This is a genomic window from Paenibacillus cymbidii (assembly GCF_004764705.1).
Classification (GTDB): Bacteria; Bacillota; Bacilli; order Paenibacillales; family NBRC-103111; genus Paenibacillus_AN; species Paenibacillus_AN cymbidii.
The window spans coordinates 1-57,671 of the sequence record NZ_SHLX01000031.1; the positions used below are offsets into that span (position 1 = coordinate 1).

The 57,671-nt window shown below is 59.8% G+C and carries 52 protein-coding genes, 8 tRNA genes and 1 rRNA gene (1 of these 61 running past the window's edge); 51 read left to right on the top strand and 10 right to left on the bottom strand.

Going from position 1 to position 57,671, the window contains the following annotated elements; translation table 11 throughout:
• The 9 genes from EXY20_RS30530 to EXY20_RS30570 all read left to right on the top strand — a co-directional run.
• Positions 1–225 (top strand): 23S ribosomal RNA (locus EXY20_RS30530); the annotation flags it as partial.
• 101 nt (positions 226–326) lie between these two features.
• Positions 327–417 (top strand) — tRNA-Ser (locus EXY20_RS30535).
• Between the two features lie 41 nt (positions 418–458).
• Positions 459–535, top strand: a tRNA-Met gene (locus tag EXY20_RS30540).
• 22 nt (positions 536–557) lie between these two features.
• Positions 558–633: transfer RNA gene (locus tag EXY20_RS30545), tRNA-Val, on the top strand.
• 14 nt (positions 634–647) lie between these two features.
• Positions 648–723: transfer RNA gene (locus tag EXY20_RS30550), tRNA-Thr, on the top strand.
• A 17-nt stretch (positions 724–740) separates the two neighbouring features.
• Positions 741–817 (top strand) — tRNA-Asp (locus EXY20_RS30555).
• 36 nt (positions 818–853) lie between these two features.
• Positions 854–929: transfer RNA gene (locus EXY20_RS30560), tRNA-Phe, on the top strand.
• 22 nt (positions 930–951) lie between these two features.
• Positions 952–1,037: transfer RNA gene (locus tag EXY20_RS30565), tRNA-Tyr, on the top strand.
• 57 nt (positions 1,038–1,094) lie between these two features.
• Positions 1,095–1,170 (top strand) — tRNA-Lys (locus EXY20_RS30570).
• Positions 1,171–1,456: 286 nt separating this feature from the next.
• Here the strand turns inward: EXY20_RS30570 and EXY20_RS30575 are convergent.
• The 3 genes from EXY20_RS30575 to EXY20_RS30585 form a co-directional block, all read right to left on the bottom strand.
• On the bottom strand, positions 1,457–2,698 hold the full coding sequence (locus EXY20_RS30575) for a helix-turn-helix domain-containing protein (RefSeq protein WP_135556220.1): 1,242 nt from the start codon (positions 2,696–2,698) through the stop codon (positions 1,457–1,459).
• A 168-nt stretch (positions 2,699–2,866) separates the two neighbouring features.
• On the bottom strand, positions 2,867–3,997 hold the full coding sequence (ald, locus tag EXY20_RS30580; protein ID WP_135556221.1) for an alanine dehydrogenase: 1,131 nt from the start codon (positions 3,995–3,997) through the stop codon (positions 2,867–2,869).
• A 143-nt stretch (positions 3,998–4,140) separates the two neighbouring features.
• Positions 4,141–4,410: a PH domain-containing protein gene (locus EXY20_RS30585; protein WP_135556222.1), complete on the bottom strand. Its 270-nt coding sequence runs from the start codon at positions 4,408–4,410 to the stop codon at positions 4,141–4,143.
• Positions 4,411–4,672: 262 nt separating this feature from the next.
• Between EXY20_RS30585 and EXY20_RS30590 the strand changes: the two genes are divergently transcribed.
• The 7 genes from EXY20_RS30590 to EXY20_RS30620 all read left to right on the top strand — a co-directional run bounded on the left by EXY20_RS30590 (position 4,673) and on the right by EXY20_RS30620 (position 10,025).
• Positions 4,673–4,945: an autorepressor SdpR family transcription factor gene (locus EXY20_RS30590; protein WP_135556223.1), complete on the top strand. Its 273-nt coding sequence runs from the start codon at positions 4,673–4,675 to the stop codon at positions 4,943–4,945.
• Positions 4,942–5,583, top strand: a complete 642-nt coding sequence (locus EXY20_RS30595; RefSeq protein ID WP_135556224.1) for an SdpI family protein — start codon at positions 4,942–4,944, stop codon at positions 5,581–5,583. Before EXY20_RS30590 ends, EXY20_RS30595 begins: the two co-directional genes overlap by 4 nt.
• A gap of 139 nt (positions 5,584–5,722) precedes the next feature.
• The gene (locus EXY20_RS30600; protein ID WP_135556225.1) at positions 5,723–6,388 is read left to right on the top strand and encodes a GntR family transcriptional regulator; all 666 of its coding nucleotides are present in this window, start codon (positions 5,723–5,725) and stop codon (positions 6,386–6,388) included.
• A gap of 32 nt (positions 6,389–6,420) precedes the next feature.
• Complete coding sequence (locus EXY20_RS30605) at positions 6,421–7,518, top strand: mandelate racemase/muconate lactonizing enzyme family protein (protein WP_135556226.1); 1,098 nt, start codon at positions 6,421–6,423, stop codon at positions 7,516–7,518.
• 117 nt (positions 7,519–7,635) lie between these two features.
• The gene (locus EXY20_RS30610; protein ID WP_135556227.1) at positions 7,636–8,466 is read left to right on the top strand and encodes an aldo/keto reductase; all 831 of its coding nucleotides are present in this window, start codon (positions 7,636–7,638) and stop codon (positions 8,464–8,466) included.
• A 108-nt stretch (positions 8,467–8,574) separates the two neighbouring features.
• A complete protein-coding gene (locus EXY20_RS30615; RefSeq protein ID WP_235886276.1) occupies positions 8,575–9,117 on the top strand; it encodes a sigma-70 family RNA polymerase sigma factor in 543 nt (180 codons plus the stop codon).
• Positions 9,114–10,025, top strand: a complete 912-nt coding sequence (locus EXY20_RS30620; protein WP_135556228.1) for a hypothetical protein — start codon at positions 9,114–9,116, stop codon at positions 10,023–10,025. The genes EXY20_RS30615 and EXY20_RS30620 overlap by 4 nt, the downstream gene beginning before the upstream one ends.
• Positions 10,026–10,549: 524 nt before the next feature.
• Here EXY20_RS30620 and EXY20_RS30625 read toward each other — a convergent pair.
• The 5 genes from EXY20_RS30625 to EXY20_RS30645 all read right to left on the bottom strand — a co-directional run bounded on the left by EXY20_RS30625 (position 10,550) and on the right by EXY20_RS30645 (position 14,821).
• The gene (locus EXY20_RS30625; RefSeq protein ID WP_135556229.1) at positions 10,550–10,882 is read right to left on the bottom strand and encodes an MTH1187 family thiamine-binding protein; all 333 of its coding nucleotides are present in this window, start codon (positions 10,880–10,882) and stop codon (positions 10,550–10,552) included.
• Positions 10,883–10,954: 72 nt separating this feature from the next.
• On the bottom strand, positions 10,955–12,550 hold the full coding sequence (locus EXY20_RS30630) for a GMC family oxidoreductase (RefSeq protein WP_135556230.1): 1,596 nt from the start codon (positions 12,548–12,550) through the stop codon (positions 10,955–10,957).
• A complete protein-coding gene (locus EXY20_RS30635; RefSeq protein ID WP_135556231.1) occupies positions 12,537–13,166 on the bottom strand; it encodes a gluconate 2-dehydrogenase subunit 3 family protein in 630 nt (209 codons plus the stop codon). Before EXY20_RS30635 ends, EXY20_RS30630 begins: the two co-directional genes overlap by 14 nt.
• Positions 13,167–13,171: 5 nt before the next feature.
• Positions 13,172–13,564 (bottom strand): hypothetical protein, encoded by a 393-nt coding sequence (locus EXY20_RS30640; RefSeq protein ID WP_135556232.1) that lies wholly within the window; start codon positions 13,562–13,564, stop codon positions 13,172–13,174.
• Between the two features lie 6 nt (positions 13,565–13,570).
• Positions 13,571–14,821, bottom strand: a complete 1,251-nt coding sequence (locus EXY20_RS30645) for a nickel-dependent lactate racemase family protein (protein WP_135556233.1) — start codon at positions 14,819–14,821, stop codon at positions 13,571–13,573.
• 174 nt (positions 14,822–14,995) lie between these two features.
• Between EXY20_RS30645 and EXY20_RS30650 the strand changes: the two genes are divergently transcribed.
• The 11 genes from EXY20_RS30650 (at position 14,996) to EXY20_RS30700 (ending at position 29,068) form a co-directional block, all read left to right on the top strand.
• Positions 14,996–16,111: a PucR family transcriptional regulator gene (locus tag EXY20_RS30650; protein ID WP_135556234.1), complete on the top strand. Its 1,116-nt coding sequence runs from the start codon at positions 14,996–14,998 to the stop codon at positions 16,109–16,111.
• A gap of 152 nt (positions 16,112–16,263) precedes the next feature.
• Entirely contained in the window at positions 16,264–17,385 is a 1,122-nt protein-coding gene (locus EXY20_RS30655) for an ABC transporter ATP-binding protein (protein WP_135556235.1), read from the top strand.
• A gap of 138 nt (positions 17,386–17,523) precedes the next feature.
• Positions 17,524–18,525 (top strand): YpdA family putative bacillithiol disulfide reductase, encoded by a 1,002-nt coding sequence (locus EXY20_RS30660; RefSeq protein WP_135556236.1) that lies wholly within the window; start codon positions 17,524–17,526, stop codon positions 18,523–18,525.
• A gap of 198 nt (positions 18,526–18,723) precedes the next feature.
• Entirely contained in the window at positions 18,724–19,698 is a 975-nt protein-coding gene (locus EXY20_RS30665) for an ABC transporter permease (RefSeq protein WP_235886277.1), read from the top strand.
• An 18-nt stretch (positions 19,699–19,716) separates the two neighbouring features.
• Positions 19,717–20,604 carry a carbohydrate ABC transporter permease gene (locus tag EXY20_RS30670; protein WP_135556237.1) on the top strand — a complete coding sequence of 296 codons (888 nt, stop codon included), beginning with the start codon at positions 19,717–19,719 and terminating at the stop codon, positions 20,602–20,604.
• Between the two features lie 91 nt (positions 20,605–20,695).
• Positions 20,696–22,246: an extracellular solute-binding protein gene (locus tag EXY20_RS30675; RefSeq protein WP_135556238.1), complete on the top strand. Its 1,551-nt coding sequence runs from the start codon at positions 20,696–20,698 to the stop codon at positions 22,244–22,246.
• A 111-nt stretch (positions 22,247–22,357) separates the two neighbouring features.
• A complete protein-coding gene (locus EXY20_RS30680) occupies positions 22,358–24,199 on the top strand; it encodes a cache domain-containing sensor histidine kinase (protein WP_135556239.1) in 1,842 nt (613 codons plus the stop codon).
• Positions 24,199–25,287, top strand: coding sequence for a response regulator (locus EXY20_RS30685; RefSeq protein WP_135556240.1), 1,089 nt, complete (start codon positions 24,199–24,201; stop codon positions 25,285–25,287). Before EXY20_RS30680 ends, EXY20_RS30685 begins: the two co-directional genes overlap by 1 nt.
• Positions 25,288–25,339: 52 nt before the next feature.
• Positions 25,340–26,605: an alpha-amylase family protein gene (locus EXY20_RS30690; protein ID WP_135556241.1), complete on the top strand. Its 1,266-nt coding sequence runs from the start codon at positions 25,340–25,342 to the stop codon at positions 26,603–26,605.
• A 408-nt stretch (positions 26,606–27,013) separates the two neighbouring features.
• Positions 27,014–27,904, top strand: a complete 891-nt coding sequence (locus EXY20_RS30695; protein WP_235886278.1) for an aldose epimerase family protein — start codon at positions 27,014–27,016, stop codon at positions 27,902–27,904.
• Between the two features lie 171 nt (positions 27,905–28,075).
• Positions 28,076–29,068, top strand: coding sequence for an MBL fold metallo-hydrolase (locus tag EXY20_RS30700; RefSeq protein ID WP_407944945.1), 993 nt, complete (start codon positions 28,076–28,078; stop codon positions 29,066–29,068).
• Between the two features lie 112 nt (positions 29,069–29,180).
• On the opposite strand, the gene EXY20_RS30705 is transcribed toward EXY20_RS30700, so the two are convergent.
• On the bottom strand, positions 29,181–30,080 hold the full coding sequence (locus EXY20_RS30705; protein ID WP_135556244.1) for an SDR family oxidoreductase: 900 nt from the start codon (positions 30,078–30,080) through the stop codon (positions 29,181–29,183).
• Between the two features lie 127 nt (positions 30,081–30,207).
• Between EXY20_RS30705 and EXY20_RS30710 the strand changes: the two genes are divergently transcribed.
• Positions 30,208–31,272: a hypothetical protein gene (locus tag EXY20_RS30710; RefSeq protein WP_207671357.1), complete on the top strand. Its 1,065-nt coding sequence runs from the start codon at positions 30,208–30,210 to the stop codon at positions 31,270–31,272.
• Positions 31,273–31,355: 83 nt separating this feature from the next.
• Here EXY20_RS30710 and EXY20_RS30715 read toward each other — a convergent pair whose 3' ends face one another.
• Positions 31,356–33,617: a helix-turn-helix domain-containing protein gene (locus EXY20_RS30715; protein WP_167859647.1), complete on the bottom strand. Its 2,262-nt coding sequence runs from the start codon at positions 33,615–33,617 to the stop codon at positions 31,356–31,358.
• A 309-nt stretch (positions 33,618–33,926) separates the two neighbouring features.
• Between EXY20_RS30715 and EXY20_RS30720 the strand changes: the two genes are divergently transcribed.
• The 23 genes from EXY20_RS30720 to EXY20_RS30835 form a co-directional block, all read left to right on the top strand.
• Entirely contained in the window at positions 33,927–34,859 is a 933-nt protein-coding gene (locus EXY20_RS30720; protein WP_135556246.1) for an ABC transporter permease, read from the top strand.
• On the top strand, positions 34,859–35,728 hold the full coding sequence (locus tag EXY20_RS30725; RefSeq protein WP_135556247.1) for a carbohydrate ABC transporter permease: 870 nt from the start codon (positions 34,859–34,861) through the stop codon (positions 35,726–35,728). Before EXY20_RS30720 ends, EXY20_RS30725 begins: the two co-directional genes overlap by 1 nt.
• 93 nt (positions 35,729–35,821) lie before the next feature.
• The gene (locus EXY20_RS30730; protein WP_135556248.1) at positions 35,822–37,333 is read left to right on the top strand and encodes an extracellular solute-binding protein; all 1,512 of its coding nucleotides are present in this window, start codon (positions 35,822–35,824) and stop codon (positions 37,331–37,333) included.
• A 102-nt stretch (positions 37,334–37,435) separates the two neighbouring features.
• The gene (locus EXY20_RS30735) at positions 37,436–38,644 is read left to right on the top strand and encodes an enolase C-terminal domain-like protein (protein ID WP_135556249.1); all 1,209 of its coding nucleotides are present in this window, start codon (positions 37,436–37,438) and stop codon (positions 38,642–38,644) included.
• Between the two features lie 1,200 nt (positions 38,645–39,844).
• On the top strand, positions 39,845–41,011 hold the full coding sequence (gene ltrA / locus EXY20_RS30745) for a group II intron reverse transcriptase/maturase (RefSeq protein WP_135556251.1): 1,167 nt from the start codon (positions 39,845–39,847) through the stop codon (positions 41,009–41,011).
• 413 nt (positions 41,012–41,424) lie between these two features.
• The gene (gene hprK, locus EXY20_RS30750) at positions 41,425–42,363 is read left to right on the top strand and encodes an HPr(Ser) kinase/phosphatase (RefSeq protein ID WP_135556252.1); all 939 of its coding nucleotides are present in this window, start codon (positions 41,425–41,427) and stop codon (positions 42,361–42,363) included.
• 27 nt (positions 42,364–42,390) lie between these two features.
• Positions 42,391–43,377 (top strand): prolipoprotein diacylglyceryl transferase, encoded by a 987-nt coding sequence (gene lgt / locus EXY20_RS30755; protein ID WP_135556253.1) that lies wholly within the window; start codon positions 42,391–42,393, stop codon positions 43,375–43,377.
• Between the two features lie 141 nt (positions 43,378–43,518).
• On the top strand, positions 43,519–44,172 hold the full coding sequence (gene ppaX, locus EXY20_RS30760; protein WP_135556254.1) for a pyrophosphatase PpaX: 654 nt from the start codon (positions 43,519–43,521) through the stop codon (positions 44,170–44,172).
• Complete coding sequence (locus EXY20_RS30765) at positions 44,169–44,717, top strand: acyltransferase (RefSeq protein WP_135556255.1); 549 nt, start codon at positions 44,169–44,171, stop codon at positions 44,715–44,717. Before ppaX ends, EXY20_RS30765 begins: the two co-directional genes overlap by 4 nt.
• Positions 44,714–45,346, top strand: coding sequence for an SGNH/GDSL hydrolase family protein (locus tag EXY20_RS30770; RefSeq protein ID WP_135556256.1), 633 nt, complete (start codon positions 44,714–44,716; stop codon positions 45,344–45,346). Before EXY20_RS30765 ends, EXY20_RS30770 begins: the two co-directional genes overlap by 4 nt.
• 180 nt (positions 45,347–45,526) lie before the next feature.
• Complete coding sequence (locus EXY20_RS30775; RefSeq protein WP_135556257.1) at positions 45,527–45,961, top strand: hypothetical protein; 435 nt, start codon at positions 45,527–45,529, stop codon at positions 45,959–45,961.
• A 189-nt stretch (positions 45,962–46,150) separates the two neighbouring features.
• Positions 46,151–47,350, top strand: coding sequence for an ATP phosphoribosyltransferase regulatory subunit (locus tag EXY20_RS30780; RefSeq protein WP_135556258.1), 1,200 nt, complete (start codon positions 46,151–46,153; stop codon positions 47,348–47,350).
• Positions 47,351–47,385: 35 nt separating this feature from the next.
• Entirely contained in the window at positions 47,386–48,021 is a 636-nt protein-coding gene (hisG, locus tag EXY20_RS30785) for an ATP phosphoribosyltransferase (protein WP_135556259.1), read from the top strand.
• A gap of 35 nt (positions 48,022–48,056) precedes the next feature.
• Positions 48,057–49,334 (top strand): histidinol dehydrogenase, encoded by a 1,278-nt coding sequence (hisD, locus tag EXY20_RS30790; RefSeq protein WP_135556260.1) that lies wholly within the window; start codon positions 48,057–48,059, stop codon positions 49,332–49,334.
• Between the two features lie 32 nt (positions 49,335–49,366).
• Complete coding sequence (gene hisB, locus EXY20_RS30795) at positions 49,367–49,975, top strand: imidazoleglycerol-phosphate dehydratase HisB (protein ID WP_135556261.1); 609 nt, start codon at positions 49,367–49,369, stop codon at positions 49,973–49,975.
• 3 nt (positions 49,976–49,978) lie between these two features.
• Positions 49,979–50,578 carry an imidazole glycerol phosphate synthase subunit HisH gene (gene hisH / locus EXY20_RS30800; protein WP_135556262.1) on the top strand — a complete coding sequence of 200 codons (600 nt, stop codon included), beginning with the start codon at positions 49,979–49,981 and terminating at the stop codon, positions 50,576–50,578.
• 15 nt (positions 50,579–50,593) lie between these two features.
• On the top strand, positions 50,594–51,355 hold the full coding sequence (gene hisA, locus EXY20_RS30805; RefSeq protein WP_135556263.1) for a phosphoribosylformimino-5-aminoimidazole carboxamide ribotide isomerase: 762 nt from the start codon (positions 50,594–50,596) through the stop codon (positions 51,353–51,355).
• Between the two features lie 6 nt (positions 51,356–51,361).
• The gene (hisF, locus tag EXY20_RS30810) at positions 51,362–52,120 is read left to right on the top strand and encodes an imidazole glycerol phosphate synthase subunit HisF (protein WP_135556264.1); all 759 of its coding nucleotides are present in this window, start codon (positions 51,362–51,364) and stop codon (positions 52,118–52,120) included.
• On the top strand, positions 52,117–52,803 hold the full coding sequence (hisIE, locus tag EXY20_RS30815; protein WP_407944944.1) for a bifunctional phosphoribosyl-AMP cyclohydrolase/phosphoribosyl-ATP diphosphatase HisIE: 687 nt from the start codon (positions 52,117–52,119) through the stop codon (positions 52,801–52,803). The genes hisF and hisIE overlap by 4 nt, the downstream gene beginning before the upstream one ends.
• A gap of 117 nt (positions 52,804–52,920) precedes the next feature.
• A complete protein-coding gene (locus tag EXY20_RS30820) occupies positions 52,921–53,868 on the top strand; it encodes a ribose-phosphate diphosphokinase (RefSeq protein WP_135556265.1) in 948 nt (315 codons plus the stop codon).
• Between the two features lie 215 nt (positions 53,869–54,083).
• Positions 54,084–55,841 carry a tetratricopeptide repeat protein gene (locus tag EXY20_RS30825; RefSeq protein ID WP_135556266.1) on the top strand — a complete coding sequence of 586 codons (1,758 nt, stop codon included), beginning with the start codon at positions 54,084–54,086 and terminating at the stop codon, positions 55,839–55,841.
• Between the two features lie 41 nt (positions 55,842–55,882).
• Positions 55,883–56,830: a thioredoxin-disulfide reductase gene (gene trxB, locus EXY20_RS30830; RefSeq protein WP_135556267.1), complete on the top strand. Its 948-nt coding sequence runs from the start codon at positions 55,883–55,885 to the stop codon at positions 56,828–56,830.
• A gap of 113 nt (positions 56,831–56,943) precedes the next feature.
• A protein-coding gene (locus EXY20_RS30835; protein WP_135556268.1) for an ROK family glucokinase crosses the window boundary here: on the top strand, positions 56,944–57,671 show its 5' portion. Its footprint extends 223 nt past the window's final position; 728 of the gene's 951 nt are visible here — the first part of the coding sequence; its start codon is at positions 56,944–56,946; its stop codon lies beyond the right edge, outside the window.

The window sequence follows — 57,671 nt, forward strand, 5'->3', positions numbered from 1 at the left end:
CGGGATGGACGTACCGCTGGTGTACCAGTTGTTCCGCCAGGAGCACCGCTGGGTAGCCAAGTACGGACGGGATAAGCGCTGAAAGCATCTAAGCGTGAAGCCCCCCTCAAGATGAGATTTCCCAGTATGTAAGACCCCTTGTAGACGACGAGGTGGATAGGTTCGGAGTGGAAGCGCAGCAATGCGTGCAGCTGACGAATACTAATCGGTCGAGGGCTTATCCTACAGATGGTCAGGGACACCTGATCCTCACTTCGGAAGCGTATGCTTCAAACCTTGTGTGCATGACATTCGTTTCGTATCCAGTTTTCAGGGAATAATTGCTTGGAGAGATACCCAAGTGGCTCAAGGGGACCCTCTGCTAAGGGGTTAGACTGCGTAAGTGGTGCGAGGGTTCGAATCCCTCTCTCTCCGCCACGAGACTTCCCTGATTGTATCATATTTGTTTGTATCACTATGGCGGCGTAGCTCAGCTGGCTAGAGCGTACGGTTCATACCCGTAAGGTCGGGGGTTCGATCCCCTCTGCCGCTACCATTTCAGCTTTATCATTGGACAAGGGCGCTTAGCTCAGCCGGGAGAGCATCTGCCTTACAAGCAGAGGGTCGGGGGTTCGATCCCCTCAGCGCCCACCATTACAATTTCATATGCCGCTGTAGCTCAACTGGTAGAGCAACTGACTTGTAATCAGTAGGTTGGGGGTTCAAGTCCTCTCGGCGGCACCACTGAATAATTTGGCTATGGAGCCGTGGTGTAGAGGCCTAACATGCCTGCCTGTCACGCAGGAGACCGCGGGTTCGAATCCCGTCGGCTCCGCCATTTTATTTTTTTTGTTTTTGGACCCTTACTCATTATGGCTCGGTAGCTCAGTCGGTAGAGCAGAGGACTGAAAATCCTCGTGTCGGCGGTTCGATTCCGTCCCGAGCCACCATATGGTTTTTCCGATGAAACGCGGAGGGTTAGCGAAGTGGCCAAACGCAGCAGACTGTAAATCTGTTCTCTGACGAGTTCGGTGGTTCGAATCCATCACCCTCCACCATTTCCTTCATCGCATCCGGCATAAGTTGTCGTTTTTACGGGAAAATTGAATTTGCAAGAGCCATTAGCTCAGTCGGTAGAGCACCTGACTTTTAATCAGGGTGTCGTAGGTTCGAGTCCTACATGGCTCACCATGTTTTGCCTAAACCGCCTCCTTTCGATGAAAGGGGGCTTTTTTTGACGCGTAAAGGGACGAAAATAGCCTATGAAAAATGGCTTATTTTCCCGATTTGGTCTGCCACGTCGGAAATAGCCAGCGAAAATAGGGCTTATTTGCTCCGCCAGGCCCCAAATCGGGCCTTTTTGCTGAAATAGCCAGTGATTTTACTGGCTATTTTACTGGGGGAGCCCGTTTTTGGCGAAATAGGCACGAAAACATGGCTTATTCCGAACCGGCATCTGCGGCAAGGCAAGTGGTGACTAAACGTCCGTGCCGCGCGCCAGCTTCTCCGTTTTCAGATCCATGTACAGCGTGACTTTCTGGTCCATGTTGGTCAGGTCGATTTCGCCGACTTGCTCGATGCGGCTCAGGCGGTAGGCGAGCGTGTTCGGATGGATGTGGAGCGCGCCGGCTGTGCGTTTGCTGTTGCTGTCGTTTGCGAGGAATGTATCCAGCGTCTCCAGCAAGTTGCCGCCATGTTCGGCGTCATATGCTTTCAGCTTGCGCAAATTGCTGTTCTCGTAGCCGAATTGGCGTTTCTGTTCGAGGATGGAGGGCAGGAACCGATAATAACCGAGATCGTGGTAAAAGTAGATCGAGCCGGTTTCCCGGGGAAAACGCCGCTTGATGCGCAGCACCATCAGCGCTTCCTTGTAGCTAAGCTCCACGGCTTCGTACGATTCGTAAGCGGCGCCAACGCCGGCCAGCACGGAGGCGTGGTGGAGCCGCTCCTGCATTTGGTCGCGGCACGTTTCGACAAAGGCGAGCAACTGCTGAGGGAAATCGGGAAAGCTTGCCGGCGAAGCGAGCACCAGCAGCCGGTTGTGGGCGAAGGTATGCAGCACGGGGCGGATGCGCTGAGTAGCATGAATGATGTAATGCAGACGCTGTTTTGTTTCGTAATCGATCTCATCGATGCCAAGCTCGAATACGATCACCAAAAAAGGGACCGGTAGTGCGATATGGAGCTCGGCCGCCCGTTCGTTAATCTGCGCTTCTTGGCCGAGATGGCCGGTCAACAGTTGCCAGAACAAGCTTTGCCGTTCTTCGTCTTCTTTCCGCCGGTGCAGCCGATGCTGCAGCAAATTGACGCGGGCCGCCGCTGCCGCGGATTTGAACAGGCGCATCTCCGCCTCGGCCCACGGCCGGCCGACCTCCAGCGCCCAAATGTAGCCGATCGTCTCCTCGTTGTTGCGGATGGCGACAGCGACCCGGTTGCCCAACCCGATCGGATCGATTGATTGGATGCGCAGCGGCTCCGGACTGCTCATGAGTTTGGGAATGACACCGCTTTCCCACAAGCTGCTGATGACTTGCTCCGGCACGCGGCGGCCGATGATGGTCGCCGTTCGTGCAGGATCGGTCAGCGCGCTGTGCGAGCTGTAGGCCAGAAGCCGGTGGTTGGCGTCTTCAATTGTGACCGGGCAATGAAACGTTTCCCCGATGGCATCCGCCAAATCTTCCAATCGATCGAAATGACGGTTAAACGCATGGTCCATCATGCGGGTCGTTCCTCCTTGAAGTGTATCGCCCTGTCTCTCCTAATTGTACGGATTCCCGCCCGGCTGTAAAGAGGAAGCAGCCCCGCAAAAAACGAACGTACCCGTAAAGGCTACGTTCGTTTCCGGGGGATGCAAGTGGTCAATCCCTGCCGCAAGGGGCAGCCAGGCTTACGGGCTGACCGGCTGCTTCAACGCCTCGAGCGGCTCCGCATAAGGCTGGCCGAGCGCTGTCGCAACGGTCGGATGCGTGACCGCGCCGCCGGCGATGTTGAAGCCGAGCCGGAGCGGCACGCTGGTTTGGGCGGCTTGCGCGGTGCCCTGGTTCGCGAGCAGCAGCGCATACGGAAGCGTCGCATTCGTCAGCGCCATCGTCGACGTGCGCGGCACCGCGCCGGGCATGTTGGCGACGGCGTAATGGACGACGCCGTGTTTGGTATAGGTCGGCTGGTCGTGCGTCGTGACGCGGTCGGCCGTGGCGAAAATGCCGCCTTGGTCGATCGCCACGTCGACGATGACCGAACCCGGCTTCATGCGGCGCACGACATCTTCGCTCACCAGCTTGGGCGCCTTGGCGCCGGGAATGAGCACCGCGCCGATGGCGAGGTCGGCTGCCGCGATCGTTTCGGCGATCGTATAAGGGCTCGACACGAGCGTCTGGACGTCGCGGCCGAACAGGTCGTCTAGCTCGCGCAGACGGTCGGGGCTGACGTCGAGAATCGTCACATCGGCGCCGAGACCAACAGCGATGCGGGCCGCATTCGCGCCAACGACGCCACCGCCGACGATCGCCACTTTACCGCGCGCAACGCCCGGCACGCCGCCGAGAAGAATGCCTTGCCCGCCATGGGACTTCTCCAGAAATTGCGCGCCGATCTGCGCGGCCATACGACCGGCAACTTCGCTCATCGGCTTCAGCAGCGGCAAGCCGCGGCCGACTTCAACCGTTTCGTAGGCGATGGCGGTAACGCCGCTGCGGATCAGTGCGTCGGCCAAAGCCGGCTCGGCAGCGAGGTGCAAATAGGTGAACAGCACCAGCCCCGGACGGAAATACCCGTACTCCGCGGCCAGGGGCTCCTTCACCTTCATAATCATGTCCGCGCCGGACCAAACGTCGGCGGCCTGACGCACAAGCCGCGCGCCGGCGGCGGCATATTCAGGGTCGGTGAAGCCGCTGCCGGCGCCTGCTTCGTTCTCGACGAGCAACGTATGGCCGGCCTGCACCAGCGCATGAACGCCGGCCGGCGTGGCGGCGACGCGATTTTCGTTGTTTTTGACTTCTTTCGGGATGCCGATAATCATGGCGACCGCTCCTCTACCGGATGTTTGATTCCAGTATAGAGCGGCACGAATCGGGTGCGTACGTGGACAATGACTAACTTCGGCGATATCGTTCGTGAAAATCGACAAAGCTGCCATCGCGATGTAGGGTCAAAAGAAGGGGCTTAAGGCAGCGCGCTCAGAATCGTGTCCCGCGCTTGCGCCATCGATTTGTCCGTGCCGAGGAACTGCAGCGTTTGCCCGTCCTTGGTGGTGATGCGCAGCGTGGAAGGATGAGCCCATCCCGGCGCATCCACGGTAACCGCGTCGATGTCGCTGAACGGCAGCCGGTGGTCTTTGCGCGAGGCGAAGCCTTTGTTGATCCACTGCACATAGCCGTTGTACACCCGAAACTCACAGTGATAGCTGATCGTTTCAAACAACAGTGCGCTCATTGCGGAACACCCCTTTTGCCCAAATGTCGGTCGGGACTGTTGACGGAGCGGAATGCATGCGCAGGCCTCCCAACCGCGTGGAGATGAGTTAATTGTCAGCGGAAGGGGCGTCCGATGTAAAGAGGGTGTTTTTGTTGAAACGTGGCGAACGGTGCCGCAGCAGCCGGAATCGAGGAAAAAGCGGTTGACGCAAGCAACCCGGTATCGTAAGATTAAATTAGATATTTAGACAAATATCTAAATGTTAAGGGGGCGTCGTACGATGAACGAAGCGTTTAAGGCGCTTGCCGATCCGACGCGCCGCCGCATCTTGCAACTGCTGCGCGATCGAAGCATGAATGCCGGAGAAATCGCCGACCACTTCGCCATCAGCAAGCCGAGCATTTCCCACCATCTGAACCTGCTTAAGCAGGCGGGACTTATCCTGGACGAGCGCCAGGGTCAGAATATCGTGTACACCTTGCATACGACCGTAGTTGAAGACGTGATTGGCTGGATGTTCACCATGATTGAAAAGAAGGAGGAGCCGTCATGAAACGTTGGAAAGAAGCGCTTGTGCTGTTGATTGGCCTCTCGCCCGCGATCGCGGCGCTGCTGATGTACGACCGGCTGCCCGATACGATGGCATCGCATTTTGGCGTCAACAATGAAGTGAACGGTACGATGAGCAAAAACATGTCGATTCTGATGTTCGCCCTGCTCGGCCTGGTTCCGTCGATCCTGCGCGTGGTGCGGCGACTCGATCCGAAGCGCGACAATTACGAAAAGTTCCCCGTCGCCTATGAAGTGATTCGGCTCGGAGCCGGCTTGCTGGTCGTTGCGGCTGGTTGGATGGTGCTGCTGTTTAATTTGGGTTACGAGCTGGATATCCGCAAACTGGCGCTGATCGCCATCGGGCTGCTGTTTATCGTGACCGGGAACTACATGACGCAAGTGCAGCACAACTATATGATCGGCATTCGCACGCCGTGGACGCTCGCGAGCGAAGAGGTATGGCGGAGAACGCACCGCTTGGGCGGGCCGCTGTTCATGATCGGCGGCATTGTCGCCATCGCCGTGACGCTGCTGGCGGGAGGCGTGGCGGCGGTGTTCGCTTCGTTGGCAGCGATCGCCATCGTATCGCTGATTCCTGTAGTTTATTCCTACGTCATTTATACTCGCTTGAAAGCGTAAACGAGCGATTCAAAATCTCCGGAGCAGGGCGTCCGGAGATTTTTCGCTTTTCACGGTCAGTGTGTATTGCCGGGGGAAGGGTTATTTTGATATGATAAATCGTGTATGATACATAATTATTGAACGCAGGTGAGCCGCCTTGAAAAAAAGCTTGAACCGCTACGTGCTGACCGATGAAATTTACTCCTTGCTGAAGGAGCAAATTGTGAGCCATCAAATTGCGGCCGGCGACAAAATCAACATCGATCAGCTCGGCCGCGAGCTGGAAGTCAGCAACATCCCGATTCGCGAAGCGCTGTCGCGCCTGGCGGCAGAGGGCTTCGTCGACGTGGTGCCGTTCAAGGGCATGTATGCGGCGAATATGTCGCTGCAAGAGCTTGACGATATGTTCGAGATCCGGTTGGCACTGGAGGGGCTGGCGCTGCGAAAGGCCGCGCCGCATATTCCGGGCGGCCTCCTCGCCGAACTGGAACGGGACATGGGGACGTGGGCGGCACGCGAACCGCAACAGGAAGAGGAGAAAATCGCCTACATCGCGGAAATGAATCGGAGGCTGCATGGCTTGATTCTGGACCATTGCGGCAACGAATCGCTGAAGCAGCTCGTCGGCGCGTACATCGAACGCATCCAGCGCTACCTGTCGTTCGCGCACCGGGAGATGGAGCGTCAGACGCTGCAGACGGAATGGCAGGAGCATATGGCGATTATTCGCCGCTTGAGCGCACGCCAGCCGGAGGAAGCGGAGCAGGAGCTGCTTGCCCATATTCGTTCGTCGCATGAACGGACGCGCGATTATTTTCGCTGAGGGGCCATATGCAAAGAGAGGGAGAGAGTCGGATGAAAATTACGAAAGTGGAAAGCTTCGTGCTGCACGTGCCGATTACGCCGCCGATTACGGACGCGATCAATGTCGCCACCCATTGGGGGCTGGCGGGGGTAAGGCTGTTTACCGACGAAGGGTTCGTCGGCTACGGGTACACGGGCACTTGCGCGCAAGGCGACGAAATGATCGTGGAGACGATCGACAGGTATTACGCGCCGCTGCTGATCGGCAGAGATCCCTATATGGTGAGAGAGCTGTGGGACGAGATGCGGTATGGCAAAATGCACTGGATCGGCCGCGCAGGAGTTACGCATATGGCGCTGGCGGCGGTCGACATCGCGTTGTGGGACCTGATGGCCAAGGCGGCGGGCAAACCGCTCTGGATGTACCTCGGCGGGCACAAGTCGAAGCGGATCAAGGCGTACAACACGAACGGCGGCTGGCTCAACTGGTCGAAGGAGCGGCTGCTGAAGGACGTGGCGGACATCGTCGAATCCGGCTTTACCGGCGTCAAAATCAAAGTCGGCAAACCCGACCCGCGCGAGGATTACGACCGCTGCAAGGCGGTGCGCAAAGTGATCGGCGACGATGTCATTTTCATGATCGACGTCAATCAGCAGTGGAACATCAATACGGCGATGACATGGGGCAAGAAGCTGGAGGAGTTCGATCTGTTCTGGCTGGAGGAGCCGCTTAATCCGGACGACATTATGGGCCACAAGAAGCTGGCCGACGAGCTGAACGTGCCGATTGCGCTGGGCGAACACGTGTATACGAAATATGCGTTCCGCGATTATATCCATCAGGGAGCCGTCGAATATTGCCAGGTGGACGTGACCCGCGTGGCTGGCATTACGGAATGGCTTCAAGTCGCCGGTCTTGCGGCGTCCTATGACGTGCCGATCTGCCCGCATGTCGGCGATATGGGGCAAATCCATCAGCATCTTGTCGCCTCCACGCAAGGGGCGATCATGCTGGAGTATATTCCGTGGATTCGCCATATTTTTGTCGAGCCGGCTACGGTTAAGGACGGGTACTACGTGCTGCCGGAAATGCCGGGGGCTTCGACGGAGATTGTGCCTCAGTATTTTGACCAGTATCGGGTGAGGTAGGGGCTTACGATCGGCGGAAAGTTGCGGACGGCCGAACCGCTGGGTAGAATAAAACCAGGCGGGGGACGCGGCAGGTGCGGCGCCGGGCCACGCAACGCAACGATCGGAGGAGAACAGATGGTCACATCGATTCAGGAGCGCGTCACGCTTAACAACGGCATCGCGATGCCGTGGCTGGGGCTCGGCGTGTGGATGGGCAAGCCGGAGGACGGCGATCATATCGAACAAGCGGTGGAAGCGGCGCTGGCGCTCGGCTACCGCAGCATCGATACGGCGGCGCTGTACGGCAACGAGTCCGGCGTCGGGCGGGCGATCAAGGCGAGCGGGGTGCCGCGCGAGAATATTTTTGTCACGACCAAGGTGTGGAACGACGATCACGGCTACGACCAGACGCTGCGCGCATTTGAGGCTAGCCGGCGCAAGCTGGATCTCGACGTCGTCGATCTGTACCTGGTGCACTGGCCGATCAGCGGCAAATACGCGGAGACGTGGCGCGCCCTGGAGCGGCTGTATGCCGAAGGGGCGGTGCGCGCGATCGGCGTGAGCAACTTCCAAGTTCGGCATTTGCAACATATTCTGGAGCGCAGCGATGTTGTGCCGGCCGTCAATCAGGTGGAGTATCACCCTCGCCTGACGCAGGTGCCGCTGCGGACGTTCTGCGAGGAGAAAGGCATCCGGCTGGAAGCCTGGAGCCCGCTCATGGTCGGGCGGGTGCTGGACGAGCCGGTCGTGCGCGAGCTGGCTGCGACATACGGCAAGACGCCGGCGCAAGTTGTGCTGCGCTGGGACTTGCAGCATGGCGTCGTGACGATCCCGAAGTCGATTCGGCCGGAACGGATCGCCGAAAATGCCGGGATCTTCGATTTTGCGCTGTCGCCGGCCGATATGGCCAGGCTCGATGCGCTCAACCGCGACGAGCGTTGCGGTCCGGATCCGGATCAGTTTTGATTGTTTCGAGCGGAGAGGGGCGGTTCCTGCGGGGGGCCGTCTTTTTTTGTCGAAAAGGGAACCTGAACGCGCGCTGTTTCGTCCTCTTGGAGGAGAGGAGGGCAATCGGTGGAGTTTGATTACCTCAAACATTTGTCCGGGGACTTCGACAAGCGCCGTATCGTGGGCGACCTGATGGACGCTTACGGCAGAGACGTGTGGAACTTCGCCTTTTCCCTCGTCTGCAAGCCCGAGCTGGCCGACGATATGATGCAAGAGGCGTTCATGCGGGCGTTTCGCAACCTGGGTACGTTCCGGGGCGAATCGACGGTCAAAAGCTGGCTGCTCAGCATCACCCGCAACGCGGTGTACGATCATTTGCGCTCCGCTTACATACGCAAGGTGATGCTGGTCGGCTTTATCGCCGACCGGGGCGTTGCGCCTTCGGCCGAGGCGGAAGCGATCCGCCACTGGGCGGCCAACGACGTTTGGGCGAAAGTGCTGGCGTTGCCGGTCAAGCTGCGGGAAGTGCTGGTGCTGACGGCGCATCATCAGCTGTCCGTGGAGGAAATCGCCGGCGTGCTGGGCGTTGCCGAAGGAACCGTCAAGTCGCGGCTGCATCGCGCCCGCAAGCGGATATCCAGTCAGGCGGAGAAGGGGGAGCGGCCGTGAACAAACGCGAATCGAATTGGGAAGAGCAGCTGGCGGTCGATCCGGCGCCGCGCGATCTCGCGCCGGTAGCCGAACGGGTGCGGCGCGGAATGGACGTTGCCGGCAAAGTGCCGCGGCTGCGGCGGGCGACGGCGATGCGCCGGTTGATGCTGGCGACGGCGGCCTCTTTGGTGCTGGCGGTGCTAATCTTTGCCCCTCAGCAGCGAGAGGGGCGTCTTCCTCCGGGCTTCGGGCTGCAGCCGGATGCGGCCGCGACTACGGATTCGCCCCGCGGCGGCGATGCCGCGCCTTCCGCGCAGCCTGCGGCGGTGGCGGACGATTCGGAGGAAGATCGTTCGGTTCGCGCTATTGCCGAGGATCCGGCCGGGCGCTTGCTGGTGAAACCGGCGGACGAAGCGCGCGCGGCCAAGCTCGGCGCGCCAAGCTGCTACGGGTTGGAGGACGATTGGAGCTGGAGGGGCACTTACGAGGCGGTATGGGAGCCCGCGGGAGGCGGGCAGCCGAGTGTGGTGCTGACGTTCCCGGCCGATTTTGAAATCGTGCAGCCGCAGCGCGATCCGGTGGCGATGAAACGACTCGCGCTCGGCGGCAGCGTCGTTTATGTTTACGTTCCGCGCTATACGGACTGCCACGGACTTGAAACGTACCTGTTTGGCGTCAGCGCGGAGGACGGCCGGGCTTTCCCGATTCCGTTCGAAATGGAACCGGGCCGAGTGCTGACGGCGATCGGCCAACTGCCGCGCGACCATGTGCGCATCGTCGGAGAGGAGCTTGTGGTGACGGGCGGATACGGGGCGGGGCAAGATTATATTGATGTGTATCATTTCCGCTACGACGAGGGCAGACGGATGATGGCGCTGCAGCGCACGGAAAAGGTGAAGCCGAACGAATTGGAGGAGTTCCAGTAAGAGGGGTTTAATGGGATGTGGTTTTCAATAAATGGAAACCATTGGGGGGGCTGGTCATTGACCGGCTCCCCCTTTGCACCGTCGCGCAGCCAAGCGTGGCCGGAAGCATCGTTTCACACTCCGGTCGGGTAGCGAAAATAACCACTGAAAAATGGCCTATTTGCCCTATTTTGCCCACCCCTTCGGAAATAGCCAGTGAAAACATGGCCTATTTGCTCCGCCAGGCTCTAAATCAGGCCTTTTAGCCGAAATAGCCAGTGATTTCACTGGTTATTTCCGAGAGTCAGCCCGTTTTTGGCGGAATAGGCCATAAAAACGGGCCTTTTTTTCAGCAGGCTTGATCGGAGCGGCCCGAAAGCAAATTTGGTTAGTTGGCGGAAGGGGAGGGTGCGTCGCTTTGTGCAACATGTCTGCTTGGCGAGAAGTAGAACCGGAAGCTGACAAACCACCCACCAAGGCGTCTGTTTCGCGTCAGGAAAGGACCGGCAAGATGATCCTTCCCTGATGGTTTCTCATAAACACCGTCAATACGACGGCGACGCGGGTGTGTCCTGCACCAGCTTGTCGCGTACCGATTGCAGCTTCGACGCCATGGAGGCGTCCTTGTCGCGGCGGTCGTCGATGCGCAGCGAAGTCGAAACGCGCTGTGCGCCGCGGTGAAACGGCGCTTCATGCAGCTGACGGGCTACGGCGAACAGGTGCTCCAGCTTCCCTTCGATTACGGTGCTCATCGACGACATTTCGAAACGGATCGGCAGCCCGGAATCGTCGAGCAGCCGGTGCAGGTCGGCGACGTAAGCGCTGATGCTCGTTGTGGCGGTGCCGAGCGGCACGACGGTGATTTCCATGATTGGCATAAGGCAACCCCTCCCTGGCAATTGGACGCTGCGTTTGATTCCATTGTAGCCGATTGGAAAGGCGGGGCCAAGTCAGGGCGTGCGCGCCCCCGCGGCAAGCTCGAAGCGCGACGCCAACTGGATGATCCGGTCCGCCGTCCGCGCCGCCAGCGACATGACGGTATTCGTCGGATTGACGCCGGAGGACGTCACGAAAATGCTGGCGTCGCAGACGAACAAATTCGGCACGTCGTGCGATTGCCCGTAGCTGTCGACGACCGACGTCGCCGGGTCGTTGCCCATCCGGCAGCCGCCGACAAGGTGCGCCGTATCGGGCACGACGAATTCGGGCGTGCCGCCGGCGGCGCGCAGGATTGATTGCATCGAAGCGACGGCGTGGCCGATCAGGCGACTGTCGTTGTCGCCGTAGCTGAACGTCACCTTGGCCCGGGGCAGACCGAGCGCGTCTTTTTCATCCGCCAGGGCCACCCGGTTGTCGGCATCGGGCAGCACTTCGCCGACCATCGTGACCCGGCCGTAGAAGTTGTAATCGAGCACCGCCTGGCGCAGCCGGGGGCCGTAGTAAGGCCCGCCGACGGCGCCGACGATGCCTTGGGCGAAGGAGAGCGGCCGCGCCCCGTGCGCGTGCAGCGAATACCCGCGGGCGAAGCCGCGGCGCTCGTCCGTCGCGTAATAATGCTGCGTTGTCGCGAGCACGGGCGTGCCTTTGTACAGGCGCACCTCCTCCGGGAAGCGGGCGTATACGTCGTGGCTGCTGTGCGGCATGATCGCCCTCCCGACCCAGCCGCTGCTGTTGGCGAGCCCGTCCGGGAACAACGCGTTCGCGGAGTTCAGCAGCAGCCGCGGCGTTTCGACGGCGAACGCGCACAGGATGACGAGCCGGGCGCGCTGTTCGTAAGAACGCCCGTCATGTACGAAGGCGACGCCGCGCGCCCGGCCGTCCGCTCCCGTCAGCACCTGCGTGACGGTGCAATCCGCCAGCAGCTCGGCGCCGGCCTCGACCGCCTGCGGGATATGCACGATAAGCGTGCTGAATTTGGCGTTCGGCATGCAGCCCTGGTTGCAGAAGCCGCGATTGATGCAGGGCGGCCGGCCTTCGTGCGGCGCGGACAGAATCGCCAGCGGCGCAACGGCCGATTCGATCTGCAGCTTCTCGCAGCCGCGGCGGAACAGCTCGGCGTTCGGACTGAGCGGATCGCGTTCGGGCAACGGATACGGCCCATGAAACTCGCCCCACGGAAAATGGCGCGGCCCCGACACGGCGATGTCCTTCTCCGTTTGCGCATAATACGGCGCAAGCTCATCGTAGCCGATCGGCCAGTCGGCGCCAACGCCGTCGCGGGTGCGCGTTTCGAAGTCGGCGCGGTGCATGCGCAGGAACACGCCGGTAAAATGCACCGTGCCGCCGCCAACGCCGCGGCCGGAATTGTTGTGCCCGAGCTGGAGCGGGTCGGCACCCGCCGTCAGCCGCTCATCCTGCCAGCTAAGCCGCCGCATGGCGAGCTCGTCGCTGGCGAAATCGCGCTGCGGGTCGCGCCAGGGCCCGGCCTCGAGCACTACGACCGAAAGGCCGGCCTTGCTCAGCTTGCGGGCGATGACGCCGCCGGCCGCACCGGCGCCGACGATGACGGCGTCGACTTCTTCCCCTTCGTATTTACGCTTCATCATGGCTGCGCTTCGCCTCCCACGGATCGGTCTGGCCAATGGCCGTACGCACATAGCCGCGCGGATAGGCGGGACCGCCGTAACCGATTTCCGACCATACCAGCGGGTGCGAATAATAAGCTTCGACAGTAAGCGCAAGCAGCTTCTGGAATAGCGCCTTCTGCGGCAGCCCGTTCCACACGGCCGCCGGTTCGACGCGGAACTCGCCGAACTCGAGCATCAACTGTCGCTGCTCGTTGCCGTGCAGCTGGAACAGATGATCGCCGAAGCGCAGCATCGACGCCCGGTCGAGCGCCTGCAAGCCGTCGCGGATGAGCTGGCGCGCTGCGGGCACGCCGGCTTTGCGCTGGCTTTCGCCAACGTTGCGATACAGCGTCTCGTCGATGTGGCAGAGCACATACTGGATGATTTCGCCGCGGTCGTCGCCCGCGAGGAGCGAGCATACGGCGCGCAGCAGCTCGGCTTCGGTCAGCGTCAGGTACCGGTAATCGTGCTCGCGGACAAGCCGGGCGCCGACGATCGCCTGCGTATGGTCGTCCCACTGTTCGAGCGCGTCCATGACATCGTATTCGGGATAGTGGGAGCGGACCGTCGGCCCGTTTGGCAATGGTTCCGTCATATCGCTCACCCCCAGTAAACGGCGATCAGGCCCAGTGCGGCCATTGCCGTAAACACGACCGGCATGACGACCGGCGGGCCGACCAGGAAGTTGCGCCCCGCAAAGCCGCCGACACGAACGCCGACCCCGTGCAGATGGTAATATAGCCCGCCCATGCCGGCGACGACGCCGATCCACATGAGAACGGTGAAAATGCCGAGCAGCAGGCCCGATCGCGAAAAAGCGAGCGCAACGCCGCTGATGACGAACAGCGGGGAAGCGATGACTGGCGCCAACATCGCTTTGTGATGAAATTGCTGGCGGTAGTGCGACATCGTTACCTGCACCCCGATCAGGATGTAGGCGGCGCCGACGAATAAAATCAACAATCGTTCCAGCGGCCAACCGGACCAATGCATGGGAACTCATCCTTTCTGTAGCGGAAATGTGACGGCGCCGAAAGGCATAAGCGCGATGCGCGCACGTTCGGCGTCCAGGCCGGCGAGCAGCCCGCCGATTGTCGCCTGCAGGTCGGGGGCGTGCCGCAACCCGGCCAACTCGACCAGCGGCTGCGGCATAACCGAGTGCAAATAGATCGGGTGCCGGGCGGCGATCGCGGCGATTTGACCGATTTTGTGAGCGCCAAGGACGAAGGAGGCGGACAGCCGCCGAAGCATTGCTTCCCGGTCCGGCATATGCTCCAGCCAATCCTGCATCACGGTATTGCCGTAATATTCTTCGCACTGCGCGATCAGGACAAGAGGCGCTCCGGGCGTAGCGACGCTTTCGGCGTTTTGCAGCGTTTTCACCGACTGGTACAGCTGCATGTCTTTCGGATGCCCGCCGGGCGAAGCGATGACGAGCGCGTATTCTTTGCCTGCCTCCGGGAAGAAGATCGTTTGCGCCCGGCGGACGCCTTCCCGATAGGCCGCTTCCGTCTCCCCGGCAAACGCGGCGACAATGCGGCGGTCGCTGTCGGCGATGACGTTGAGCAGAAAATGGAGCGGCACCAAACGCTGCGCTTCCTCCATATCGGCGCGCACCGGGTTGTCGAGCCGGCCGGGCTCCGCAGCGGCGGCCGAACGCGACAGCGCGTGATTGGCTTCGATCGTGCTGCGCGCGGCGACGCCGGGAACGAGCGCCTTGGCACCGCCCGACATGCCGGCGAGCCGGTGCGGCTCGATGTTGCCGGTGGCGATGCGCAGATCGGCGTACAGCACCGCGCGGTTGATCGATACCGGCGTGCCGCGCGTCGTCACGCCTACGAAGGCGTTGTCCTCCTCGCGCGCGGAATGGTTCCGCACCGCGATGCGGCGATAGACGCTTGCGCCGACAAGCGCGGCAAGCTCGCTTTCGGTATGCCGGCGGTGCACGCCAAGCGCCACGACGATGGCGATCTGCTCGTCGGCCAAACCGGCGGCGGACAACTCGTCCAGCAGCGGCTCCAGCAGCAGCGGAGCAGGGCACAGCCGCGTGCCGTCGCTGACCAGGATGACGGCGCTGCGTTTGCCGGCAGCCAGCTCGCGCAGCGGCACGCTCCCGATCGGCCGCGCCAGCGCCGCGCGGATCGGGTCCTGCTGCGGGGGCGGCCCCCATTGCGGTTCGATCCGGTCGGCGCGGTACCGGTCCGGCAGTTCGAAGGGCACGGTGCCGGATCCGTAGCGAAAATGATACATCGTAGCGGGTTGCCTCCCGAACAGTTGCTGTTGTCATTATTTCCCTCGCAACGGGAATTCATCCGGGAGCCCCGCTTTTCCGTGAAAAACCGCCCGGGTGTGGTACAATAGGAAAAAAAGCCGCCAGCCGCCAGCCGGCATGCGGCCAAGACTATTCGGAAGCAGGAGCGGAGCATGGACTGGGAACGATTGAAGCAGCAACTCGAGCAAATATTGCCTGGGTCCGTCCGTCAGATCACGATTGCGGTGGACGAGTGGAATGCGCTTGCCGCGGCGCAGAACAAGCCGTCCTCTTCCCGGCGGAGCGTAGTCCGCGAAGACGACGTGCTGTTCCTGCTGGAACATCATTCGAAGCAGCAGGCGGCCGTGCTCGCGGTGGAGCGCGGCGGCGTTACCGAAGCGGAACGCAAGCTGGTGGAGCTGGCGCTTGACGCGAACCGGACGCAGGAGAAACGGCACGGCGGCGCAATGGCCGAGGAAGAGCGGCGGGCGGCGCTGGTGAAGGAGTGGTTTTACCGGCAGCTGGAATCGGGCGTGACCCATGCGGAGCTTCCCGATGCGCTCGCCGCGCAGCTCGGCTGGTACGGCACGAAAATCCCGCTGCTGCTGTACGGCGATTATTCCGATTCGCGGGTTGTGCAGTACCATGACTTCAAGAAGCTGCTGGAATCGTTTTTTGACGCGGAAATTACGCTGGTGCCGTTAATGGATAAGGAGTGGCTGATTCTCGGTCCGGAATCGATTCTTATGGCGACGGCCGGCGGAGACAAAGAGGCGACGGAAGAGGAAAGCATCGAGGAGTCGCTGACGTCGATCTGTTTTGGCCTGTACGAAATGCTGGAAAGCGAGTGGGTGGGGGAGTGCCACCTCTCGATCCATTACCCGATGACGCCGGCGAAGTCGCTGCTTGCGACCATTCTGCAGCTGCGCGAAACGATGATGCTCGGGCGCACGTTCCACATCGAGGACAACATTCACCTGCCCTGGATGCTGAAGCTGGAGAAGCTGCTGAGCGGTTTGCCGGAAGCGGACAAGACGCGTTTCGCCCAGCAGGTGTTCAAGCGGGTCGACCATGTGTTCGACGCGGAGATGCTGGCGACGCTGGAGCAGTTTTTTGCGCTCGACTGCAGCGTCAGCGAAACGGCGAAGAAGCTGTACATCCACCGCAATACGCTGCTTTACCGGCTGGACAAGTTCAAGCAGGAGACAGGACTCGACGTGCGGCTGTTCAGCGACGCCGTTCTTGTCAAGGTAGCACTGTTGTTGTATAAAGTGACGAAAAGAAAGTAATTTTTTTGTAAGGATTGTGCATAGTCATTTGCAGGGCGGTGCGGTAAGATAAATTTGACCGATAAAGCACGTTAGTTAGGGGTATAAGCTTCCGAAGCGGGTTGCCGCTTTCGTGAGGCGAAACACAAGCTAATTTTTTAGGAGGAATGAACATGGCAGGGGTTCGGTTGCACCACATCGTAAAGAAATACGCGGGGAACGAAGAAGCGACGGTTAAAGATTTTCACCTCGACATTAAAGACAAAGAATTCATCGTACTTGTCGGCGGATCCGGTTGCGGCAAATCGACCACGCTCCGCATGATCGCAGGGTTGGAAGAAATCACGGCAGGCGAGCTGTACATCGGCGACCGTCTCGTGAACGACGTCGCTCCGAAAGACCGCGATATCGCGATGGTGTTCCAGTCCTACGCGCTCTATCCTCACATGAACGTATATCAGAACATGGCATTCGGCCTGAAGCTGCGCAAATTCAAGAAAGCCGACATCGACGCACGCGTGCGCGAAGCGGCCAAAATTCTTGACATCGAGCATCTGCTCGACCGCAAGCCGAAAGCACTGTCCGGCGGTCAGCGCCAACGTGTTGCTCTTGGCCGCGCGATCGTCCGCGAACCGCAAGTATTCTTGATGGACGAACCGCTCTCCAACTTGGACGCCAAACTCCGCGTACAGATGCGCGCCGAAATCAGCAAGCTGCACAAACGTCTGGAAACGACCGTTATCTACGTAACGCATGACCAGACGGAAGCCATGACCATGGGCGAGCGCATCGTCGTTATGGAGAACGGCATCATTCAACAAGCGGCTACGCCGGAAGAAATCTACAACAACCCGGTCAACATGTTCGTTGCCGGCTTCATCGGATCGCCTTCGATGAACTTCATCGCAGGCACTTTGGGAGAAGAAGGCGGCTCGCTTCGTTTCAAAGCGACGGGCGTCAACGTGCAAGTTTCCGAAGGCCGCAGCAAAGTGCTGCGCGAGAAAGGTTATGTCGGCAAAGAAGTCATCATGGGCATTCGTCCGGAGGACCTGCACGATGAGCCGGTATTTATCGAAGGATCGCCGAACACGATCGTTACGGGCCACATCGAAGTATTGGAAAACCTCGGTCACGAGATCCAATTGTACTTGAACGGCATCGGCAAAGACAACGTCATTGCCCGTCTGGACGGACGTTCCGGCTTCAAGGAAGGAACGAACGTGAAGCTGGCGATCGACATGAACAAAGCGCATTTCTTCGACAAGGAATCGTCGTTGTCGATTTTCGCGAACTAATTCTTCTGTTTTCCCCAACCTCCGGTGCCGCAGGAAATGCGGTGTCGGAGGTTTTTATGCGTTTCTTAAATAGGTCGGATTTCGCTATAATGGAACCAGCAAAACGTACCGTGCAAGAGGAGAAGGAGGAAGTCGCCGTTGGAGCAAGCCATTGTTGTCGGGGCCGGACCCTGCGGACTGTCTGCCGCGATCGAGCTGCAGCGCATCGGTTTGAACCCGCTTGTCATCGAGAAGAACGTCGTCGTCCACTCGATTTATCAATACCCCACCTATATGCGGTTTTTCAGCACGCCGGAGCTGCTGGAGATCGGGAATATCCCGTTCGTGACCCCGCATGAGAAGCCGTCGCGCCAGGAGGCGCTGACCTACTACCGCACGGTGGCGGAGCGGCACCGCGTGCGGATCAACAGCTACGAAACCGTAATCGAAGCCAGGAAGCAGCCGGACGGCCGCTTCGTTGTCGCCAGTCAGGACCGCTGGGGCAAGCTTCGCGAGTACGAAACGCAGCATGTCGTGATTGCGACCGGCTATTTCGACCACCCGAACCTGCTTGGCATTCCCGGGGAGACGTCGCCCAAGGTATCGCATTTTTTTCGCGAGGCGCATCCGTATACGGGCACGAAGGTGGCGATTATCGGCGGCAGCAATTCGGCCATCGACGCGGCGCTCGAGCTGATGCGGGTCGGGGCGGAAGTGACGGTCGTTTACCGCGGCGATACGTATTCGCCTTATATCAAGCCCTGGGTGCGGCCGATCTTCGAAAGCATGGTGAACAAAGGGATCATCCGCATGCTGTTCGGCTCGCGGGTCGTCGGCATCGACAACGATACGGTGACGGTGGAAAGATCGTCATCCGCCGCGGATACGGACGAACAGGCCCGCTTGACGTTCGCCAACGACTTTGTGCTGGCGCTTACCGGCTTTCGGCCGGACCGCTCGTTTCTCGGCAACATGGGTGTACGGGTGGAAGGGGATTACGACATTCCCCGGTTCGATCCGGAGACGATGGAGACGAACGTCGAAGGGCTGTACGTGGCGGGCGTCGTCGCTTCCGGCCGCGAAGCGAACGAAGTATTCATCGAGACCGGGCGCAAGCACGGCAGTTTGATTGCGGCGCATATAGCCGGCAAACGTTCGTAATCCGCAAGCAAGTTGAACAAGAACCCTGCAGCTGCAAGCCGTTAAGGTTTGTCGTTTCAGGGTTTTTCTGTATTTTGCGGCCGGCGGCCAGCTTCAATTCGGAATATACCAATAGAAATCGGAGGATGCCCTCATTGTTCGGGAATCGGGAAAGACTATAATAAAAGTACACCCGAGGGAAGAAAGGAGCGGCTCGCATTGGACATCAACTCCTCCGCGACAGCCATGACCCAGCAGCCTGACGATCAGGCAAGCCGCTCGGTCGTCCGCGAATCGCTGTGGCGCTACGTGAAGAAGAATCATCTGCTTTACTGGATGATCGTGCCCGGCATGCTGTATTTTGTCGTCTTCAAATACGTTCCGCTGCTCGGCAGTGTTATCGCATTTCAAGAGTACAGCATTTTCAAAGGATTCGCCCACAGCGACTGGGTCGGATTCAAGTGGTTCGAGCAATTTTTTCAATACCCCAACTTTCGCCGGCTATTATTCAACACGCTGATTATTGGCTTCTACCAGATTTTATTTTCTTTTCCGGCGCCGATTATATTGGCCATCCTGCTCAATGAATTGCGGAACATGGCGTTCAAGCGCACGGTGCAAACGATTCTGTACTTGCCCCACTTCCTGTCGTGGGTCATTATCGGCGGTCTCGGCTACATGCTGCTGTCCCCGGAATCCGGCCTGATCAACCAGTGGATCGTCGCGGCCGGCGGCAAACCGATTTTTTTCCTGATGAAGGCGGAATATTTCCGTTCCATTATCGTCGTCTCCGGCATCTGGAAGGAGATGGGGTGGAATGCTATTATTTTTCTTGCGGCGCTTACCGGCATCAGCCCGTCCTTGTACGAGGCCGCCCGGATCGACGGCGCGGGCCGGTTCAAGCAGCTGCTCTATATCACGCTGCCGGGCCTGCTGCCGACGATCATGCTGCTGCTTCTTCTGAAGATCGGCACGGTCATGGACTCGAGCTTCGAGCAAATATATATTTTCCTGAACCCGATTACGTTCCAAACGGGAGATACGCTTGACACGTATACGTATCGCGAAGGCATCCTGAAAGGCATGTACAGTTTTACGACGGCCATCGGACTGTTCAAATCGGTCTTCGGGTTCATACTCCTGGTGCTGGCCAATCGGGCGAGCAAGGCGACGACGGGCGAAAGCATCTACTAGAGAGGGGGACGAACCATCATGCGAATCAGACATTCCCGCGGAGAGCGGACATTCGACATTGTCAACGTCCTTCTGATGCTGCTTGCCTGCGCCGCGATCATTTTGCCCGTGCTGCACGTGGCGGCGGGCTCGCTCAGCTCGACCAACGCGCTCATCCACATGCGGGTGAAGCTGTGGCCGGTGGAATGGAATTTCGACAATTACAAGCTGGTTATCAACAACAGCATTTTCTGGCGATCGTTTCGCAATACGCTGTTTGTGGTCATTGTCGGCACAGCGATCAATATGCTGCTGACGATTCTGACCGCATATCCGCTGTCCAAGCGGGGCTTTCGCGGCCGCAAGCTGTTCCTGCTGTTGATCGTCTTTACGATTATTTTTCAGGCTCCGATCGTGCCCGTGTATATTATTGTCAAATCGTTCTTGCTGATCAACACGCTGTGGGCGCTCATTATTCCGGCGGCGCTTAACGCGTTCAACTTGCTGATCTGCATGACGTTCTTCCGCTCGCTGCCCGAAGAGATGTTCGAGGCGGCCCGCGTAGACGGCATGGACGAGATGCGGATCCTGTGGAAAATCGCCGTACCGCTCTCGCTGCCGATCATGGTGACGCTTATCCTGTTCTACGCCGTTGGCAACTGGAACAATTATTACCTGGCGCTGCTGTATGTGACCAAGCCTGCGCTGAAGACGATGCAGCTCTACTTGTACACGATGATCGCGCAGTTCAGCATGAATGAAACCGACGGCGCCGCGGCGGCGATCGCCGAACGATCGGCCGATATTTCGCCGCAAGGGCTGCAGATGGCGACGGTGCTCGTTGCCACGATCCCGATTCTGCTCGTCTACCCGTTCATTCAGAAGCATTTTGTTAAAGGGGCCCTGATCGGCTCGATCAAGGAGTAGCATCGCGTTTCATTCGTTATGACCGGCTCTCTTCCGGGGGGAGTCGTCCTCATAAAATTATGCCATCATCTTGCTAGGGGGAAAAAAATCCATGACTCCGATGTGGAAACGTTCTGCCGGCCTGCTCGTTGCAAGCGCTCTCGTCGGCATTACCGCCTGTTCTTCGGGATCCGACAAGAATAGCGGCGCATCCACCGCGCCATCGGCTTCGGCATCCGCAGCTCCTACCGCTGTAGCGTCGGCAACGCCGGCGGCGCCCGCCAAGTTCAAGCTCTACATTTCCGATTACAGTGTAGCCGTACCGCCCAAGGACAACGCTTCGCTGAAGTACATGATGCAGAAGACGAATACCGATATCGATATCCAGACGCTGCCGCACGGCCAATATGCCGATCAACTGAAGCTGAAGTTTGCGGCCGGCGATTTTCCGGACGTCTACTCGCAATGGTCGCCGCCGGAGCAGGAACTGGTCGACAGCGGCAAAATTTTGGAGCTGAACGCGCTGATCGACAAGTACGGCCAAAACCTGAAGAAGGTCATCCCGCAAACGGCTTGGGACGCGGTAACGCAAGGCGGCAAAATTCTGGCCATCCCGCAGCCTTCCCTGGCGCAAACGGGTTCGATCCTTTACATCCGCAAGGACTGGCTCGACAAGTTGAACCTGCAAATTCCGAAAACGTCGGACGAATTGCTGAACGTGCTCAAGGCGTTCCGCGACGGCGACCCGAACGGAAACGGCAAGAAGGACGAAATTCCGTTCACGATGCGCGAGAAAATTTCGTGGGGCGACAACATCTTCAGCATGTGGGGCGTGCTTCCTACCCGTACGCGTTACTTCAATAACGAAGTCATTTATGGCGGCGCAACGCCGGATATCAAGAAAGGGCTGGAATACCTGGCCAACCTTTACAAGGAGAAACTGCTCGACCAGGAATTCCTGACGAACTCGCGTTCCGTCTGGGAGCAGAAGATCAAGTCCGGCGTCGTCGGCGTCTGGGCGCACGATCCGTCCTTGTCCGCACAATGGCAAACCGATTTGACCAACTCGCTGCAGGGGGCCAAACCGGACGTCATCACGATTCCGACTCCGAAGGGCGTCGGCTACGACGGACCGGTCGGCACGTCGATTTCGCCGGTGGCGAAAACGTTCATCATTTTCAAAAGCGCCAAAAATCCGGAAGCGATCGTCAAGTGGCTCGACTGGCTAGTGACGGCGGAAGGCCAGGCGTATACGGAATACGGCGTGGAAGGCGATACGTACAAGAAAGACGGTGCGAACATCGTCTACAATGCCGACAAAGACAAGAACGACAAAAACGACTGGCGCAAAAACTGGTTCCAGATGCACGGCTACAACGACGACGTGATGAAGGCGAAGAGCTCGCCGGCGGATTACGCCAAGCTGTCGGCCGCTTATAAAGTCGCCAACGGCGAAGGCATCGTGAACCAGCAAGTCGGCATGGTTACCGCCAAAAACAACGCCAACTATGATACGATGTATTTGGAAGCAGCCTCGAAAGTGATTCTGGGCGCAGCGCCGTCTTCCTCCTACGACACGTTCATCTCGACGTGGCGCAAACAGGGCGGAGACGCTATGATTAAGGAAGAGACGGATTGGTACAACAAGTACCGCAAAAAATAAGCGCACGCGACTGAACGCGCACCCGCGCGGCGAAGAGAGGACACGCCTGACGTGTCCTCTTTTCCCTTGCGGGCATTCCTGTCTCGACTTCGGGGACGAAGGGGCCACGCTATGCTGCACGCCATCAAACGATCGCTCAAGTGGAAATTCATTACAATTACGACGACGATCGTTGTCGGCATTGTCGTGTCCATCGGCTTCTTCAGTTATTACGAAACGTCGCAAACGATTCGCGCCGATGTCGAGCGCTTCAGCCAGCAGGTGCTGCGGCAGGCAAATTTGAATATGAACCGGTACTTGAATGAATATGAGCAAGGATTCCTGCTGATCGGCAACATGGACGAATATAAAGAATGGCTCGGGTATCCGCCTGATGACACGTACGACATCGTCCGCACGTACTATGCCATTCGCCGGCTGCAGATGCAGCCGTTCGTTTCGCGGCACCCGGAAATTTTGTCGATCACGATGCTGTCCGCAAGCGGCGTGGAGACGAATTACACGACGATTTACGGCATCCGCTACGAATATTCGCTGAAGAACGAACCCTGGCTTAGCCGCATTGACAATACCGACAAGGTATTCTTCGATATTGCGACGGCCAATCAATATTTGAACATGGACGGGACGCCGGCCAGTTTTCCGGTGATGACGTTGACGAAGCTTTATACGCCGTACAATTTGCCGAACGGTTACTTGAAGATGGACGTATCGCTTGCGCCGCTGCAGAGCATTTTGCAGGAAATTCATCTCGGGGAACGGCAAATCGGCATGATCAGCGACGCGTCCGGCACGATCCTGGTGCATCCGGATACGAACCGGATTTTGACCAAGCTCGATGCGGATATCGTGGAGAAGATGGGCGGCCGTACGGAGGGATCGTTCTTCCGCAAGGAGACGAAGGAGCTTGTCATCTTCGAAACGATTCCCCGCACCGACTGGCGCATTCTCGAAGTGGTGCCGTATGCGGATGTGGCCGGCAGCATCGGCAAGGTGCGCAATGTAACGGTGCTGATCGCCGCGATCGGGCTCGTCATTGCTATCGCGCTTGTCGTTTACGTCACGACGTCGATTACACGGCGGATTACCCATTTGCGCCGGGTCATCAAGCAGACGCAGCTCGGCCGTTTCGATCAGCTTGTCGAGGTCGGGGGCACCGACGAGGTGACCGATCTGGCGCAGGCATACAACCGGATGCTGGGGCAGCTCGACCAGTCGGTGCATCAGCTGACCGAATCGCGGCTTGTGCAGCAGAAGGCGATTCTGTCGGCGCTGCAGTCGCAAATCCAGTCGCACTTTCTGTACAACACGCTGGAAACGATCAATTCGATGGCCGATCTGGCGGGACACCGCGAAATCGAGCAAATTACGATCTCGCTCTCGCGCATGCTGCGGTATTCATCCAATTATCGCACGGAGCTGGTAACGATCGACCAGGAGCTGCGCCATCTCGACGATTATTTGCGGATTATTTCCATCCGTTACGGCAATGTGGTGACGTACGATTTTGCCATGGAGGCGGGCTGCGGCGAAAGCGATTGTCTGAAAGCGATCATGCAGCCGATCGTCGAAAACTGCATCAAGCACGGCGTAGAAGTGACCGGTGAGCCGCTGCACGTCGAAGTGAGGGTCGCGCTGATCGAGCCGGGCTGGCTCGGCGTGACGATCCGCGACAACGGCGCCGGCTTCGGCGAAGACGAGCTGCGGGAGCTGCAGCGCAAGCTTCGCGAGACGGAGACGCACAAGCAGTACAGCGAGCTGGCGCAAGTCGGCCTGCTGAACGTGCATTACCGGCTGCGCATGTACTATCAGGACGAACATTCGGGCATACAGGTGATGAACGATCCGCAGGGCGGGGCTATCGTGCGCATCGTATTCCCGCCGCGGCTGCACCGCATAACAACCGAGAGCGGCAGCGGCGCCGAAGCTTTGCCGATGAGGAGGACGCCATAATGCACCATGTGTTGATCGTCGACGACGAACCTTGGATTCGCTCCAGTCTGGAGAAGCGGGTAACAAGCGCAAGCGAGCTCGCCGTCGTATCGGAAGCGGCGCCGAACGGGCGCAAGGCGCTCGAATGGCTCGAGCTGCACCATGCGGATATATGCATCACGGACGTGCGCATGCCGGTGATGGACGGCCTCGAATTAATCAGGCTGATCAACGAGCGGTTCCCCTGGATGGTATGCATTGTCGTGTCGAGCTACGACGATTTTCAGTACGCGCGGGAAAGCATTCATCACGGGGCGATCGACTACATCCTGAAGCCGATCGAGCAGGAGGTGCTGAACGCGGCGCTGGGCAAAGCGATTGCGGAGCTGACGCGGCGCCGTTATCACGAAGCGTACCAGCGCGTCGTGCGGCTGTTGCCGCATCACCGGCCGATGATGGAGCGCTGGGTGAAGCAAGTGCAGGCGTACCAGTTGGAAACGATGCCGCTGATGGTGGTCGACACGCTGGAGATGCTGGAGTCGTGGGCGGACGGAGCGTTCTATTTGCTCATCCCGCTGTCGATGGTGTGGCTGAACCTGGTATGCGAGGAGCTGCGCCGCGACAAGTTTGACGCGACGCTCGACGAAGGCACCGACTCGGCGATCGGCGAGAAGACGCTGCCGAAGGAACGCGAGCGCAGCTACTTCCGCTTGTGCGCGGTGCGCCGTCTGGAGGAGGGCGCCTTGCGGCTGTTCGGCGCGGCCAAGGAAGTGATCGATCATCCGGCGCGCAAGGTGGTCGAGGAGATCAAACGGTATGTGGAGCGGCATTATGCGGAGAAGCTGAGCCTGCAGGACATCGCCGACGTCGCGGAGATGAGCCGCAACTACAGCGCGGGGCTGTTCAAGCAGGAAACGGGCATGACGGTGTGGAATTATTTGGTTGCCGTTCGCATGCGCAAGGCGCGCGAGCTGCTGCTTGGCACGTCGATGAAAGTGTACGAAATTGCCGGGGAAGTCGGCTATGAGAACGTCGTGTACTTCTCGCAGCTGTTCAAGGAGCATTTCGGCATGAACCCGGGGGAATACAAGAAGCGGATGGAGGCATAACCGCCGCATCATTTTGATAGAGGAAAAGGAGAGGGCAAGGAGCATGGGAGAAATGTCGAGGCGCTTTACAATCGGAGAGCGCGACGGGAAATGGACCTTGATTGATGCCGAAGGGCAATCGTTTTATTCGCTTGGCGTAAACTGCGTCACCTACCAGATCGGTGAAGACATGGAGATGAAGCTGGCCGCCAAATACGGCGGCGCGGGCTGGTTCGGGCGGTGGGCGGAGGGCAAATACGAGGCGATTCGTTCGCTGGGCTTCAATACGCTGGCGGCCTGGCATATGCCGTATTACCGGACGAAGCCGATGCCGAAGACGGTCGAAGCGCGCATGTCGCGCCACGCGCCGATGGTCAACGGCGGCTGGGCCGGTCCCGGCGGCGCGTACGGATTCCCCGACGTGTTCGATCCGGTGTTCGAGGTGTCGGCGCACCGTGCGGTCGTCGAAATTTTGTACAACCAGCCTGGATCGCTGGCCGGTGATGAAACGCTGATCGGCTGGTATACGGACAACGAGCTGCACTGGTGGGGCAGCGGCGGGCAATGGGGCGACAACGACCCTGGCAAAAGCGCGAACGACACCGGGCTCGTCGACGACTACATCCGGTTGTCTGCGGAGCGGCCGGGCAAAAAGGCGTGGGTGGCGTTTCTGCAAGAGCGCTACGGGACGATTGAGGCGTTGAACGAGCAGTGGGGCGCGGAATATACGGCGTTCGACGACTTGCTCTGGCTGCGCGAACTGCGGGCGAACAAGGCGTTGCTCGCGGCGGACAAGCTGGCGTTCTTGCGGAAGATCGCGGAAATGTACTTCGGGGTCACGTCGAGGGTGCTTCGCCAGTACGACGCGACGCATCTGAACCTCGGCTGCCGCATGGTCGGCACCGGCACGCCGGAGGTTGTGTTCGAAGCGGCCAAGGATGTGGTCGACGTGTTTACGTTCAACTTCTACAGCTTCGACTTGCCGGAAGCGTGGCTGGAGCGGGTGCATCGTTTGACTGGCAAGCCGCAGATGATTACCGAGTTCAGCTTCGCTGCCGGCAAGGAAGCGGGCTTCGATCTCGTCACGAACGGCGCTCAGAAGACGCTGGTGCGCAATCAGACGCGCCGCGGCGAGTGCTACCGCAGCTTCGTGCTGCGCACCGCCGAGCTGCCGTTTATGGTCGGCACGCATTGGTTTGCGCTGTATGACTATACCGCGCGTAACGGCTTGATCGGCAACTACGGGCTGTACGATCGCGAAGACAACCTGTGGGCGGAGTTCGCGGAGGCCGTGCGGCAAACGCACGACGAACTGCGGCGCACGGTGCGCAAGGGGTAGGGCAGAGTAAGCGGGGCGGATTGGGCGGGGCGCAGGAACGGAAAACCGCATTCCGGTTGGGGAAACCAGCCTGGATGCGGTTTTTTTTGAAATAAGCCATGTTTCATTGGCTATTTCGCTCAAATGGGGTGGAAGCAGCAAAATAGCCAGTGAAATCGCTGGTTATTTCGCTGGAAAGGCCGGTTTGGGGGTGTTTGGGACGAAATAGCCAGTGTTTTCACTGGTTATTTCGGGTGTAGCGAGCCAAAAGGGGCGTATAAGCCATTTTTTATGGCCTATTTTGGAAGCGGAGGGAGCGCGGGGAATGGGCACCGGCTGTGGCGGTGATACTGGGGCTGCGTTACATTTGTGAAGCGGTTCGCCATTTGGCTATAATGGACCCATACCGAAATGAGGGGAGAGGGAGCGGTGAGTGAGGAACGGAACGAACGGACGGCATACGAAGTCCGTACCTATACCGACGGGTACTTCATTTATGAACTGTCGGAGCCGTCGACGGCGTCCAAGGTGCTGCTGTGCCCGGAGCGCGGCGGCATCATGCTTGGCTGTCAGTTGCACGGACGGGAGCTGCTGTATCTTGACCGGGACACATTTCTCGATCCGGCGGCGAACATCCGCGGCGGCAACCCGGTGCTGTTCCCAATCTGCGGCCAGTTGCCCGAGCTGACGTATACATGGGAAGGACGCAGCTACCGCATGCCAAACCACGGCATCGCCCGGACGAGCGCGTGGGAGGTTGCGGCTGTCGACAGCGACGGACAAGCGGCGGTGACGCTGGTGCTGCGCAGCTCGCCGGCGACGAAGGAAGCGTATCCGTTCGACTTCGAGCTGCGCTTCACGTATCGCTTGCGGGACGGCGTACTAGCGATCGAACAGGAGTATCGCAACCCGGGCAATACGGCCATGCCGATGGTCGCGGGGTTTCATCCTTATTTTCGCTGCGAGCCGGAGCGCAAGCAGTTCGCGTTCGCCACGGACGCAACGCGTTATTACGACTATAACGACCGCGAGGTCAAGCCGTTCGCCGGCTCCGTCGACCTCGGGCCGCTGCGGGAGGCGGTAGCGCTGCTCGACGCAGGAGCGGCGGCGATTGCGTTTGAACCGGCGGACGGCATGAGGGTCGCGCTGGCGTATTCGCACGCTTTTCGCTACGTATATTTGTGGAGCGTCCCCGGCAAACCGTTCGTTTGCGTTGAGCCCTGGACGGCGCGCAGCAACGAGATGAACCGGCAGCAGGAGCTGCTGCTCGTCGAACCGGGGGAAACGTTGCGGCTTGGGCTGGAATTTTCGATCGGGTAAAATCGGATACGACTAAGCGCCGCCGGCAGGCGGAGCGAACGAGAGGACAATTGCAAGATGTCGTGGATGTGGTGGATAGCCGGTATTCTTGTGCTGCTGGCGATCGGATACGGCGGGTACCGGCTGTTGCCGGTGCTGGGCGGCCGGCTGTCGAAAGGCGAACGCGAAACGATGGAGCGGAAGGAATCGGTCCGTTACGCCGGCCGCAAGTTCGACAACCTGATTCCGACCTCGATGGCCATGGGCCCGGCGACGACGATCGCGGTAATGATCGATTTCATGAAAGGCGGCCCCCGGCGCCAGCCGAAGGAGACGCTCGCCGCCGAGCCGGTCGATATGGCCCGGTTTCTGAGCGACGAGCGGCCGCAAGCGATTTGGTTCGGCCATTCGACGTTCCTGCTGCGCTTCGAAGGGAAGACGCTGCTGGTCGATCCGATGCTGGGGCGCGCCCCTTCGCCGTTCCCGGCGATCGGCGGCAAACGGTTCAGCGGACAGCCGCCGCTTGCGCCGGAGGAACTGCCGCCGCTTGACGCGGTGCTTATCACGCATGACCACTACGACCATCTCGATTACGGCACGGTGCGACAGATCAAGGACAAGGTCGGGCGGTTCTTCGTCCCTTACGGGGTGCGGGCGCACTTGATACGCTGGGGCGTGGCGCCGGACAAGATCGAAGAGATGGGCTGGTGGGACACCGTCAGCTGGAACGGACTGACGCTCGCTTGTACGCCGGCGCGGCATTTCTCCGGCCGGCGCGGCGTGGACCGCAACGCGACGTTGTGGTGCTCGTGGGCGATCCGCGGGCGGGACACGAACGTCTTCTGCTCGGGCGACAGCGGGTATGGGCCGCATTTCAAGGAAATCGGCGAGCGGTTCGGCCCGTTCGACGCGGCGTTAGTGGAGTGCGGCCAGTACGACCCCAGATGGGAAGCGATCCACATGATGCCGGAGATGACGGTGCAGGCGCATCTAGACGTGCGGGCGAAGCTGCTGATTCCGATTCATTGGGGCGCGTTTACGCTGGCGGTGCATGACTGGACCGACCCGGTCGAACGAGCCGCAGCGGCGGCGCGCAAGCTGGGCGTAACGATGGCGACGCCGCGTATCGGACAAGTGCTGGCGTTCGGCGCGCCGGAGGAAGCGGCGCAACCTTGGTGGAGATAAGGCAAGAGGAGAGGGCAGGCGAGGCGCCGGAAACGGTGCTTCGCCTGTTTGATGTTTTGCGACGTCAACGATTCTTTGTCGGACGCGGCACCTATGCGGCATCGCGCTGCGCTCAAGTTTCCGTCATGATGCCGCCGTTCACGTGAAGCACTTGCCCCGTGACGAACGAGGAATCGTCCGATGCCAAATAAATGTACGCCGGAGCCAGCTCGAACGGCTGGCCGGCGCGCCGCATCGGCGTTTCCAGGCCGAACGTCTTGACGTATTCGGCGGAGTAGCTGGACACGATGAGCGGCGTCCAAATCGGCCCCGGCGCCACGGCATTGACGCGAATGCCCTGGCTCGCCAGTTGGAGCGACAGGGAGCGGGTGAACGAAACGACGGCGCCTTTGGTCGATGAATAATCGACCAGCAGCGGCGTGCCCGCATAAGCGGTAACGGAAGCCGTGGAGATGATGGCACTGCCCGGCGCGAGGCAGGGAAGCGCCGCCCGGGTCATGTAGAAATGCGGAAAAATGTTCGTGCGGTACGTATTTTCGAGCTGCTCGTCGGATATATTCAAAATGCTCTCCTGCGGAAACTGGACGCCCTGGTTCAGCACGAGCACATCAATTTTGCCGTAGGCGCCAAGCGTTCGCTGCACCACCTCCGCCGAAAACGCGGACTGCCGCAAATCGCCTTCGATCAGCAGGCAGCGGCGGCCGTATTGCTCGACCATGCGCCGGGTAGCTTCGGCGTCCACGCGCTCGTACAGATAGACGATCGCCACGTCCGCTCCTTCCTTGGCGAAGCCGATCGCCACGGCGCGGCCGATGCCGCTGTCGCCGCCGGTGATGATGGCGATTTTGCCGGCGAGCTTGCCGCTTCCGCGATAATCGGGGTTATCGGAAATCGGCAGCGGGTCCATCACATACTCCAGTCCCGGCTGCACATCCTGATGCTGCGGCGGGAACGTGACGGGAACCTGTTTGCATTTCGTCTGATAGCTGTAATACGGATACATGGGGACCATACCGGCGCCTCCCGGAGAAATTGTTGCAACCGAGAGCAGTATATTCGCCCAGTTCCGATTGGTGCCTGTATAGGCGAGTGCCGGGTCGGAAGACGTTAGCGGCGGACGAGAGGGGAGTCGAACGAGCATGAGCGGCAATCAAACAGCGAGGCCGATGCGAAGGGGCATCCACTACGATATCGGAACTTACACCCGAGGGCAGGCAGCGGCCTCCTCCCGCGAAAGCTTCGATCCTGCCGTCGTCCGGCGGGAAATGGCCGTCATCCGGCAGGAGCTTCATTGCACGGCGGTGCGTATTTCCGGCCAGGATCCGGGGCGGCTTGCCGTTGCGGCCGGGTTTGCGCTCGAACAAGGGCTGGAAGTGTGGCTGTCGCCCTCCTACGTCGACGCGACCGAGGAGATGATGCTGGCCTATTTGACCGACTGCGCGAAGGCGGCGGAATCGATGCGCCAAAAGTCGCCGAACGTCATCTTCGTGGCGGGCTGCGAACTGAGCTTGTTCATGAAAGGTTTCATCGCTGGAGAAACGGCGGCGGAACGGATGCAGACGATGATGAAGCCATGGCGTCTGCTGGCAAGCACGCTGCGGCGAGGCTCGTTTCACAGGCGGCTTAACGCTTTCCTGTCCCGTGCGGCGGATGCGATTCGGGAGCATTTTCGCGGCCGTCTCACGTATGCTTCGGGTACCTGGGAAAATGTCGAATGGCGCCCGTTCGATTATGTCGGCGTCGATTGTTATCGCGATTCCTTCAACAAACGAATGTATCGCGAGAAGCTGCGCTCCTATTTTCGGCATGTCAAGCCGGTGGTCGTGCTCGAATTCGGCTGCTGCACGTATCGCGGCGCCGAGGACAAAGGCGGCTACGGCTGGGCGGTCGTGGACCGCAGCGCGGCGCCGAACCGGCTGAAGGCCGGCATCGAACGCGACGAAAGCGTGCAGGTGCGCTACATGGAAGAGCTGCTGGCGATTTTCGCGGAGGAAGGAGTGGATGGCGCTTTCTGGTTTACGTTCGTGATGCCGCTGTACCCGGGCAACGATGAGCGCAGCGACGACCCGGCGTACGATCTGGATACGGCCAGCTACGGCCTCGTCAAGCCGTACGCCGACCCGAACCGATCCGGGTCGGCTTATCCGGGGCTGCCGTGGGAGCCGAAGGCTTCCTTCCATGCATTGTCGCGGCTTTACGAGTAACCGGCATACGCGCATCCAATCGATTGCCCTAGGTGTGATTCAAGACAGGGCCCATAGGCCATATATTGTTGGCTATTTGGCCGTTACCGCTCCTCCGGCAGCGGCATGGCGTGCTGCGTGCGGAACTGCGCGGGCGTCATGCCGTACGCTTTCTTGAACAGCGTAAAAAAATACGTGCTGCTGCCGATGCCCACCTTCTCGCTGATGACGGCGGCGGAATCGCTTGTCGTGGACAGCAGGCCGACCGCCTTCTCCAGCCGCACGGCGCTGACGTATTCGGCGAATGTCTGGTCCGTCAACTGCTTGAACAGCTTGCCGAGGTAACCGGCCGAATAATGCACCTGGTCGGCGATCCAGTCGAGCGACAGGTTCGGGTCGCTGTAGCGCTCCAACACGAGCCGGCGCACGGACTCGATCGCATCGCGGTTGCGATGCTCCTTCTTCTCCTCGAGCCGCCGGGTGATGACGCCGGCCAGCTCCTTCAGCCGCACGGCGACGTCGTCGAGCGTCTCCGGCTCGGAGAACGAGTAGATGACGCGCATGTAGCCGGCGTAATCGCCGTCGCCTTCGGGCAGCATGCCGTCGAACTTCTTGAGCAGCGAAAAGACGAGCCGGTTGATCGCCACGACGGCTTGTTTGACGCTCATCGTCCGGATCGCCTCCACGAACCGGGAGATTTCCTTGTCCGCGTCCCTGGCGTGGCCGAGCTGAATCGCTTCGGTCAGCGCGCTTTCGATGCGGTGCGGGTACTCCCCGCCGCCACCACTACCAATGCCGCCGCCCGCGGCCGGATACGCTTCCGTCCGGTTGCGGTCGATGATGACGCCATGGCCGAAGAACAGCCGATATTGCAAATAATCGGCGGCGCAGCGGTACGAATCCGGGATGCGCCCCGGTTCCGCCACGACGTCGCCGATGCCGGCCGATACCGACAAGTGGAAATATTGCCGCACGGCGGCGCCGACTTCGCCCAGCGTCAGCACAACGCTCTCCGGCAGCGCCGGAGCGGCTAACTGCAGCAGCAGCACGACATCGCCGCCGTCGATGTCCGGCGCGTAGCTGCTGCCGTGCTTCGCCATCAACTCGCCGGCGATGTTGCGCACGGCGAAGCGCACGAGTTCCTGCTCCTTGTACGGCCGCGCGGCGAAGGCGCGGGCGTCGTCGATGCGCAGCACGATGACGCAGAAATACATGCCGGTCAGCTGCGCCCGCAAATCCTCCAGAATGTCCGCTTCGGCGGCGTGCGGCAGCCGCTCCGCCTTGCCGCTCAGCAGCAAATGGACGTACGTCTCCTTCAGCATCGGCGCCGCGGTGCGCAGCGACTTCTCCAGCGACTGGGCCCGCGTGAACAGGGCGGACAGCGGGTTCGACATGTTGGCGGTCAGCAGCGCCGACAGGACGAGGCCGAGCAGCAGCAGCGCCGCCGATACGAGCAGCGTAATCACCAGCAGCCGGTGAATGCCCGACAGCACCTGCGCATACGGCTTTTTGCTGACATAGATCCAGCCCATGGCGTTTTCCGCCGATTTGACATACGTAACGAGCTGTTTCCGACCGTCGATGTAGGCGGTGAACGAACCTTCTTTGGCATCCGTCTGCAGGACGCGCTGCATGTACGGCTCGCCGGAAATATCGTGGGTAAACAGGCGCTCGTCGGTATGCGACAGGACGACTCCTTTTTCATCGACGACCATAATGTCGCTGTTCAGCTTGCGGTTCATGCCGCTGATCGTCTTGCGGATCAGCTTCTCTTCGTTGATATTGATGACCAGCGCGCTGTTGTTGGGCATCAGGGCCGAAAAGTTGGAGTACAGGATGAACGTCAGCACGTTGTAGCTTTGCGTGTTGTTGATCACCTCCGCGTAGCGCCGCGGGAAAAACTCCCAATACGTGTCGCTCTTGTGGGTGTGGATGCGCCTCAGCACTTCGGCGTCGAGCTCTTTCGTCTGGCCCTTGTAATTCAAATACCGGTCGGTGTTGCCATTGTAAATGCTTACATATTCGATAAAAGAATAAACCGCCTGAATGTAGCGGAACTTCTGCACCACTTCGTTCTCCAGCAGCGGGTCGCGCGTATCCGACAGCATCGCGGTGATAATGTTGTTGTCGTGCATCAGCTCGTTGCCGACCGACAGCACCTGATCCTGGATCATGTCGGAGGTGTAGCTCGTTTGCGCCAGCATGGATTTGGCGGCGTCGTTGATTTCGGCGATCGAACGGTCGGCGAACATCCGGTAAAGCACGGTCGAGATGACCGGAATCGTCACCAGAACGAGAATCAGGTAGGAAAAAAAGATTTTGCGGTACACCGCATACTGCTTCATGTTGTTCCACAGCGCCGGCATGCCCGATTTTCCCCCTCCCTCAGATCTCATTCCGGGGCCCCGCAAAGTAATTGCTTCTACCCGTGCAACGTGTTCCTGCGGATACACAGAATTGTATCGAAACGCCAGCGGCGATTCAATGGAAAGAGTCGGCTGGGCGGCAAAGCGACCGATTTTTGAAGCAATCGCGGCAAATTTAAGTGGCTTCAAGCGCGATTTTTGAACGGATGGCGGCGATTTTCAATTTACGTCGGCGGCGCGCGGCTCTACAATGGGAACCATCCGCAGCTTGCTTGTTTGACGCACAACGACGATAAAGGAGGGGCAACCATGGTCAAGCGAGGACCGGCCGGTTTCCTGCGCGACATCGGCAAAAACCCGTTCAGCTATTTGCTCGTGCTGCCGGCGGCGCTGTACACGCTCGTATTCGGTTATTTTACGCTCCCCTATCTGGTGATGGCCTTTCAGAAGTTCAGCTACGACTCGTCGCTATTCGCCAATCACGATTTTATCGGCTTCAAAAATTTCGCCTTCTTCTTTAAATCCAACAACGTGTGGACCGTAACTTGGAACACGCTGCGGCTTAACTTTTTGTATATCGTGCTCGGGCACGGAATTGCTATCGCTTTTGCCGTCATGATGAATGAGGTTAAGTCCAAGTGGTTCATGAAAACGACGCAGTCGACGTTTCTGTTCCCCCACTTCCTCTCGTGGGTCGTTGTCAGCTATATCGTTTACAACGTCTTTTCCACCCAGTACGGGGTGTTGAACCAATTGCTGCAGTCGCTCGGGCTGGAGCGGCAGAACTGGTACGCCAAACCGGAAGTATGGACGGAGATACTCGTTGGCATGAATATATGGAAAGAGACGGGCATCGCCACGGTCATTTATTTGGCCGCGATTGTCGGCATCGACAGCGAGCTGTACGAAGCGGCCCGCATCGACGGCGCCAGCCGCTGGCAGATGGCCCGCCGGATTACCGTACCGCTGCTGATGCCCACGGCGATCATTCTGGTGCTGCTGGCGGTCGGCAAAATCTTCTACGGCAACTTCGCCATGCTCTATTCGATCATTCGCGACAACGGGCTGCTGCTGCCGACGACCGACGTGATCGACACGTACGTGTTCCGCGCGCTGCGGACCTCCGGCGATCCGGCCCAGGCGATGGCCGTCGGGCTGTACCAGGCGTTCATGGGCTTTATTATCGTATTCGGGATCAACCGGCTCATTCGCAAATATTTTCCGGAAGGGGCGTTGTTCTGATGAGCCGTTACCGGGTCGGTCAACCGTTCATTTATGCGGCCATCTCGCTCTTTTCGCTGCTGTGTGTGCTGCCGATGCTGCTGGTCGTGATGATTTCGTTCTCGAGCGAAGCGAGCATTCGCCAGCACGGGTACCGCTTCATTCCGGGGACGTTTTCGCTGGCCGCTTACCGGCTGCTGTTTAACGATTCCGATATGCTGATCCGCAGCTACGGCATCTCCATCTTCGTGACGGTGGCCGGCACGCTGCTCGCGGTTGCGATTACCGCCATGGCCGCCTTTACGCTGTCCAACCCGGCGGTGAAGTATCGGTACGGGCTGGCGATGTTCTTCTTTTTTACGATGATCTTCAACGGGGGCATCGTGCCGTGGTACATGATTTGCCGCGAGCTGGGGCTGAACGACAACATGCTGGCGCTGCTGGTGCCGAATCTGCTGTTTAACGCGTTCAACCTGTTTCTGGTGCGCAACTTCATGAATGCGCTTCCGGCTGCGCTGATCGAATCGGCCAAAATCGACGGCGCCAACGACATGACGATCGCCTTCCGCATTATTTTTCCGCTGTGCAAGCCGGTGCTGGCGACTGTGGCGCTGTTCTACGGACTCGCCTATTGGAACGACTGGTGGAATGCGATCATGCTGGTCGACAACGAGAAGCTGTATCCGGTGCAGTATTTGCTGTTCAAGCTGCAGTCGGACATTCGCATGCTGACGGAAATGCAGGGGGCGTCGGGATCCGGCGGCATCATGCCGGCCGAGTCGGTGAAGATGGCGACGGCGGTCGTGACGATCGGCCCGGTCGTGCTGATGTATCCGTTTCTGCAGCGCTATTTTGTCAAAGGGTTGATCGTCGGTTCCGTCAAAGGATGACCGAGCTGTTCCGGGCTACCGCGGCATGACCGGGCAGCGTCATCATATAGTCGTCAACTATAGAAGTGGCCTATCGAAAAAGGAGGTTTGACAATGGCAACGGGCAAAATCAACAAGACGTTGGCATGGGGTATGACGTTGGTATTGGCGGGGGGCGTGCTGGCAAGCTGCAGCAACAGCAAATCGGGCAGCGGCTCGTCGCCGGGCCCGAGCGGCTCCAATGCCGGAGCGCCGGTGACGCTCACGTACGTTTCGCCGGGAAGCGCGCCGACAGACGCGGCCAAACGATTCGACGCGATCAACAAGAAGCTGGCGGCCGACGGCCTGAACATCAAGGTCGATTTCCAATTCATCGGCTGGGACGCCTGGGAGCAGAAGACGAATTTGATGCTTTCCTCCAACGAGGCGTTCGACAACCTGACGATCATGGAGGACTTGATCAAAACGTCCGCTTACGCGGGCAGAGGCGCGATCGTGCCGATCGATTCGTATTTGGAGAAATACCCGAATTTGAAAAAGGCGTTCCCCGACTACGTCTGGGACGGCATGAAGATCAACGGCAAAATTTATTCGATCCCGGTCTTCTATCGCGAATGGGCGAACGACTACGAGATGATTACGTACCGCAGCGACTTGCTGAAGAAATACAACCTCCAGCCGCCCAAAACGCAAGCCGAAATGCTCGCCGCGGCGGAAAAAATCAAAGCCGGCGAAAAAGACATGAACCTCAACATCACGCTGAAGCCGAACACGATCATGAACTTTATCCATCGCGAATACGAGGCGTATCCGTTCAGCGTCATCGACGATTTGATCTATGTGGACCAGAAGGGCAATGTCAAGTCGTGGATGGAGACGCCGGAATTCAAGCAGGACAACGCGTTCATGAACGCGCTGTTCAAGAAGAACCTGATTAATCCGGATATTTTGACGCTGCCGCTCGACCAGGTGACGAAGCCGTCGCAGGAAGGGACGTTTATTTTCAACTTCGGGACGCTGTACGATTTCTGGAATCCGATGCATGCGGCCAAGCCGGAGGCGACGATCGATACGCTGCGGCTTGCGCCCGACAAGGCGTGGTTCCGTCCGCTGCTGATGAACAACGCCAACGTCATCCCGAAGACGTCGAAGCATCCGGAGGAAATGATCAAGTTCTACGACTGGCTGTACGGCAAGCAGGAGAACTACGACTTGCTCGCCTACGGCATCAAGGACGACTGGTGGAAGGACGCCGGCGCGGGCAAAATGGAGCAGCTCCATCCGCAAGGCACGGAGGTTGGCTTCTCGGAATGGAAGCTCGGCTACTACAAATTCGTGCGCGTGCCGCAAACCGCGCATCCGAAGTACGCCGAAACGCTGCAGATCAACGACAAGGCGGTCAACTCGGTCACCGTCGGCTTCACGTTCGATACGACGCCGGTTTCGGTCGAATACGCCAACTTGCTTGCCGAAGTGAAAACGAGCATTTACCCGCTGAAAATGGGCGTCGTCGAGTATGACAAGTTTTATGCGACTGCGCTGTCCAAAATGAAAGCTGCCGGCCTCGACAAAGTGGTGGCCGAATACGACAAGCAGTTCAAAGCGTTCCTTGCCGGCAAAAAATAATCGTTCCGCACAAAAAGCCGTCGCCGCGCGCGATGGCTTTCTTGTGCGGGGAATGATGGTAGAATGGAAGTACCGGAATCCCGCGTTTGGAGGTAGCCGCGCATGAAAATTACCCGTTACGAACTGCTCCGAATCCCGCCCAGTTGGGTGTGGATCCGCATTCACACGGACGAAGGGATCAGCGGGCTCGGCGAGCCGTTTCTCGAGGATCACGCCGATGTCGTGTCGGCGGAGGTGACCCGGCTGATGCCGCTGCTTATCGGCGAAGATCCGCGCCGCACCGGCTGGCTGTGGGACAAGATGTACAACTCGGGCTGCGGCTACCGCGGCGGCCCGATCAAGCTGAGTGCGATCAGCGGGATCGACATGGCGCTGTGGGATATCAAGGGCAAGGCGCTCGGCGCGCCCGTGTACGAGCTGCTTGGCGGCCTGTGCCGCGACAAGGTGAAGGTGTACCGCAGCTGTGCGGGTGAAGCGCCGTATACGGTGGAGCCCGGGCAGCCGTATCGGGCGGTCGGAATGCCGCCGGTATTGGGCGGCCCGGGGGAGACCGCCGACGCTCGGCCGCTGCCGGAGCGCTACGCCGACGCGGCGCGTACCCTCGTGCGCGAGTGGGGGTTCCGCTGCCTCAAGGTGCACGTCAGCTTCGCCGAAACCGTCGCGCTGGGCACTTCCGTCGCGCTGGCCGCGGATTGCTTCGCCGCCGTGCGGGATGCGGTCGGTTACGACGTCGATGTCGCCATCGACGTGCACAACCCGCATCCGAACTACGCGCTGCAGCTGGCGCGGGCGCTCGAACCGTATCGGCCGCTGTTCCTGGAGGAGCCGGTGCCGCCCGAGCGCGTCGACCTGCTGCGCCGCATCGCGGGCGGTACGACCGTGCCGGTGGCGGCCGGCGAGCGCTGGATGGGCAAGTGGGCGTTCCGCGAAGCGCTTGATGCCGGCGCGGCGGTGCTGCAGCCGGACATCGCCCATGCCGGCGGCTTCACCGAGCTGGCGAAGATCGCCGCCATGGCCGAAAGCCATTTCGCCGTCGTGGCGCCGCATTGCCCGCTGAGCCCGCTCAGCTTCGCCGCGTGCGTCCAGTTCGCCGCCGCGGCGCCGAATTTCCTCGTGCAGGAGCACAACGAGGTGAACGACTCGCGAGCGGACGGCCGGACGCTGATCGGCCGCGGCTTCTTCCGCGAGCCGTTCGCGCTGGACCAAGGCGGCTGTGTCGCGGTGCCGCGGCTGCCGGGGCTCGGCGTCGAGCTCGACGACGCCGGCATGGCGGCAATCGCGCAGCTGCCGTGGCGCGAGCAGCGGGGGTAGCGCGCTGCCGGCCGCCGGGCGCCGGAGCAATGGAAAGTGGCTGTCAATATACCGTGGACAGTGGAAATTTTTCTTAAAATCCGTCTTGTCTGCTCCGCTCCGGAGAGCGGGGGCGAAATAAGCCGGATTTTCCGCTTTATTTGCTCTGATCCGGGGGGCGGCAGCGAAATAAGCCGGATTTTAAGCTTTATTTGCTCTGATCCGGAGGGTGGCAGCGAAATAAGTCGGATTTTCCGCCTTGTTTGCTCCGCTCCGGAGGGCGGCAGCGAAATAAGTCGGATTTTCCGCTTTATTTGCTCTGATCCGGAGGGCGACAGCAAATAAGCCGGATTTTCCGTCTTATTTGCTCAGTGCGCCTCACAGTTGCACAATCTAAGTGGTTCAAATCCACTCGGTAACTTTACCCTTTAAAGTGCCGTAGCCGAAGTAGAAGTCCTACTCCAGTGGAGAGGACTGGCAGGGTGTCTCCCGCGAGGGGGAATCCGAAGGGCCTGCAGGCAAAGTCCAGCCCGGAATGCGGTGAACCAGAGGTGGCGGCGATGCGGGGTGACCCGGCTGAGAAACGGGGAAACCTATGCCAATGGGCATATCTTGCAGGAAAACAAACAAAGGGAAATGACCTGCAAGGCTCATCGACGTGATTAGGGTCAGGATGGATGGAACAGAATGTGACGATGACCGAGGGAAGTCTCGTCGTCTCCTTGACGCAAACGCGGCAAGGTAGGGGGGGTATAACCGTAGAGGGAAAGCCGAATCGATGGGCGGCGAGATGGCGGATCGTCCCGTAGTAGTGAGCAAATCCGAGCCGATGAAAGCTGGTAACAGACTGGAGGGGAAAACTCGGATGAGTATGCGCAAGCGAGGAAAAAAATCGCCGTCGCATACCCTGCTTCCACTCCAAAAGAGGGAAGACAGAGGCAAGGGGGACGTGCTTCGTCAAAGTCTGTGAGTGGACGTGAGTGGAGATCGTAAGCGCCTTAATCGAATAAGGGTAGTACCAAGAGGGTGCGTCCCGCCAATGGCGAAAGAGCGCCAACGGATGGAGGGCTACTGGCGACCTGAGTACATGACGGGCAAACGGGAGCGATTGGCAATAAGCCTAAGACGCATTTGCCCAGCCGTGGAACAAGCAAGGAATCGATCATCTGTAGCGGAAACAATACCAGCTTGGTGAGTAGCGGCAAAGGTGGTGAAACACCAATGAAACCGAAACGACGATACTACACCCTGATCGACAAAGTATACCAAATGGAGAACCTGCACGAGGCATGGCTGAGCGTGAAGAAGAATCAAGGAAGCGGCGGAATCGACGGCGTAAGTATCGCGATGTTCGAGAAGAACATCGGCAGGAACCTAAAGGAAATCCAGCGGTTACTGCAACAAAATCGGTACAAGCCTGATCCGGTGAGACGACAGTACATCGAGAAGGAAAACGGGAAGGTAAGGCCGCTGGGCATTCCCACCATCCGAGATCGCGTATGCCAGCAGGCAGTACGCCAAATCATCGAGCCGATCGTGGAGCAAGACTTCTACTACTACAGCTTTGGCTTTCGTCCCGGATATTCCGCCCACCAGGCGATACGCACGATCAGGCGAGCAAAGCGCGGCGGATACGACTATGTGGTAGACTTGGACATCATGTCCTTTTTCGACGAAATTCCGCATGACCTGCTGATGGAAAAGGTGCACGAACGAATAACCGACGGGAAAGTGCTGACGCTCATTCGCGGATGGCTTACCGCAGGAGTCATGGAAGATGGCCAGTTCCATGAAACGGAAGTCGGTTCTCCACAGGGCGGTGTTATCAGTCCGTTGCTTGCGAATCTGTACTTGAACCATTTCGACTGGGGAATGAAGGAGAAAGGATTCGCGGTGGTAAGGTACGCGGATGATGCCGTCATGCTTTGCAAAACAAAGGAGCAGGCAGAAGAAGCGTATCAGGCGGCGAGGATTCTACTGGAAGAGGAACTGCGGCTGCGAATGCACCCGGAGAAAACAAAGGTGGTGCATGTCGACGAAGGGTTCCGTTTTCTGGGATTCGACTTCTGGAAGCAGTATCTCATCTTGCCGGACGCCAAGCTAAAGAAGTACAAAGAGAAAGTCCGCCAGATTACCCGTAGGCAGCAAGGGAACAACCTCCACGAAATGATCGTCAAGCTAAATGAAGTGTCGCGAGGGTTTGGGAATTACTTTGGGATTGGGGATGTAAAGGGGAAGTTTCAGCGACTGGACGAATGGATGCGAATGAGAGTAAGAGCGTTCATGCGGAAAAAGAAGTCCAGGGTTTCAAACCGGCTCCTTCCGAACAAGACCCTGGAAGAAGCCGGGATGGTATTTTTGACAAACCTGCTCATCACACGTTTCTAATTCAGGACTGAAATGTGCAGCCCGGCGACGGGTGAAGACGACTCACTCCTGAAGATGGGGAACTGACGAAGGAAAGCCGTGTGCGGGAAATCCGCATGCACGGTTTGACGGGGAGTCCGGGGGAGTAATCCCCCGTCTTACCCTACTCTCCGAAGGGGGCTTCCTTCACAGCCGTTCGTTAAGTGCGACGGCAATGGTCATTTTGGCGAGACCTCGCGTTATCCATTTGTAATCGGCTGCCATAGAACGCGGCTTATGCATACTATTCAATTTCTCATCCCGTTTCGTTTCAGGAACAACCGGCGCCCCCCACGATCTTATTGTCTGCCGCCGCCTCCTGAGCGCTTTCGGTTGCTTTGTCGGGCCAATTGTTTTACGATGAAGTTATTGGAAAAACAAAAGGAGCACGGCACATGGCAAAAAAAGTACGGGTGGGCGACCTGGTGCAAAAGTTCGGCATGGAAGTCATCTGCGGCGAAGAGGGACTGAGGCGCGCAATCACCGTATCCGACTTGAACCGTCCGGGCATGGAAATGGCCGGTTATTTCAATTATCATCCCGCGGAGCGGGTGCAAATTCTCGGCCGCACGGAGCTGGCGTTCTTCGAAACGCTGACCGCGGCGGAACGGATCGACCGGATGACGCGGCTGTGCGAGGACGAGACGCCCTGCATTTGCATCACGCGATCGCTGCCGGTTCCGAAGGAGCTGTGCGACGCGGCGATGCACAAGCAGATCCCCGTCATCCGCAGCTCGCAGCCGACGACCTTGCTGTCCGGCCATATCACCGATTTTCTCGAGAGCAAGCTGGCGCCGTCGACGACGATTCACGGCGTGCTGGTCGATGTGTACGGCATCGGCATTCTGATCTCCGGCAGCAGCGGCATCGGCAAAAGCGAAACCGCGCTCGAGCTCGTCAAACGCGGCCACCGGCTGGTCGCGGACGACGCGGTGGAAATTCGCCAGACGGCGGAGAACGTGCTGATCGGCAACGCGCCGGAGTTGATCAAGCATTTGCTGGAAATTCGCGGCGTCGGCATCATCAACGTCATGACGCTGTTCGGGGCGGGCGCGGTGCGCAACAACGCCAAGATCAACGTCATCTGCAAGCTCGAAACGTGGCAGCAGGACAAGCAATACGATCGGCTTGGGCTCGACGAGGAAACGACGCGCATCATCGATACGGATGTGACGCTTGTGACGATTCCGGTGCGCCCCGGCCGCAACCTTGCGGTCATCATTGAAGTGGCGGCGATGAACTACCGGCTGAAGCGGATGGGCTTCAATGCGGCGCAGCAGTTTACGAACAAGCTGACCGAAACGCTCAACGAAGAGATGGACGAAATCGAATAATCCATTTTGGATGAAAGGGGTACGGGAATGACGCTGGCTTTGAATCCGATTGCATTTTCCCTTGGCGGGCTGGAAGTGCACTGGTACGGCATTATTTTGGCGTGCGGCGCGCTGGCCGGGCTGCTGCTCGCGGTGAACGAAGGCAAGCGGTACGGCATCTCGCCGGATTTCTTCATGGACTTGCTGCTCGTCGGCGTGCCGTCGGCGATCGTGTGCGCGCGGATCTACTACGTTGCGTTCCAGTGGGAAGATTACCGCAACAATTTCTGGGATGTGTTCGCCATCTGGCACGGCGGCATCGCCATCTACGGGGCGCTCATCGGCGCCGTTATCGGCGCCGTGTTCTATGCCCGGGCCAAGGGCTACAGCTTCCTGCGGATCGCCGACATAAGCGCGCCCAGCCTTCTGGCCGGCCAATTGATCGGACGCTGGGGCAATTACGTCAACCAGGAAGCGCACGGCATGCCGGTGGACGAAAGCTTCCTCCGCCATACGCTTCATTTGCCGGCCTTTATTGTGGACCAGATGAACATTCAGGGCATTTATTATCATCCGACGTTCCTTTATGAATCGTTGTGGAACGTCGTCGGCCTCCTGCTGCTGCTCTGGCTGCGCCGCAGGCCGTTCCTGCGCGCCGGCGAGCTGTTCATGGGCTATTTCATCTGGTATTCGTTCGGCCGTTTCTTCGTGGAGGGGTTGCGTACGGACAGCCTCGCGTTCACCGGACCGAATTGGCTGGCTTCGCTGCTTGACGCCATCTGGTCGCCGATGAGCCTGCTGTTCGGGGATGCGGGCAGCATGGCGTCGGGCAACATCCGGACGTCGCAGCTGCTTGCGCTGCTGCTGATCGTAGCGATGATCGCGATCATCGTCTACCGGCGCAAGGCCGGATACGCCAATGTTCGTTACTCCGATCCGATCGTCTCTTCCAAAGCGGCGGCTCCTGCAGCGGAAGCGGAGCGCGACAATGCCGAGATGTCCGTATCGGGCGAAACGGCGAACGATCCTAAATAAGGGATGGGCGGCAATGGCCGGCAGGGGATTCGTTCCCTTGCCGGCCATTGTTATCCGGCAAAAATTTTTGCGAACGCAGATGCATCGCCCGGACTCAATTGATATACTAAGGGGAAATCTGTACGAGCGAGGAGATGGCCCATGATCGAAACGGTACTGTTCGACCTCGACGGCACGATCGTCGATACGAACGAACTGATTATCGCAACATTCCTTCAAGTGCTGGAAGGAAGAAGCGATCGGACGTATACGCGCGAGGAACTGGTGCCGCACATGGGCCGGCCGCTGCTGGAGCAACTGCGTTTCTTTACGGGTCGCGAGGATGTTGCGGAGCTGGTTCCGCTGTATCGCGAGTACAACCTGGCCCGGCACGACGAACTGGTGCGCGAGTTTCCGCATGTGCGGGAAGTTGTCGCCGCTTTGCGGGAAGGCGGCACCCGGCTCGGCGTCGTTACCAGCAAGGTGCGGCTGACGACCGACAAGGGGTTGAAGTTTTGCGGGTTGTTCGACTACATGGACGCGATCGTCACGTTTGACGATGTGGACAAGCCGAAGCCCGATCCGGAAGGAATCGTCAAAGCGATGCAACTGCTTGACGCCAGCCCGGAGACGACGCTGATGGTCGGCGACAGCCAGTTCGACTTGCTCGCGGCCCAGGCGGCAGGCGTCAAGTCGGCAGGCGTGGCGTGGTCGCTCAAGGGCGAAGCGTTCCTCCGCCAATACAAGCCCGACTACATGCTTCACGATATGCGGGATTTGCTCGACATCGCCGGCGTAACGAGAGGTGCGCGGTGAGACGGACGACCCGGTACCCGGTGGAAGGCCCGAATGCGCTGTGGCAGCTGTACCGGACGGTCAGCCGGTGGAAAGCGGTGCGCAATTTTGTGTTCATCCAACTCGCCCGCTACTCGCCTTCGCTTCCGTTCAAACGGTGGATCTACCGCCGCGTGCTGGGCATGACGGTCGGCGAGCATACCGCTTTTGCGTTGATGGTGATGGTGGACGTCTTCTTCCCGGAAAAAATTTTCGTCGGCCGCAACTCGATCATCGGGTACAATACGACGATATTGGCGCATGAGTATTTGATCAAGGAGTACCGGCTCGGCGAAGTGAGGATTGGCGACAATGTGATGATCGGCGCGAACACGACGATTTTGCCGGGCGTGACGATCGGCGACAACGCGGTTGTCGGCGCCGGTTCGGTCGTGCACAAGGACGTGGCCCCGGGCAGCTTCGTGGCGGGCAATCCGCTGCAGATCATCCGTCCGGCGGCGGGTGACGGGGCAGAGGCGGGCAAAGCAAGCGGCAACCGGACGACAGGGGGAAACGAGGCGGAATGAGCGTGCTGAACACCATCGACAAGTTGAAAAATGGGGAACGTGCTTTCATCGTTTGCATCGGCGATTCGATCACGGAACAAAATTATCATCTGCGCGGCAAGCTGAACTATGTCGGCCAGTTCGCGGAGAAGCTGATCGATACATACGGACGCAAGTTCATGCTGCTGAACGCGGGCGTCAGCGGGGACACGACCTGGGGCGTGCTCGACCGGCTGGAGCGCGATGCGCTGCGGTTTCGGCCCGATCTCGTGACGGTCATGCTCGGCATGAACGATTCGACCCGGGGCGAAGCGCAGGTGGCGGCATATCGCCGCAATCTGGAGGAAATCGTCGGCCGCATCAAGGCGGCAGGCGGCGAGGCGCTGCTGCTGACGCAAAATCCGCTCGATTTCAACGTTCACGAAGGAGCCGTCGCGTCGCGCGCGAGCTACCCGCTGTATGCGCAGGCATGCCGGGAAGCGGCGATGGCGACGGGCACGCCGCTGTGCGACATCTACGAGCGATGGAACGAGGAGACCGGCGGCGCCACCAACCAGCATTTGATGCTGATGGACGACAGCATTCATCCCGGCGAGCGCGGGCATACGTTGATGGCCGGTGTGCTGATCGAATTTCTGGGCATCCGGTAAGGGAACGATTCGGGGAGTGGCGGCTGTTGCTGTCGCTCCCCTTATTGCCGGTTGCGGCAGTTGTTCAGAATGTGTTCAGCGCGGTCGGTTATGGTGAAGGTAAGGGTAGAGGCGGGTACGTGCCCGGGAAAGCGCGATCGCGAGCGACGGTGTTATTTTGCCGGATAAGAGGTGGTTGCAATGACGGGTTTCCATCCATCGAATGCGGACAACGGGAAGCGGTTGGAGCGTTATAAGAATATCCTTACGCAAGACGAACTGGAAGCGCTGCTTGCGGTTCCGGCATTCGCAGGCGGGGAGGAGCAGCCGGAGGAGGGTGCACCCGGGGAGCGCCATTCGCACGCCGCGGAAGAGACCGCTCCGCATCCGGCGACAGAGACGGCAGACAGCCATGCGGCGAAAATGCGTGACATGACGATGCTGTATTGGCAGCAGACCGTACGCGAATTGCAGCGGGAACTGGCGGAGCTGCGGGAGCGCGTGAGCAGGCTGGAGCGCTGCCAGCAGCCGGCGGAGTCCATGGCGCAAGCCGCTGCGGACGTTTCCGGGCCGACGCGGCTTGAACCGGCGCTATCGCGCGTCGAGAAACACCGCTCCTCGCGCAGGGGGCGCTAACGGAAGTAGGGAGCGGCGACTCTGAGGAGTCGTTTTTTTTGTTTGGCCGCGCACGGGATCGTGGCTGCCGCTCGCTTCCGCTCCCATTGACGGGGGCTATTCGGCGTGGTATTATTACGAATACATTCTTTATCTTGGTAGTATGGTAATATGGTAGCGGACTAAAGCGAATAGGTACAGGTGATAGCCATGTCGAAGCCAAAAGTGTTTGAAAAACCGACCGGCGTACGCGATTATTTGCCAAACGATGCGGCCAAGCTGCGGATGGTGGAGGCGCGTGTGCTGGCCTGCATGGAGAAGTGGGGCTACAGCCAGATCGTGACGCCGGCGCTTGAATTTTACGATACGGTGGGAGCGGCGAGCGCCACATCGGACAACAAGCTGTTCAAGCTGCTGGACCAGAACGGAAGGACGCTTGTGCTGCGCTCCGACATGACGGCCCCGATCGCCCGCGTCGTGGCGTCGCTGCTCAAGTCCGAGCAGCTGCCGGTGCGCTTGTCGTACCACGCCAACGTGTTCCGGGCGTTCGAGGAGGAAGCGGGACGCGAGTCGGAGTTTTACCAGACCGGCGTCGAGCTCGTCGGCGACGCATCGCCGGAAGCGGACGCCGAGGTGATTGCGCTGGCGATCGCCGCGCTGCAGGCCGCCGGCGTGCGGCAGTTCAAGATCGCGCTCGGCCATGTCGGCTTCCTGAACGGCTTGCTGGACGAAACGCTGCCGGGACGCGCCGAGGAGCAGACGCTGCTGAAGGAATGTTTGCTCAGCCGCAACTACGTCGGCTATCGGCAGCAAGTCAAACGCGTCGCTGCTGGGGCGGAAGCGCGGGGCGCGCTGGAAAGCATTTTGCGGCTGCGCGGCGGGGACGAAATTTGCGAGCAGGCGCTGACGTTGACGCAGGACCGCGTCGCGTCGGAAGCGATCCGCCACTTGTGCGCGATGTGGGACGTGCTGAAGGCGTACGGCGTCAGCGAACACGTGCTGATCGATTTGACGATGATCGGCAACTTCTCCTACTATACGGGCATGACGTTCGAAGGCTACGCCGCCGATCACGGCTTCCCGGTATGCAGCGGCGGCCGCTACGACAACTTGCTCGCCCAGTTCGGCCGCCCGGCGCCGGCTACCGGCTTCGCGCTGAAGACGAGCCGCATCCTCGAACTTGCGGATGACGGGAAGTCGGAGCCGCTCGATCGCGTGCTCGTGCTGTACGAAGCGTCGTTCCGCGACGAAGCGTTCCGCTGCGCGCGGGAGACGCGCTCCCGCGAAGGCGTCGCCGTCCTGACCCGGCGCATAACCGGGGAAGCGGAGGGAGAGCGGATGAAGGCGCTCCCCGCGGGCGGCTACGAGTTCGACGGGCAGCGCTACGGCGATATTGTTGCTTTCTATTGAAAGGTACGACTAGGCGATAAAGTGGGGTGCGGGGAATGCAACAGGTATTGAAGGTAGCCATGCCGAAAGGCCGGATCAACAAGCCGGCGATCAAGCTGTTCCAAAGCGCGGGCTACCCGCTGCCGGACGATTTGGACGATTCGCGCAAACTGATCATCTCGGTGCCGGACGCGAAGATGGAGTTCATTATGGCCAAACCGGTCGACGTGGCGACGTACGTGGAATACGGCGTGGCGGATATCGGCATCGTCGGCAAGGACGTGCTGATGGAAGACAGCCGCGACGTTTACGAGCTGCTGGATCTCGGCATCGCGCGCTGCCGGATGTCGGTCATCGGCCTGCCCGACTGGTCGCCGGTCATGCATCCGCGCGTGGCGACGAAGTATCCGAACGTCGCTTCCCGCTATTTTCGCGAGCGCGGGCAGCAGGTGGAGGTCATCAAGCTGAACGGCTCGATCGAGCTGGCGCCGCTGATCGGCTTGGCCGACCGCATCGTCGACATGGTTGAAACGGGGCGGACGCTGGTCGAGAACGGGCTGGTCGAGCAGGAGCAAATATTCGCGATTACGAGCCGGCTGATCGCCAACCGCGTCAGCTACCGGATGAAGAACGACGCCATTCAGCTGCTGTGCGACCGGCTGGCGGCGGAAATCGGCGAAGACGCGCTGTAAAACGGGCGTTTGGACTAAGAAAGGGGGCATGACCCATGCGCATTATGGAAGCGGCGCAATTCTCGATCAAGCGCGAAGCGGAATACGGCTCGCCGGAGCAGAACGCGGCGGTGCAAACGATCATCGCGCAGGTGCGCCAGGGCGGCGACGCCGCGCTGTGTGCGCTGTCGAAGGAGTTCGACCGCGTCGACGTGGAGGAGCTGCGCATCCCGCAGCAGGAAATCGACGCGGCTTACAACAAAGTGGACGCCGCCTTCCTTGCGGCGATTCGCGAGGCGGCGGCGAACATCCGCGCCTTTCACGAGAAGCAGAAGCGCGTCTCGTGGATGGACGCGCAGCCGGACGGCACGGTGCTCGGGCAAGTGATCCGCCCGCTGCGCCGCATCGGCATTTACGTGCCCGGCGGCAAAGCGGCGTACCCGTCGTCGGTGCTCATGAACGCGATTCCGGCGCAAGTCGCCGGCGTGCCGGAAATCGTGATGGTGACTCCGCCGGCAACCGCAGGGGAAGCGGGCGTCAACCCGTACATCCTCGTGGCCGCTGCGGAAGTCGGCATCCGCGAAATTTACCGCGTCGGCGGCGCGCAAGCGGTGGCGGCGCTGGCGTACGGCACGGAGTCGATCGCGCCGGTCGACAAAATCGTCGGCCCCGGCAACATCTACGTGGCGCTCGCCAAACGCTACGTCTACGGCACCGTGGCGATCGACAGCATCGCCGGGCCGAGCGAAATCGTCGTGCTCGCCGACGATACGGCCGAGCCGGCCTATGTGGCGGCCGACCTGCTGTCGCAAGCGGAGCACGACGAAATGGCGTCGGCGGTGCTTGTAACGACGTCGGCGCAGCTGGCGGAGCAAGTGCGCCGCGAAGTGGAGCGCCAGCTCGAGGCGCTGCCGCGCAAGGCGATCGCCGCGCAGTCGATTCGCGACTACGGCGCGATTCTGACCGTGGCGAGTCTGGCGGAAGGCATCGATGTGGTGAATCGGCTGGCGCCGGAGCATCTCGAGCTGATGATCGCGGACCCGTGGACGCATCTCGGGCGGATCGAAAACGCCGGGGCGATTTTTCTCGGGCCGTACAGCTCGGAGCCGGTGGGCGATTACTTCGCCGGGCCGAACCACATTCTGCCGACGAACGGCACGGCGCGGTTCTCGTCGCCGCTGTCGGTCGACGATTTCGTCAAGAAGTCGAGCGTCATTGCGTACAGCAAGGAAGCGCTGCTCGCGAACGGCGGCAAAATCGTCGCGCTGGCGCAGCACGAAGGGCTGCAGGCGCACGCGAACGCGATCCAGGTGCGGCTCGACCGGGAAAACTGATTCGCATCACTACTATTTTAGGGGGCCAACCAATGGCAGGCGACAACGAACAGCAGCGCACGGGCAGCATCGCGCGGCGGACGAACGAAACGGACATCAAGCTGACGCTGAACGTGGACGGCACGGGCATTTCCGAAATCGAATCGGATGTCGGTTTTCTCAATCACATGCTCGATTTGTTCACGAAGCACGGCCAATTCGACTTGAAGGTCGACGCGCGCGGCGACGTCGAAATCGACGATCACCACACGGTTGAGGACATCGGCATTTGCCTCGGCCACGCGCTCCGCGAAGCGCTCGGCGACAAGCGCGGCATCAAGCGGTACGCGAGCGTGTTCGTGCCGATGGACGAAGCGCTGGCGCAAGTGGTTGTCGATATCAGCAACCGGCCGCATTTTGAGCTGAAGGGCGTCGAATTCCCGGCCGCGTCGGTCGGCAGTCTGACGGTCGAGCTCGTGCACGAGTTTCTGTGGAAGCTGGCGCTCGAAGCGCGCATCACGCTGCACGTCATCGTGCATTACGGCCGCAATACGCATCACATGATCGAGGCGGTGTTCAAGGCGCTCGGCCGCGCGCTGGACGAAGCGACGTCGATCGACCCCCGGGTGAAAGGCGTGCCGTCGACGAAAGGAGTGCTGTAACCGTTGATCGCGATTATCGACTACGGCATGGGCAATTTGCACAGCGTGAGCAAAGCGGTCGAGCGGCTCGGACGTGTTGCGCTCGTCACAAGCGACGAGGCGCAGATCGCCGCCGCGGACGGCGCGATTCTGCCCGGCGTCGGCGCGTTCGGCGACGCGATGGGCTACTTGCGCGAGACCGGCTTGCGCGAAGCGACGCTGCGCTACGCGGCGTCGGGCAAGCCGCTGCTCGGCATCTGCCTCGGCATGCAGCTGCTGTTCGCAAGCAGCGAGGAGCATGGCCGGCACGACGGACTTGGCCTTCTGCCGGGCGAGGTAGTAAGGTTCCAGGGCAGCTACAAGGTGCCGCACATGGGCTGGAACAAGCTGAGCTTCCATCAGCCGAGCCCGCTGTTCGAAGGGCTGGAGGAAGGGCATGTCTACTTCGTCCATTCGTACCATGCGAAGCCGGAGCGCGACAGCGATCTGCTGGCGACGACCGATTATTTTCAGCAGGTGACGGCGATTGTCGGGCGGGACAACGTATACGGCATGCAGTTCCATCCGGAAAAAAGCGGCGAGCTCGGCATGCGTCTGCTCGGCAATTTCCTGAGATTAACTTAATGAGGGCAACCCACGATGAAATTCAGACCGTGCATTGACATCCATCAAGGCAAAGTGAAACAAATCGTCGGTTCGACGCTGCAGCCGGACGCCAGCAAGGTCGTCGAGAACTTCGTCGCCGCGCAAGGGCCGGGCTATTTTGCGGCGATGTATCGGGAGGACGGCCTGACCGGCGGCCATATCGTCATGCTCGGCGGCGGCAACGAAGAAGCGGCGGCGGAAGCGCTGCGCGCCTATCCGGGCGGGCTGCAGATCGGCGGGGGCATCAACGCCGGCAACGCGGCGAACTATCTTGAGCTTGGCGCGTCGCACGTCATTGTGACGTCGGCGATTTTTCGCGACGGGCAGCTGCATATGGACGAACTGCTGAAGCTGGTCGCCGAAGCCGGCAAGGAGCGGCTCGTGATCGACCTCAGCTGCAAGGAGAAGGACGGCCGCTACTACGTCGTCACGAACCAGTGGCGCACGTTCAGCGATGTGGAAGTGAACGCGGCGAATATCGTCGAGCTGGAGTCGTACTGCAGCGAGTTTCTGATCCACGCCGTCGATGTCGAAGGCAAGCGCGAAGGAGTGCAGGAGCGGCTGGCCGAGCAGCTGGCGGCCTGGACGTCGATCCCGACGACGTACGCGGGCGGGGCGCGTTCGCTTGCCGATCTGGAGCGGTTCCGCGCCATTACCGGCGGCCGGCTCGACATTACGATCGGCAGCGCGCTCGATATTTTCGGCGGGCAGCTGCCTTACCGCGACGTGATCGCATACTGCAAGAAAGGAGGGTAATCGACTATGCTGTGCAAACGTATTGTGCCTTGTCTCGACGTCAAGGACGGCCGCGTCGTCAAAGGCGTCAACTTCGTCAACCTGCGCGATGCCGGCGACCCGGTCGAGCTGGCGGCGCTGTATGACCGCGAGCATGCCGACGAGTTGGTGTTTCTCGACATCTCGGCTTCCGTCGAAGGGCGGGCGACGATGGTGGAGGTTGTGCGCCGCACGGCCGGCGAAATTACGATCCCGTTCACCGTCGGCGGCGGCATCGCCAGTGTCGACGATATGAAGCGGCTGCTGCGCGCCGGCGCCGACAAGATCGGCATCAACACCGCCGCGGTGCAGAACCCGCAGCTGGTGGCGGACGGAGCGGCGAAGTTCGGCAACCAGTGCATTGTTGTGGCTATCGACGCCCGCTATAATGAAGCGTGGGGCGAATGGGAAGTCTACACGCACGGCGGCAGGCGCGGCACCGGCATCAAGGCGCTCGAATGGGCGCAGCGCGTCGAAGCGCTGGGCGCGGGCGAAATTTTGCTCACGAGCATGGATACCGACGGCACGAAGGACGGCTTCGATTTGCCGTTGACGCGGGCCGTAACGGACCTGCTGTCCATCCCCGTGATCGCGTCGGGCGGAGCGGGAACGGCGGAGCACTTCTACGACGTCTTCACGCAAGGCGGCGCCGACGCCGGGCTTGCGGCAACCATTTTCCATTATAAAGAGCTGTCGGTGCAGGGCGTAAAAGAAGCATTGAAACGCAAAGGGGTGGAAATCCGTTGAATATATCGACGAACGGGCAACAACTGACGCTGGAGCAAGCCGTGGAGGCGATCCGCTGGAATGCGGACGGCCTGGTGGCGGCCGTGGTGCAGGACGCTGTCAGCAAAGACGTGCTGATGATGGCGTACATGAACCGCGAATCGCTGGCGCGCACGGCGGAAACCGGGGAAACCTGGTTCTGGAGCCGCTCGCGCGGCGAATTGTGGCACAAGGGGGCGACGTCGGGCAACATACAGCGGGTACAGGCGATGGCACTCGATTGCGATGGAGACACGCTGCTGGTGAAAGTGGTTCCGGCGGGACCGGCCTGCCACAACGGCACCTATACGTGTTTCACGAACGCGGTGGAGCTGCCGAACCGGGCGAACGCCGCGGCGGCCGAAGCGAATCCGGACCGGTTCGCAATGCTGTCGACGCTCGAGTCGGTGATCGCGCAGCGCGAGGCCGAGCGGCCGGAAGGCGCGTACACGACGTACCTGTTCGAGAAGGGTGTCGACAAAATTCTCAAGAAGGTCGGCGAAGAAACGGCCGAAACGATCATCGCCGCCAAAAACAAGGACAATGACGAGCTTCGCTACGAAGCGAGCGATCTCATTTTCCATCTGCTGGTTCTGCTTCGCGAGCGGAAGCTGCCGCTTGACGAACTGATGGCGGAACTCGGCAGACGCCACAACAAAAAATAGTCGGGCTTTTGAAATATTCGGGTCCCACGGTATAATAAGAATTGACAAAACTCGGGTCCGCTCGCACACCGTTTACGACACGCACCCTACGGGGGCATAAGCCCAGGAGGTTCATCCATGTCCGGTCAGTTCAAAATTTTCGCCGGCTCGTCCAACCCGCGGCTGGCGGAACGCATTTGCCGCTCGCTCGGCCAGCCGCTCGGCAAGATCAAGCTGTCGCGCTTCAAGAGCGGCGAACACTACTGCTGCTTCGACGAGTCGGTCCGCAACTGCGACGTCTTCCTCGTGCAGACGTTCTCGCACCCGATCAACGAGCATTTCGTCGAACTGCTCGTCATGATGGACGCGGCGAAGCGCGCATCGGCCCGGACGATCAACCTGATTATCCCGTATTACGGCTATTCCCGCCAGGAGCGCAAAGCGGCGCCCCGGGAGCCGATTTCGGCGAAGATGGTGGCAGACGTGCTGACGACGGCGGGAGCGAACCGCGTCATTACGCTCGATTTGCATGCGCCGGCGATTCAGGGCTTCTTCAATATCCCGGTCGACCATTTGACGGCGCTCGATCTGATCAGCGACTACATCAAGCGCAAAAATATCGAAAACCCGGTCGTTGTCTCCCCCGACGCAGGCGGCGTTACGCGGGCGGAGAATCTTGGCAATATTTTGCATGCGCCGATCGCGCTTATGTTCAAGAAGCGCTACGTGCATAACGAAGCGGTCGTGACGCACGTTATCGGCGAAGTGGAAGGGCGAACGCCGATCATTTTCGAAGATTTGATCGACACCGGCACGACGATCGTCAACGTGGTCGAAAGCCTGAAGGAACGCGGCGCGAACGACATTTACATCTGCGCCACGCACCCGGTATTCTCCGGTCCTGCGCTGCAGCGGCTCGACCACCCGAACATCAAGGAAGTCGTCATCACCGACTCGATTGCGATTCCGGAAGACCGTTCGCCGCGCTTCCAGGTGCTTTCCGTCGACGAACTGCTGTCCGATTCGGTTCGCATTATTATGCAGGGCGGTTCGATCAGCTCTCTGTTCAAATACGGCGGCGTGTGATCGGGCTGTGCCATCCGCTGTATCGGTTCCGGCCGGGCGCCTTGCGCCGCGGCCGTATTCCGCGTTGGGCGGCATAGCGCCGCAAGGGGTGCGGACCGGGCCCGGAGGAATGGGACAAATCGCCTGCAAATGTCTTTCGTGCTTTTCCCGCAACTATGATATACTTTTGTTCAAGCAGATTCCTGCATGATAAGCACCGGAGGTGTAAGGCTCAAGTGGAAAAGAAGAAGCGTGTGGTTGCCGGGCAGCAAGCCAACATAATCGCGGTCACGATGGATGCCACGTTCTTTTTCGAAAGAGCCGTCCGGTCTTTGGATCGGCTTCATTACGACAAGGCGCTCAAGTATTTTCGCCGCGCGGCCGATTACGAGCCGGACAATCCGGTCAATCACTGCAACCTCGCCGGCATCTTGTCGGAGATGGGCAATTACGAGGAATCGAACCGCGTGCTGCAGCACATTCTCGACAGCGTCGACACGGCGATGACGGAATGTTACTTTTATATGGCGAACAACTACGCCAACATGGAAGAGTTCGAAGCGGCCGAGAAGGCGATCGTCAGCTACCTGGAGAAAGATCCGAACGGCCAGTTTCTCGAGGAATCGGAGGAACTGATCGAACTGCTCGGGTATGAGCTGGAACGGCCGACGAAGCTGACGACGATCAAATGCCGCGAAGGTTTCTTCGAGCACGACAAGGCGCGTTCGCTGCTGGAGGAAGGACGTTTCGCCGAAGCGGTGCGCATCCTGCAGCGGCTGGTGAAGAAGCATCCCGACTTCATGGCGGCGCGCAACAACCTGGCGCTTGCCCACTACTATATGGGCCAGTTCGAGCGGGCGATGGAGACGATCCGCCAGGTGCTGGAGCTGGAGCCTGGCAATTTGCACGCGTTGTGCAATTTGGCGATATTCTATCAGCATATGGGCGCGGAGCAGGAGCTGGCCGGCCAACTGTCGCTGCTGCGCAAGATGTACCCGTTTCAACAGGACCAGGTATTCAAGCTGGCGACGACGATGGGGATTCTCGGCGAACACGAAGGCGCGTATCGGCTGTTCCGCCGGCTGACGAAGGCGGGCGACGCCTCGCTCGACCCGTGTTTGTACCATTATACGGCCGTTTCGGCCTACAACACGGGACGCAATGCCGAAGCGCAGCGGCTGTGGCAGACGACATGCAAGCTCGATCCGGACTCCGACATTCCGCGGTTTTATTTGAGCCAGATGCAGGAGGCGCAGCAGAACGGCGGCCAGGCGACGATCAGCTATCATTATCATCTGCCGTTCGAAGAGCAGTTCCGCCTGCTGGAGAAGTCGGCCGACGGCATTCCCGACCACATGAAGCGCGATCCGCTCGTGCGTTCGTCGTTTTTCTGGGCGCTGCGTCACGGCGATCTGGAGACGAAGCTGCAGGTGGTGCAGGCGTTCGGGGTCATCGCCGACAGCGAAGTGGAAGACGCGCTGCGCGACCTGTTGATCGATCCGAAGGAAGACGATTATTTGAAAAAGGTGGCGTTTTTCGTCCTGCGCAGCATCGGCGTCGACGGGCCGCTGCCGGTGCTGATGGAAGGGAAGCAGTCGGTAGTCAGCTCGATGCCGTTTTCGCCTAACTTGCCGGTATGGGAGCAGCAGTGGCAGAAGGTGCTGGAGCTGGCGCTGCGGCACATGCAGAAGCGCTACGACATGATTCAGCAGCACGATCTCGAAACGCTCTGGGTCGAATATTTGAGCCGGGTGTATCCGCATGTCCAGAAGATCAACAAGATCGAAGGCTGGGCCGCGGCGCTCGAATATTTGACCGCGAAGATGCATCGCCGCGCGATCTCCTACGAGGAAGTGGCGACGCGTTACGCCATCTCGATCGGCACCGTCAGCAAAAACGTCAAGCTGATCGACGAGGCATGCCGGCTCAAGGAGAAGATGGACGCGATTTTTCCCAAGTTTGCCAGCGCCGTCAAGCAGAGCGGCGAATCATAGAGCGCTCGATACCGTACTATATTCAACAGGAGGGATACCAAATGTACAAATCTATCGTCATCGGAACCGGGCCGTCCGGCTTAACGGCGGCTATCTACCTGGCACGCGCCAATTTGCAGCCGCTCGTCATCGAAGGTCCCGAACCTGGCGGCCAGCTCACGACCACAACCGAAGTCGAAAACTTCCCCGGCTTCCCCGAAGGCATCATGGGGCCCGAGCTGATGGACAATATGCGCAAGCAAGCGGAACGGTTCGGCGCCCAATTCAAGACCGGCTGGGTGAACAAGGTCGATTTGTCTCAGCGTCCGTTCAAGCTGAGCGTCGAAGGACACGGCGAACTCGAAACGGAGTCGCTGATTATTTCGACGGGCGCGTCGGCGAAGCTGCTGGGCATCGGCAACGAGAAGGACAACATCGGCCGCGGCGTCAGCACTTGCGCGACGTGCGACGGCTTCTTCTTCCGCGGCAAAAAGATCATCGTTGTCGGCGGCGGCGATTCGGCGATGGAGGAAGCGCACTTCCTGACGAAGTTCGCTACCGAAGTGCGTGTCGTTCACCGCAGGAACGAGCTGCGCGCCTCCAAAATCATGCAGGACCGCGCGCGGGAGAACGGCAAAATCACCTGGAGCCTGAACCAGACGCCGCTCGAGGTGGTCTCCGGCGACAGAGGCGTTACCGGGCTGAAGGTGAAAGACAACGCCACGGGAAAAGAAGAGATTATCGAAACGGACGGCATCTTTGTCGCCATCGGCCATACGCCGAATACGAAGTTTCTGGACGGTCAACTGCAGACGGACGAAACCGGCTATTTGATCGTCAAACCGGGCACGACCGAAACGAACATTCCGGGCGTCTTCGCTTGCGGCGACGTGCAGGATCAGAAGTACCGCCAGGCGATTACCGCCGCGGGCAGCGGCTGCATGGCCGCGCTGGACTGCGAGAAGTTTCTCGAAGGCATGCCGGTTCACGACTGGAGCCAGGCGTTGTAAGTCGGCTTCACCAACCCGAAAGAAAAGCTTCAGGGGCCTTGCCCGTCGTTAGCGCGGGTCGGGTCCCTTTGTAAGAGAGGCAAGTTGAATCCATTGTTGAGGTGACAGGAGAAATGTCGGGTAATATTTACATTGGCGTCGATATGGGCGGCACCGCGATCAAGGTCGGCATTTGCGACGAATCGGGCAAGTTGCTTCACACATACGAAGGGGCAACCGGAACGGAGTTCGGTTCGGACGAAGTGCTGGACCGCATGGCCAAGTATGTGCGCAAAATCGTCGATGATTCGCCGTTCGAATGGGATCAAGTGGCTGGCATCGGCGCCGGCATTGCCGGGTTTCTGGACATTCCGCAAGGGTTCGTCAAGCTGTCGGCGAATTTGGGCTGGCGCAACGTGCCGGTGAAGCAAATTCTCGAGCAGAAGCTTGGCAAGCCGGTCACCATCGACAACGATGCCAACGTAGCGGCGCTCGGCGAAGCGTGGAGCGGCGCCGGCGCGGGCATTCCGAATGTCGTCTGCTACACGCTGGGCACCGGGGTAGGCGGCGGCATCATCATCAACGGAAAAATTTATCAAGGATTCAATGGCATGGCGGGCGAGCTCGGTCACCTGCAGATCGTGCCGGACCTGGAAGCGATCGGCTGCGGCTGCGGCCAATCCGGCTGCCTCGAAACGGTCTCGTCGGCGACGGGCATCATTCGGATGGCTAATGACGCGGTGGAGCGCGGTGACAAAACGACGCTGTCGCTGGTCAGCGAGCCGATCACGGCGAAGCATGTGTTCGACGAAGCAAGGTCGGGCGACGAGGTGTCGATGCGCATCGTCAACCGCGCTGCTTA

Excerpts from the sequence above, each read along its gene's own strand:
- EXY20_RS30575 (WP_135556220.1), bottom strand. The coding sequence starts at position 2,698 with ATGATGGACCATGCGTTTAACCGTCATTTCGATCGATTGGAAGATTTG.
- ald (WP_135556221.1), bottom strand. The coding sequence starts at position 3,997 with ATGATTATCGGCATCCCGAAAGAAGTCAAAAACAACGAAAATCGCGTC.
- EXY20_RS30585 (WP_135556222.1), bottom strand. The coding sequence starts at position 4,410 with ATGAGCGCACTGTTGTTTGAAACGATCAGCTATCACTGTGAGTTTCGG.
- EXY20_RS30590 (WP_135556223.1), top strand. The coding sequence starts at position 4,673 with ATGAACGAAGCGTTTAAGGCGCTTGCCGATCCGACGCGCCGCCGCATC.
- EXY20_RS30595 (WP_135556224.1), top strand. The coding sequence starts at position 4,942 with ATGAAACGTTGGAAAGAAGCGCTTGTGCTGTTGATTGGCCTCTCGCCC.
- EXY20_RS30605 (WP_135556226.1), top strand. The coding sequence starts at position 6,421 with ATGAAAATTACGAAAGTGGAAAGCTTCGTGCTGCACGTGCCGATTACG.
- EXY20_RS30610 (WP_135556227.1), top strand. The coding sequence starts at position 7,636 with ATGGTCACATCGATTCAGGAGCGCGTCACGCTTAACAACGGCATCGCG.
- EXY20_RS30625 (WP_135556229.1), bottom strand. The coding sequence starts at position 10,882 with ATGCCAATCATGGAAATCACCGTCGTGCCGCTCGGCACCGCCACAACG.
- EXY20_RS30630 (WP_135556230.1), bottom strand. The coding sequence starts at position 12,550 with ATGATGAAGCGTAAATACGAAGGGGAAGAAGTCGACGCCGTCATCGTC.
- EXY20_RS30635 (WP_135556231.1), bottom strand. The coding sequence starts at position 13,166 with ATGACGGAACCATTGCCAAACGGGCCGACGGTCCGCTCCCACTATCCC.
- EXY20_RS30640 (WP_135556232.1), bottom strand. The coding sequence starts at position 13,564 with ATGCATTGGTCCGGTTGGCCGCTGGAACGATTGTTGATTTTATTCGTC.
- EXY20_RS30645 (WP_135556233.1), bottom strand. The coding sequence starts at position 14,821 with ATGTATCATTTTCGCTACGGATCCGGCACCGTGCCCTTCGAACTGCCG.
- EXY20_RS30650 (WP_135556234.1), top strand. The coding sequence starts at position 14,996 with ATGGACTGGGAACGATTGAAGCAGCAACTCGAGCAAATATTGCCTGGG.
- EXY20_RS30655 (WP_135556235.1), top strand. The coding sequence starts at position 16,264 with ATGGCAGGGGTTCGGTTGCACCACATCGTAAAGAAATACGCGGGGAAC.
- EXY20_RS30670 (WP_135556237.1), top strand. The coding sequence starts at position 19,717 with ATGCGAATCAGACATTCCCGCGGAGAGCGGACATTCGACATTGTCAAC.
- EXY20_RS30675 (WP_135556238.1), top strand. The coding sequence starts at position 20,696 with ATGACTCCGATGTGGAAACGTTCTGCCGGCCTGCTCGTTGCAAGCGCT.
- EXY20_RS30680 (WP_135556239.1), top strand. The coding sequence starts at position 22,358 with ATGCTGCACGCCATCAAACGATCGCTCAAGTGGAAATTCATTACAATT.
- EXY20_RS30685 (WP_135556240.1), top strand. The coding sequence starts at position 24,199 with ATGCACCATGTGTTGATCGTCGACGACGAACCTTGGATTCGCTCCAGT.
- EXY20_RS30690 (WP_135556241.1), top strand. The coding sequence starts at position 25,340 with ATGTCGAGGCGCTTTACAATCGGAGAGCGCGACGGGAAATGGACCTTG.
- EXY20_RS30700 (WP_407944945.1), top strand. The coding sequence starts at position 28,076 with ATGGAGCGGAAGGAATCGGTCCGTTACGCCGGCCGCAAGTTCGACAAC.
- EXY20_RS30705 (WP_135556244.1), bottom strand. The coding sequence starts at position 30,080 with ATGGTCCCCATGTATCCGTATTACAGCTATCAGACGAAATGCAAACAG.
- EXY20_RS30710 (WP_207671357.1), top strand. The coding sequence starts at position 30,208 with ATGAGCGGCAATCAAACAGCGAGGCCGATGCGAAGGGGCATCCACTAC.
- EXY20_RS30715 (WP_167859647.1), bottom strand. The coding sequence starts at position 33,617 with ATGCCGGCGCTGTGGAACAACATGAAGCAGTATGCGGTGTACCGCAAA.
- EXY20_RS30720 (WP_135556246.1), top strand. The coding sequence starts at position 33,927 with ATGGTCAAGCGAGGACCGGCCGGTTTCCTGCGCGACATCGGCAAAAAC.
- EXY20_RS30725 (WP_135556247.1), top strand. The coding sequence starts at position 34,859 with ATGAGCCGTTACCGGGTCGGTCAACCGTTCATTTATGCGGCCATCTCG.
- EXY20_RS30730 (WP_135556248.1), top strand. The coding sequence starts at position 35,822 with ATGGCAACGGGCAAAATCAACAAGACGTTGGCATGGGGTATGACGTTG.
- EXY20_RS30735 (WP_135556249.1), top strand. The coding sequence starts at position 37,436 with ATGAAAATTACCCGTTACGAACTGCTCCGAATCCCGCCCAGTTGGGTG.
- ltrA (WP_135556251.1), top strand. The coding sequence starts at position 39,845 with ATGAAACCGAAACGACGATACTACACCCTGATCGACAAAGTATACCAA.
- hprK (WP_135556252.1), top strand. The coding sequence starts at position 41,425 with ATGGCAAAAAAAGTACGGGTGGGCGACCTGGTGCAAAAGTTCGGCATG.
- lgt (WP_135556253.1), top strand. The coding sequence starts at position 42,391 with ATGACGCTGGCTTTGAATCCGATTGCATTTTCCCTTGGCGGGCTGGAA.
- ppaX (WP_135556254.1), top strand. The coding sequence starts at position 43,519 with ATGATCGAAACGGTACTGTTCGACCTCGACGGCACGATCGTCGATACG.
- EXY20_RS30770 (WP_135556256.1), top strand. The coding sequence starts at position 44,714 with ATGAGCGTGCTGAACACCATCGACAAGTTGAAAAATGGGGAACGTGCT.
- EXY20_RS30775 (WP_135556257.1), top strand. The coding sequence starts at position 45,527 with ATGACGGGTTTCCATCCATCGAATGCGGACAACGGGAAGCGGTTGGAG.
- EXY20_RS30780 (WP_135556258.1), top strand. The coding sequence starts at position 46,151 with ATGTCGAAGCCAAAAGTGTTTGAAAAACCGACCGGCGTACGCGATTAT.
- hisG (WP_135556259.1), top strand. The coding sequence starts at position 47,386 with ATGCAACAGGTATTGAAGGTAGCCATGCCGAAAGGCCGGATCAACAAG.
- hisD (WP_135556260.1), top strand. The coding sequence starts at position 48,057 with ATGCGCATTATGGAAGCGGCGCAATTCTCGATCAAGCGCGAAGCGGAA.
- hisB (WP_135556261.1), top strand. The coding sequence starts at position 49,367 with ATGGCAGGCGACAACGAACAGCAGCGCACGGGCAGCATCGCGCGGCGG.
- hisA (WP_135556263.1), top strand. The coding sequence starts at position 50,594 with ATGAAATTCAGACCGTGCATTGACATCCATCAAGGCAAAGTGAAACAA.
- hisF (WP_135556264.1), top strand. The coding sequence starts at position 51,362 with ATGCTGTGCAAACGTATTGTGCCTTGTCTCGACGTCAAGGACGGCCGC.
- EXY20_RS30820 (WP_135556265.1), top strand. The coding sequence starts at position 52,921 with ATGTCCGGTCAGTTCAAAATTTTCGCCGGCTCGTCCAACCCGCGGCTG.
- trxB (WP_135556267.1), top strand. The coding sequence starts at position 55,883 with ATGTACAAATCTATCGTCATCGGAACCGGGCCGTCCGGCTTAACGGCG.